This is a genomic window from Streptomyces sp. NPDC052023, from assembly GCF_044548465.1.
Taxonomy (GTDB): domain Bacteria; phylum Actinomycetota; class Actinomycetes; order Streptomycetales; family Streptomycetaceae; genus Streptomyces.
Genome location: NZ_JBIUBW010000010.1, coordinates 236286 through 279673, shown reverse-complemented (window position 1 = coordinate 279673; position 43388 = coordinate 236286). Strand labels below are relative to the sequence as shown.

The window sequence follows — 43388 nt, the reverse complement described above, 5'->3', positions numbered from 1 at the left end:
GGGCAGGCCACCCGCACGATCTGGCAGCCCGACGCCGTCAGCTCCGCGATCTGCTGGAGCGTGGCACCGATGTCCGACGTACGCGTCGTCGTCATGGACTGGACGGAGACCGGGGCGTCCCCGCCGACCGGCACCGTGCCGACCTGGATCTGCCGGCTCTTGCGGCGCTCGGCGAGCTTGGTCGGAACGGACGGCATGCCGAGAGAAATCGCAGTCATCTGCTGTGCAACCCCAAGTCGTGGATCAAGATCCGGTCCCGTCAGCAGCGGGCTCCAGGCTTCGAGATTACGGCACGGGTTTGCGCCTGAGCACATCCCGCCCGGGTAAACCCACTCAATGGTGGGCGGCCCGGCACCCAACGTGCCGGGCCGCCGCCAACTCCGTATGACTAGGAGATTCTCACCGGGTTAACCACGTCGGCGATGAGCACCAGGATCGTGAAGCAGATGAAGATCCCGGCCACCACGTAGGCCACGGGCATCAGCTTCGCCACGTCGAACGGACCCGGGTCCGGGCGGCGCAGCACCCTGGCGAGGTTCCGCCGCAGCGACTCCCACAGCGCGCCGGCGATGTGGCCGCCGTCGAGCGGGAGCAGCGGGAGCATGTTGAACAGGAACAGGGAGAGGTTGAAACCGGCCACCAGCATCAGGGCCATGGCCAGCTGCTGGGTGGGCGGGATGTCGAGGGTGAAGATCTCGCCGCCGACACGGGCCGCGCCGACCACGCCCATCGGGGAGTCCGGTTCGCGCTCGGCGCCGTCGAAGGCGGCGTTCCACAGGGCCGGGATCTTGCCGGGCAGGGCGGCGAGGGAGTCGACGGCCTCGTCGATCCGGTCGCCCATCCACACCAGGGACTCGTCGAAGTCCTGGCGTACGACGCCGGTGGCGGCGCTGAAGCCGAGGAATCCGGCGCTCACGTACTCGCCCTGGACGATCTGGCCCGCGGAGTCCTTCTTGGCGACCTGGTTGGTGGCGATCGTCGCGTTCAGGGTCACTTCCTCGCCCTTGCGTTCGACGACGACCGGCACCTCCTTGCCGGGGTTGGCGCGGATCAGGTCGGACAGCTCGTTCCACTCGTCGGTCCGGACGCCGTTGAAGGAGACGATCTTGTCCCCCGCCTTCAGGCCGGCCGCGGCGGCCGGGGAGGGCTTGTCCGCCGAGGTGCACTTGTCGCGGTTCTCGCTCTGCGCGATCACGCACTGGGAGACCGAGCTGACGGTGGTGGTCTGCTGCGAGATGCCGAAGCCCATCAGCACGATGAGGAACAGCACGACCGCCATGACCAGGTTCATGAACGGTCCCGCGAACATCACGACGATGCGCTTCCACGGCTTGCGCGTGTAGAACATGCGGGACTCGTCGCCGGGCCGCAGTTCCTCGAAGGCGGCCGAGCGGGCGTCCTCGATCATGCCGCGCCAGGGCGAGGTGGAGCGGGCCTCCATCCGGCCGTCGGAGCCCGGCGGGAACATGCCGATCATGCGGATGTATCCGCCGAACGGGATGGCCTTCACTCCGTACTCGGTCTCGCCCTTGGTGCGGGAGAAGAGCGTCGGGCCGAAGCCGACCATGTACTGCGGCACGCGGATGCCGAAGAGCTTGGCCGTGGACAGATGCCCCAGCTCGTGCCACGCGATCGAGATCAGCAGGCCGACCGCGAACACGACTATGCCGAGGATCATCATCAAGGTCGTCATGCACGCGCCTCCGCGGTGGCTGTCTGCGCCGTGTTTCCGGTCTGGGCCGTCAGTTCACGGGCCCGGGCGCGCGCCCAGGTCTCCGCTTCGAGGACGTCCGGCACGGTGAGCGAGGTTCCCGTGCCGGGGGTGCCGTGCTCGTCGACGACCCGGGTGACGGTCTCCATGATCCCGTTGAACGGCAGCGCGCCCCGCAGGAAGGCGTCCACGCACTCCTCGTTGGCGGCATTGAACACCGCCGGGGCAGTGCCCGCGAGCTCGCCGACGTGCCGGGCGAGGTCGACCGAGGGGAAGGCGTCGGTGTCGAGCGGGAAGAACTCCCACGTCGACGCCGTGCTCCAGTCGAAGGCGGGCGCCGCGTCGGGGACGCGCTCGGGCCAGCCGAGGCCCAGGGCGATGGGCCCGCGCATGTCGGGGGGCGTCGCCTGGGCCATCGTGGATCCGTCAGTGAACTCGACCATCGAGTGGACATACGACTGCGGGTGCACGACCACCTCAATGCGCTCGAAGGGAATGTCGTACAGCAGGTGTGCCTCGATGACTTCCAGGCCCTTGTTGACAAGGGTCGCGGAGTTGATCGTGATCACCGGTCCCATCGCCCAGGTGGGATGGGCGAGGGCGTCCTCGACCGTGACGTTCGCCAGCTCCGCCCTGGTCCGGCCGCGGAACGGGCCGCCGGAGGCGGTGACGACGAGCTTGCGCACGTCCGCGCGGGTGCCCGCGGCGATCGCCTGGAACAACGCCGCGTGCTCGGAGTCGACCGGGATGATCTGACCGGGCTTGGCGAGCTCCTTGACCAGCGGGCCGCCCACGATGAGCGACTCCTTGTTGGCGAGCGCGAGGGTGCGGCCCGCCTCCAGGGCGGCGAGGGTCGGGGCGAGGCCGATGGAGCCGGTGATGCCGTTGAGGACGGTGTGGCAGTCGGAGGCGGCGATCTGCGTGGCCGCGTCCGGTCCGGACAGGATCTCGGGGAGCGGCTCCCCCGCGCCGTACTGTGCGGTCAGCGCCTCCCGCAGCGCCGGTACGACCTCCTCGCGGGCCACCGCGACGGTCCGCACCCTGAGCCGGTGGGCCTGCTCCGCGAGGAGGCCCACCCGGCCGCCGTTGGCGGACAGGGCGGTGACCCGGAAGCGGTCCGGGTTGCGCAGGACGAGGTCGATGGCCTGCGTGCCGATGGACCCGGTGGAGCCGAGGATCACGACGTCCTTCGGGCCGTCACCCGTCACCGGGTCGAAGACGAGGTGCGGGTCTGCGAGAGGGGCTGGGCTTTCGCTCATGCCCCCATGTTGCCGTAACGGGTGTCCGGCCGGAGCAGGGTGTCCCTCACGCGGGTGCCGGACGGTCGGGGAGGGTCCGTTCCCGGCCGGACGGAGCCTGTTTCCCCATCTGTGAAGTCGACGTGAAGATCATGTGATAACTCTTCACTCCTGGCCGGGACAACCTCCGGCCACCGGACGACATCCTTGGGGGGATATCTCCATGCGCATACGCGCTGCTTTCGCCCTGCCCGCGCTCGCGGGCGCCTTGGCGCTCACCGGCACCGTTCTCAGCACCCCGGCCCAGGCGGCCGGCGGTGTGGTCCTGCGGCACGTCTGGTTCGACAGCCCGGGCTCGGACACCGGCTCCAACTCCAGCCTCAACGGTGAGTGGGTGGAGATCAAGAACACCAGCCGCTCGGCGATCTCGCTGAAGGGCTGGGTCCTCAAGGACAAGGCGAACCACAAGTACGTCTTCCCGAACGTGAAGATCGGGGCCGGCAAGACCCTGAAGGTGCGCACCGGCACCGGCAGGGACACCGCGTCGAACAAGTACCAGGACCGCGGCTGGTACGTCTGGAACAACACCAGCGACACGGCGACGCTGACCAGGGCCAACGGGGCCAAGGTCGACACCTGCTCCTGGACGACGCGGGACCCCAGCGACAAGTGGTGCTGACGCGCCGCGACGAGTGCGGGTGCCGACCCGCACTCGTCGCGCGCCGGTCCCTCACCTGATGGGCCGGTGCACGTTCTCCTTCTGGCTCGGGCCGGGGGTCGCGTCCGCGATCCACGGTCCGTCGCCCGAGGGGTCGACGATCCCCTGCTCCAGCCACTCGTAGCCGCCGGCCAGGACGTTGCTGACCACCTTGCGGTCCAGGTCGTCGGTGTTGGTCCACAGCCGGCCGAAGAGCTCGTCGACGCGGATGCGGGACTGGCGGCAGAAGGCGTCGGCGAGCTGGTAGGCCTCGCGGCCGTGTTCGCCCCGGCTGCGCAGGAGTTCGGCACGGACACAGGCCGCGCTCATCGCGAACAGCTCGGCGCCGATGTCCACGATCCGGCCGAGGAAGCCCTGCTTGGTCTCCATCCGGCCCTGCCAGCGCGACATGGCGTAGAAGGTCGACCGGGCCAGCTTGCGGGAGGTGCGCTCGACGTAGCGCAGATGCGGCGAGAGGTCGATGCCGTGCTTGAACTCCCCGTACGACGCCGGGAGCTGGCCGGCGCCGGCCACCAGCTTCGGCAGCCACTTGGCGTAGAAGACGCCGGCCTGAGCGCCTGCCTTCGCCTTGTCCTGGAGGGACTTGTCGGGGTCGATCAGGTCGCCGGCGACCGACAGGTGCGCGTCGACGGCCTCGCGGGCGATCAGCAGATGCATGATCTCGGTCGAGCCCTCGAAGATGCGGTTGATCCGCAGGTCCCGCAGGATCTGCTCGGCGGGTACCGCGCGTTCCCCGCGCGCCCGCAGCGACTCGGCGGTCTCGAAGCCGCGGCCGCCGCGGATCTGGACCAGTTCGTCGGCCATCACGCAGGCCATCTCGGAGCCGTAGAGCTTGGCGAGGGCTGCCTCGATGCGGATGTCGTTGCGGTCCTCGTCGGCCATCTGGGACGAGAGGTCCACGACGGCCTCCAGCGCGAAGGTGGTGGCCGCGATGAACGCGATCTTCGAGCCGACCGCCTCGTGGAGCGCCACCGGCTTGCCCCACTGCTCGCGGGCGGCAGACCACTCCCGGGCGATCTTCAGGCACCACTTGCCGGCGCCCACGCACATCGCGGGCAGCGACAGCCGGCCTGTGTTCAGGGTGGTCAGCGCGATCTTCAGGCCCGCCCCCTCGGGGCCGATACGGTTGGCGGCCGGGACGCGGACCTGGTGGAAGCGCGTGACGCCGTTCTCCAGGCCGCGCAGGCCCATGAAGGCGTTGCGGTTCTCGACGGTGATGCCCTCCGAGGCCGCCTCCACGACGAACGCGGTGATGCCGCCCTTGTGGCCCTCGGACTTCGGCACCCGGGCCATCACGACCAGCAGGTCGGCGACGACACCGTTGGTGGTCCAGAGCTTGACGCCGTCGAGGACGTAGTCGTCGCCGTCCGGGACCGCGGTGGTGGCCAGCCGGGCCGGGTCGGAGCCGACGTCCGGTTCGGTCAGCAGGAAGGCGGAGATGTCGGTGCGGGCGCAGCGCGGCAGGAAGGTGTCCTTCTGCTCCTGGGTGCCGAAGATCTTCAGTGGCTGCGGGACGCCGATCGACTGATGCGCGCTCAGCAGCGCGCCGACGGCCGGACTGGCCGAGCCGACCAGGGCGAGGGCCTTGTTGTAGTACACCTGCGTCAGGCCCAGGCCGCCGTACTTCGTGTCGATCTTCATGCCGAGGGCGCCGAGCTCCTTGAGCCCGTCGATCACGTCGTCGGGGATCCGCGCGTCCCGCTCGATGGTGGCGGAGTCGATCTTCGTCTCGCAGAAGTCGCGGAGCTTGGTGAGGAACTCCTCGCCGCGCTGGGCGTCTTCGTCCGGGGGGAGCGGGTGGGGGTGGATGAGGTCGAGGCGGAAGCGCCCGAGGAAGAGTTCCTTGGCGAAGCTGGGCTTGCGCCAATCCTGTTCCCGGGCCGCCTCGGCCACCTGGCGGGCCTCACGTTCGGTGACGGTGGGACGGTGGGTGGGAGCTGCGGACATGAGGCTCACCTCGCCGTGAAGAGGGATCAAGGTCCGTTTTGGTTACCGACGGGTGCTACCCGTTCGTATCTACCCGATCCCGGGGCCGGCCACCACCCCGCGCGCAGTTGTTCGGCCGATGCCGGCGGAGCGTGACCCGGTGTCGAGGCAGCTCCCGCCCCGGGATACCTCGGTCCCGGAGACATGTGTGCCGTGGCCGGCGGCTTGCTCCGGACGGGTGCATGGGTGAAGGGTCGAAGATTCACGTGGCGCCCTGAACATTCGGTGTCGAAGCGCTTCGACAACCTATGGACACCCACCTCGGCTGGAGCTACTGTCGAACCACCCTTACCCTCCATTGTTCACACTGCGCACTGTCGAAGCGCTTCACAAAGCTGGGAGAGCTGGATGGTCACCCTTGCCGAGGTCGCCCAGCACGCCGGAGTGTCGGCGAGCACGGTGAGCTATGTCCTCAGCGGCAAGCGGTCCATCTCCTTGACCACCCGGCAGCGGGTCGAGCAGAGCATCCAGGAGCTGGGCTACCACCCGAACGCCGGCGCCCGCGCCCTGGCCAGCAGCCGGTCGAACATCATCGCGCTGATGATCCCGCTGCGGACGGACATGTACGTGCCGGTGATGATGGAGATCGCCATCGCCGTCGCCACCACCGCCCGCACCCACGGGTACGACGTCCTGCTGCTCACCGGCGAGGAGGGCCCCGACGCGGTGCGCCGGGTCACCCGCAGCGGGCTCGCCGACGCGATGATCCTGATGGACGTCGAACTGCACGACGACCGGTTGCCGTTGCTGCGCGGCACCGACCAGCCGTCCGTCCTGATCGGCCTGCCCGCCGACACCAGCGGACTCACCTGCGTGGACCTGGACTTCGCCGCGACCGGCGCGCTGTGCGTCGAGCATCTCGCGGCGCTGGGCCACCGCGACATCGCTGTCATAGGTGAGGCGCCCGCCGTGTACGAACGGCACACCGGGTTCGCCGAGCGCACCCTCGACGGACTCCGCTCGCGCGCCCGCGAGCTGGGCCTTCGGGTGCTGCACCGGCCGTGCGAGGGCGGGTACGACGCGATGGCGGCGACGCTCGCCCGGGTCTTCGACGAGCGCCCGGCGACCACGGGCTTCGTCGTACAGAACGAGTCGGTGGTCGAACCGCTGCTCGCGCTGCTGCGCCAGCAGGGCCGGGCCGTGCCGGAGGACGTGTCGGTGGTCGCGATCTGCCCGGACCAGGTCGCCACCCAGGCGTCGGTGCGGCTGACGTCGGTCGCGATCCCGGCGCAGGAGATGGGCCGGCACGCGGTGGAACACCTGGTCGCCAAGCTGGATGGGCGTGGCGGCGACGAAGTACTGCTGCTCCCCCCCGAGTTGACGGTCCGCGCGAGCACCGGCCCGGTGCCGTCCACGTCCTGACCCGCACCTTCTCCGGGGCCCTTCGACGGCCCTCCCTGTCTGCACTCCTCCCAGGAGCACCCCACGTGAATCAGTCTGCCGAAAACCAGACCCCTTCAGGCGCGGTCAGCCTCGCGCAGTCCTCTCCCACCGTCGGCACGTTCCGGGAACGGGACGGTGGGCTGGAGTGGAGCGGCCGCCAGGAGACCGTACGGATCGAGCCGTGGGGGCCGGACGCGGTCCGGGTCCGGGCGCGGCTCGGCGGTCCGGTTCTCGACGGACTGCCCGGCGCGCTCCTGACCGAGGCGCCGGCCACCGAGAGCACCGTCAAGACAGGCGACAGCGAGGGGCAGCTGACGGTCGGCGCGCTGACCGTGCACGTCGACGCCGAGGGACTCGTACGTTTCCTGCGCACCGACGGCTCGGAGGAACTCCTCGCCGAGGAGCGCGCCCACTTCTGGTGGCCCGGCCCCCGCCTCTACACCGCCGTCGGCAACGGCCATCACCGCCTGGAGCAGCGGTTCGCCGCCTACGAGGGCGAGAAGCTGTACGGCCTCGGGCAGCACCAGCACGGGCGCCTCGACCAGAAGGGCCTGGTCGTGGACCTGGTCCAGCGCAACGCCGAGGTCGCCGTCCCGGTACTCACCTCCAGCCGCGGCTACACCCTGCTGTGGAACAACCCGGCGATCGGCCGCGTGGAGCTGGCCCACAACGGCACCCGCTGGGTCGCCGACTCCGCCCGCCAGATCGACTACTGGATCACCGCGGGCACCCCGGCCGACGCCCAGCGCCGCTACAGCGCCGTCACGGGCCGGACGCCGATGCTGCCGGAGTGGGCGGCGGGCTTCTGGCAGTGCAAGCTGCGCTACCGCACCCAGGACGAACTCCTCGCCGTGGCCCGGGAGTACAAGCGTCGCGGCCTGCCCCTCGACGTGATCGTGTGCGACTTCTTCCACTGGACGCACCTGGGCGAGTGGAAGTTCGACCCGAAGGAGTGGCCCGACCCCGCGGCGATGGTGCGGGAACTGGCCGAGCTGGGCGTGAAGCTGGTGGTGAGCGTGTGGCCCTCCGTCTCACCGCTCTCCGAGAACCACTCCCTCATGGAGCAGCGCGGCTACTTCATCGGCACCCAGTACGGACCGACGGCCCACGCCGACTGGCCGGACAAGGAGGTGGCGTCGACGGTCCAGGTCGCCTTCTACGACGCCACCAACCCGGACGCCCGCGCGTTCGTCTGGTCCCGCGTCCGCGACAACTACCTCCTGCCGTACGGCATCAGCGCCTTCTGGCTGGACGCCTGCGAGCCCGAGCTGAAGCCCGGCTTCCAGGAGAACCTGCGCTACTGGGCGGGCCCCGGCCTGGAAGTCGGCAACCTCTACCCGGCGGAGAACGCCCGCACCTTCCACGAGGGCCTGCTCGCCGAGGGCGAGTCCGACGTCATCACCCTCAACCGCTCGGCCTGGGCGGGCAGCCAGCGCTACGGCGCCGCCCTGTGGTCCGGCGACATCGGCACCGACTTCCCGACCCTGCGCCGCCAGATCGCCGCCGGTCTCAACACCGCGCTCTCGGGCATCCCCTGGTGGAACACGGACATCGGCGGCTTCCACGGCGGCGACCCGGACGACCCGGCGTACCGCGAGGTGCTGGTCCGCTGGTTCCAGTTCGGCGCGCTGTCCCCGCTGATGCGCCTGCACGGCTTCCGCGACCCGGGGACGCCGCTCGGCCCCGAGATGACCGGCGGTCCGAACGAGGTGTGGTCGTACGGCGAGGAGGCCGGCGCGATCCTGGAGAAGTACCTGCGGCTGCGCGAGCGCCTGAAGCCGTATGTCCTCGACGTCATGCGCGAGGCCCACGAGGAGGGGCTGCCGGTGATGCGGCCGCTGTTCCTGGAGTTCCCACAGGACCCGGCTGCCTGGTCGGTGGACGACGCCTATCTCTTCGGCCGGGATCTGCTGGTGGCGCCGGTGCTGACGGCGGGCGCGACGGCCCGGACGGTGTATCTCCCGGCGGGCGCGAGCTGGACGGACGCGTGGACCGGTGCGTCGTACGAGGGCGGCACGCACGTCACGGTCGACGCCCCGCTGGACCGGATCCCGCTGTTCCTGCGGGACGGGGTCGCGCTGCCGGTCGCCGAGTAGCCCCGGGCCTTGGCCGCCGGAAGGTCCCGGCGGCCAAGGCCCGGCAGAAACGCCTGTCCGACGACCCGGCCCAGCTCGATCCGGTCGATGTTGGGCGCCCACGCTGTCGCGTTGCCGAACGTCACCTTGTTGGAGCCCTCCTTCAGGTCGACGGGGACACCGAGGGTCCAGTAGTCGTCCCAGCTCCAGGTGTTCTTGAAGGTGACCTTCACCGGCGCCCCGTTCCCCACGGTGATGTCCGCCGTACGGGACATGATGTCCGTGTTGTAGGCGTGGCCGTTGTCGCGCCGGTCGTTGTGGGCGTAGTGCACGACCAGCAGATAGCGGCCGGCCCTGGGCGCGTCCACGGTGAACTCGGCGGTGCTGCCGGCGCTGTTGCCCAGCCAGCCGATGTACGACCCGGCGGAGGCGTACGCCGAGTCGACCAGCCGGGCGCCGCCCGTGAGGGTGGCCGAGGCGCCCTCGTAGGACAGCGTGCCGGCCCTCGAGCAGGAGCCCGAGACGTCGAGGGAACGGACGGAGGCGTTGCCCGCCGACATGGCGACGCGGTTGTTGCCCGCGACGAGGTGGAGGCGCAGGGGCCGTCCGGGTGCCGCCGTCACGAGCTGGCCGGGCACGGACAGGTCGCGGCGGTTGGCGTACTCGTCGATGTTGATCTCCAGGGGTGCGATGCCCGCCTCGCGTTCCAGCGCGCGGTAGTCGTCGTCGTGGGCCTGGAAGTCGCGCGGGGAGCCGGAGTCCAGTTCGTGCCAGGTCATCACCTGCGGGAGAACGTCGGGGACGGGCTGCGGATGTCGCTGCCGCGCACGCCTGCGGTGCTGTTGATCCGGTGCTCGCAGTCGGTCCGGTAACCGCCGACGGGAGGTTCTGCGGGCCCGGGCCGGCCCTGCGGGACCGGCCCGGGTGGGTGCTCAGCTGCTGCTGACGGTCAGGTTGTTCGTGATGAAGTCCATGCCGCCGGACGACGAGGTGATCTCGTAGCCGAACTGCACGTCGCCGATGGTCTCGTCGCCCATCCAGCCCTTGGTGTCCTTGATCCACTTCAGGATCGGCAGGACGTTGACGGAGCCGGAGCTGGAGTCGGAGGTGCGCAGGAAGGAGAAGACCTCGTTGGCGCCGTTGCTGCCCTTGTAGACGTTCCAGGAGTGGCCGCCGAGCGTGACAGTGGCCTGCCAGCTGCCCAGCGGGCCGACCGCCCCGTTGTAGTTGACCCAGAGCATGATCTCGTAGTCGTAGTCGGTGTCCCAGATGTCGTACGAGGTGTTGTACGCGCCGGACGTCGGGACGGTGACGTTGTAGTCGCTGGTGAGCGAGCCCAGCGAGCTGATCGGCTTGTTGATCACCTTCTTGGAGTTGGGGTAGGACTTGATGCCGCCGGTGTTGGGGTGGTCCGCCCAGGCGCCCCAGTTGGTGCCGGAGTTGGCCCAGATGGTCTGGGGGCCGGCGCCGGAGCCCCAGATGTTGTTGTAGAGCGTGTAGCCGTTCAGGGTGGTGCTGCCCCACTGGTCCGACGACCACCAGACGGCGGCGTGGGCGGGGGCGGAGGCGAGACCGACGGTCGCGCCGAGCGCCAGGGCGGGGGCGAGCAGGGCCTTGGTGACCCTGCCGAGGGTGCGTGTTGCCATGGTGTCCCTTCCATGGGTGGGGGGAACTACGGGATCTCCTGCGCCCCCAGGGTGAGGACGCGGGCCTCTCCGGCGACCAGATCGAGCGGCTGCGCGCCGGAGGAAGTCCTGACGTCGATGCGGTGGGTGCGGGTCGGGTGGAGGTGCGCCGTGACGCCGTCCGGGCTCCAGGTGAGGTCGACCTCCGCCCCGAAGCGGGTGCGGATGCCCTGGAGCACGCCTCTGGGGAGGCCCGGCGGCAGCGCGGGGAGCAGGACCAGTCGGTCGGGGGCCGACTGAATCAGCATCTCGATCAGCACCGCCGGGAGGGCGTGCGCGGCATCCGCGTTGTAGACGTGCCGGTTGGGGTAGTGCGCGCTCATCAAGGACGCGTGGAAGTAGTCGCCCGCCAGCACCTGGCCGAGCGCGTGGGCGACCCGATCGCCGTCCCGGAGGCGGGCGGCGACCAGGGCGTGGTGCACATGACCGTGCGCGGAGTCGTTCTCGGCGCCGCGCAGTTCGAGTGCGCGGTGGGCGGCGACCGCGAGGTCCGGGGTGTCGTACGGGTTGATCTCGTCCAGCGGCCAGACGCCGTAGAGGTGGCTGAGGTGCCGGTGGTCGTACGAGTCCTCCAGGCCCGGCCAGGCCCATTCGGCGAGGGCCCCGTCGGCGTTGATCCGGTGGGGTGGGAGACGGTCGGCGAGGGCGCGCCAGCGGTCGGCGTGGTCCGGGTGGTACTCGGCCGCCGTGCGCAGGGCGTGCCGGGCGGCGGAGAGGTCCATGGCCGCGTTGATCACACCCCAGCCGGCGCCCGCGGGGCGGTTCTCGGGTGAGTAGGAGGGGACCACGACGAGGTGGCCGTCGGCGTCGGTGCGGGTGAGGAAGTCCTCGTAGAACTCGGCCAGTTCGAGGAGGGCGGCGGCGGTGCGGGGGTCGCGTTCACCGCGGGTCTCGTCGTGGTCGACGAGGGGTTTGAGCAGCCAGTCGGCGCCCGCCGTCCACAGGTGCAGGGGGTAGGCGGGGGAGAAGTGGTACGCGTGCCCGGACTCGCCGTCGGTGTGGGTGGCCGCAACGACGCCCCGGGCGCCGTAGATCTCGCGGGCGTTGTCGCGCCAGTGCGGCAGTTGCCCGTGGATCAGGGAGGCGAGGGCCTCGGTGACTTCGGGCAGGGCGGCGGAGGCCGCCGACGCCGTCTGGAGGTTGAGGTTGGCGTTGGTGGTGAAGGCGCCGGACCAGGCGGTGTTCCAGTCGCCGGTCCACAGGCCGGGCAGGCGGGGCGGGAGCAGGCCGGAGGCGGAGAGGAGGTGGTAGCGGCCGGCGGCGAAGAGGCGTTCGAGGAGGGCCGGGCTCCGGGGATGTTTGAGCAGGTCGGAGCCGGGCAGGGCGCGTTCGGCCGGGTCGGCGGCGAGGTCGAGGGTGACGCGGGCGTAGGCCGTGCGGTGGTGGGCGAGATGCCGGGCGAGCAGGTCGTCGTACGACCGGGCGAGCGCGCGCAGTGCCCTGGTCTCCGCCAGGACGTCCAGTTCGGCGGTGTGGCGTCTGGTGCGGGTGAGAAGCAGGACGGAGGTGGCGCCCTCGATGTGGACACCGGGCGGGGCGAGGGTCGTGCTGCCGCCGGTGACCGCGACAAGGGTCAGCCCGGTGTACGCGCGGTCGCTGCCGGGGTAGCGGGCGCGGAGAGTGAGGACGACGCCCTCGGGGGTGAGCAGGGAGCCCTGGCCGAGGGCCAGATCGGCGGGGGCGTTGGGGAGGTGGTGGTCGTGGTGGATGTCGAGGGTGAGGCCGGGGGACGTGATCTCGTGGACGATCACGTCGTCGGCGCGGGAGACGAAGACGCGGCTGGTCCAGCCGAGGCTGCGGGCGGTGATCTCGCCGGTGGAGAAGTCGACATGTCGCCGGTAGCCGGAGGTCTGCTTGTCCGTTCTGCGCAGCCGCACCTGGAAGGCGGGGTGGAAGGGCTGCACCCACAGCGTCGGCCGCCCGTCCGTGAAGCCCTCCGCCGCAGTGACGTCACCGGCGAGCAACCGGTCCTGGAGCGTGGGGAGTTCGCCGGCCAGACGCGGAGGGCGGGCGTGCTCCGAGCCGTTGGGGCGGACGAGGGTGTGATGGGTGACGACGACACGGTCGTCGTTCGGGTCACCGAACACGAGGACGCCGTGCTGGCCGTTCCCGCTCAGGAAGGCGTCCTCCCAGCGGGCGGCCGGGTGCGGCTCCCAGGTGCCGTGGACGGGGCCCGACCGCGTCATGGCCTCAGCACCGCCACTCCGTAGCGGTCCAGGCGGACCTCGTCGTGGACGGTCCTGTCGGTCAGCAGGTCGTGACGGGTGCCCGGGACGGGGACGGTGACCGGCTCGCGCCCGTGGTTGAGCAGGAAGAGCAGATCGCCCCGTCGTACGGCCTCCACGGTGGTGGGCAGTCCGTCGAGCACCGGGCGGACCCGTGCGCCGGCGGCGATCCGGGTGAGCAGCTCGCGCAGCGCGTCCGGCTCCGGGAGGGTCGAGACGTACCAGGCGCGGTCCTTGCGGAGGACGGCGGGGAGGCCGTCCAGCTCGCCGCCCTTGTACGGGATGGTCTCGGTGACGTGCGGCTCCGCCTCGATCTCCTCCGACCAGAGCGTGCCCTCGAAGCCGTCGCAGGCGACCGTCTCCCCCGCGTCCAGCGGCCACCACTCGTGCAGGGTGCGGATGCCGAACAGCTCGCGCAGCCGGGGGTCCATGCCGCCGGGGCGTACCCGGTCGTCCTCGTCGGCGATACCGGTCTGGAAGCCGGCGACGAGAGTTCCGCCGTTCTCGACGTAGGAGGTGAGGTTGTCGATCGCCGCGTCCCTCAGCAGGTACAGCTGAGGGACGACGACCAGCTTGTACGCCGACAGGTCGCGCTCGGGGTGGGCGAAGCCGGCGGTGGTGTGCGCCTCCCACAGGGCGCGGTGCCAGGCGCGGACGATCTCGGGGTAGCCGACCTCGCGGGACAGCCGCCCGTCCTGCCGGCTCGCCCACCAGGCGTTCCAGTCGAGGAGCACGGCGACGTCGGGGCCTTGCACCTTCGTGCCCGTCACCTTCTCGCTCAGCAAGGCGAGTTCGGCGCCGATCCGCTTGACTTCCTGGAAGGTACGGCCGTGCTCACCCGCGTGACTGACCATGGCGGAGTGGAACTTCTCCGAGCCCTGCCGGGACTGGCGCCACTGGAAATAGCACACGGCGTCGGCGCCGCGCGCCACGGCCTGGAGGGACCAGAGCCGGTTGACGCCGGCCGGCTTGGGGTGGTTCACCCCGCGGAAGTTGACCGGGCCCGCCGCCTGTTCCATGATCATCCACGGCCCGCCGCCGGCCTGCGAGCGGGTCATGTCCTGGACCATCGCCGCGTGCTGACCGCCGAAGGGGTCGGCCGGGTCCGGGTAGATGTCGACGGAGACGACATCCTCCTGCTCGGCCCAGGTCCAGGCGTCCTGGCCCTGCCAGAAGGGCATGAAGTTGGTCGTCACCGGGATGTGCGGGGTGTGCCGTGCGACGATGTCGCGTTCGGCGAGGAAGCACTCCATCAGCGCGTCGGACGTGAACCGCTGGAAGTCCAGGCTCTGCGTGGGGTTCTTCATGTAGTGCGCGCGGCGCGGCGGCACGACCTCGTCCCAGTCGCCGTACCCCTGGCTCCAGAACGCCGTGCCCCAGGCCTCGTTGAGGGCGTCGAGGGTGCCGTACTTGTCCTGGAGCCAGTGACGGAAGGCGGCGGCGGCCTCGTCGCCCCAGTCGTAGGTGCAGTACTCGTTGTTGATGTGCCACATGCGCAGGGCGGGGTGGCCGCCGTAACGGGCCGCGAGGTCCTCGGTGATGGCGGCGGCGTAGCGCCGGTAGGTGGCGCTGGAGTGCGAGAAATGCTGCCGGGAGCCCCACCACTCCGTCCGGCCGTCCTCGTCGCGCGGGAGGGTGTCCGGGTGGAGGCGCCCCATCCACGGGGGCGGCGAGGCGGTGGGGGTGGCGAGGACGACGCCGATGCCGCTGTCGTGCATCAGGTCCATGAGCCGGTCGAGCCAGCCGAAGTCCCTCACTCCCGGGCTGGGTTCGAGCTTCGCCCAGGAGAAGACACCGAGGGTGACGGAGTTGACGCCGGCGTCCTTCATGAGGCGGATGTCCTCGTGCCAGGTCTCCTCGGGCCACTGCTCGGGGTTGTAGTCGCCGCCGAAAAGGAGGCGGCCGCGGCCGGCATCACTGAGCTGTGGCATCAGACAGGCTCCCCGTACTGGATTCCGCGCCCGTTGGTGGCCAGGTACACCCGCCCGTACACGCGCGGGTCACCGATGACGACTTCTCCGATCCAGCCCCACTGGTGGGCGTCGTCGTTGATCCGCACCCAGCTCTTCGCCTCGTCGTCGGAGCGGTGGACGGCGGTGATGTTCTCGGTGGAGCCCACCTGGTAGATCGCCGGGTAGTCGGCGCCGTCGGCGGCCTTGCCGAAGCCGACGGTGTGCGAGGCCCAGCAGCTGTCGACCTTGGTGAAGGTGGCGCCGCCGTCGGTGGAGCGGTACAGCCCGTTCCACTTGGTGCTCAGCCACAGGTCACCGGACCGGCCGGGCGCCGCGACCAGCTTGAACTGGCTGTCACCGGCAGGCAGATCTGTCGCACGGGCCGTGAAGGACCGGCCACTGTCAGTGCTGGCATACAGCGTGCCGGTGTCGGTGTCGTACGCGTAGAAGAGCGCCGGGTCGGCCGGATCGGCGACCGGCGTGGCGCCCTTCGGGAAGGAGGACACCTCGGACCAGGTAGCGCCGTTGTCGGCGGATCGGTGCGCCGCGTACCTCGTGCCGTCCCAGTGCACGAAGGACCACAGCAGCACGCCGCCGTCGGCGTTGGTGGCGATCGGCCCGGGTGCGCTCTCGGCGATGTCGGGCTGGGCCGCGAAGGGCGCCCAGGTCCGCCCGCCGTCGTCCGAGTGGGCGCCGTTGCCGTGGTCGCCCCATCCGGTGCGCACGACGTACGCCGGCCTGCCCGCGGCCTGCGCGAGTCCCACCGCCGACCCGAACACGGGGTTCGTCGCCATGCCGCGGGACGGGGACGCCGTGAGCCGCTCGTGGTACATCATGCCGATGTCCCTGGACCCGCTGATCAGGTGCGCCTCCCCGACCGGGGGCGAGATCAGCTGGAGCACGGACGACTCCTCCAGGCCACGGATCTGCGGAGCCCAGTGCTTCAGGTCCCGGGTGCCGTAGAGGGTGGCGCCGGTGCCGTAGACGATGTGCTTCGAGTCGTACGGGTCGATGGCGAGCGCCTGGATCCACCAGCCGAACTTGGGCTGGTCACCACCCCACTTGAGGAACGGGGTCTCGGACACGTCGAAGACGGCGGAGTCCTTGAGGGATGTCCAGGTCCGTCCACCGTTCGTGGACCGGTAGAGCGTGTCGACGGCGGCCCAGCGGTTGTTGGTGGAGACAACGACGGTGCCGGGGCAGCGGGCGTCGACGGCGACGCCGCCGTAGCCGAAGCCGTCGGTGGAGCCGTCGGGGGCGGTCCCGCCCGGCTTGACCGGCGTGACATCGGTCCACTTGCCGGTGGTGGTCGCCAGCCTGTGCACACTGCCGTCGGACTGGTTGTTGGGGCCGGGTCCGTTGGCGTACGTCATGTACAGCGCGCGGGTGTGGCGGTCGTAGGCGGCGCGGATCGGGACCTTGGCGGAGGTGCCGGTGGGCTGACCGGGGACGGGGCGCCACGTCGTGCCGTCGGTGGTGCGGTAGAGGTTGACGGAGCCGGTGGTGCCGTCGGCGTCACCCCAGCCGGCGTAGACGGCCCGCCCGGCGGCGACGAGGAGGGTGACGCCCTGTCCGGAGGGGGTGGGGATCGCGGGGAATCCGGTGGCGGGCGCCCAGGAGGCGCCCCGGTCGGTGGACTTGAGCAGTCCGTCGTGCCGGGTGCCCAGCCACAGGATGTCACTGTCGCGCGGGTCGACGAGCAGCCGCTCACCGGCCCCACGTCCGTCCTCGTTGGCACCGAGCTTCACGGTGAGGTCGGTGCGGGCCCACGTGGTGCCCCGGTCCTCCGAGCGCAGGATCGCCCCGTTGCCGGCCCAGGACTGCGAGTAGGTGCCGAGGGCGAGGTAGACACGGTCGGGGTGCGCGGTGTCGACGGCGATCGCCTCCACCCCGAGGAGGTTCCAGTCGTCCCACCCGAGGTGGTCGGTCAGGGGCGTCCATCGGGCGGCCCGGTCGTCCCAGCGGTAGGCGCCGCCGATGTCGGTGCGGGCGTAGGCGAGGCCGTGCACGGCGGGGTGGAAGAGGACGCCGCTGATGAAGCCGGTGCCGCCGATGACGGCGTTGCGCCAGCGGTAGGCGGGGGCGGAGGCGGAGGCGGCAGTGGCCTCATCGGCTGCCGCTCGCCCGGGGAGGGACGGGACGGCGGTGAGCGCGGCGGTGGCGGCGGTCCCGGCAAGGACGGCTCGTCTGCTCAGGCGGGGCGTGCGCATGACATAGACCTCGATGCGAGAGGGGAACGTGAGAAACGAAGAGTGCCGGGCTGTGCCGACAGGCGGTCCGCCGCGTGGGCGCGACCAGCCACGGACAAGGGGCGAGCGCAGCTCCCGCGCACCCCACCGGCTCGGACTTCAGCCCTTCACCGCGCCGGTGAGCATGCCCTTCTTGAAGTGCTTCTGCACGAAGGGCGACAGCACGGTGACGGGAATCAGGGCGAGCACCATGACCGCCATCTGGATGGCGAGCGGCGACAGTTCGTTGGTGTTGATGGCCTGTGCCAGTCCCACCGGCCGCTCCCGCTTGAGGACGAGCTGGTTCAGGATGTTCTGCAGCGGCAGCATCTGCGGGTCGGTGAGGTAGATCGACGCGTTGAACCAGGCGCTCCAGTAACCGACCGCGTAGAACAGCGTGATCACCGCGATCGGGGCACGGGACAGCGGCATGACGATCGTCCACAGGATCCGGAAGTCCCCGGCTCCGTCGATGCGGGCGCTCTCGATCAGTTCCTGCGCGGTGCTCATGAAGAACGCCCGCAGCACCAGGATGTTGAAGACGCTCAGTGCGCTGGGCAGGATCAGTGACAGATACGTGTTGGTCAGTCCGAGGCCCTGCACGACCAGGTAGGTCGGGATGAGTCCGGCACTGAAGAACATCGTGGCGAGCATGAACAGCAGGAACGTCCGGTGCAGCACCGACCCCCTGCGGGAGAGCCCGTACGCCGCGAGGACGGACACCGCCATGCTGAACAGGGTGCCGACCGTGGTGACGCCGATGCTCACCATGGCCGCCCGGGTCACCTGCCCGCCGCCGAGCAGTTCCTCGTAGGCGATGAAGGTGATGTCCTGCGGGATCACCACCAGGCCGCCGGTGTCGGTGATCGTCTCCACCGAGGAGAGGCTGGTGACGATCACCACCCAGAGCGGGAAGAGGATGGCGAGGCAGACCAGCACGAGCACCACGGCCTTGGAGGCGAGGCCGGCCTTCGACGGCTCCTCCTCCCACACCGGGCGGAGCCGTCCGCGTACGTACCGGCCGCTCGTGGTGCCGGTGAGCTGACTCATTTCCTGTACACCCCCTGCTCGCCCATGAGATGCGCGACCTTGTTCGCGCCGAGCACCAGCAGCAGACCGACGATTCCCTTGACGACGCCGACGGCCGTGGCGTAGCTGAAGTCGCCGTACTGGATGCCGACATTCCATACGTAGGTGTCCAGCACCTCGGCGGCGGTCGGGCCGACGGCGGTGCGCTGGAGCAGGATCTGCTCGAAGCCGACGGTCAGCGCGTTGCCGACCTGGAGCACCAGGAGCAGCGCGACGACGGGCCGCAGCGCGGGCAGCGTGATGTGCCACATCCGGCGCCAGCGGTTCGCGCCGTCGATCGCCGCCGCCTCGTACAGGTCGGGGCTGACCGCGGCCAGCGCGGCGAGGAAGACGATGACTCCCCAGCCGGCGTCCTTCCAGATCATCTCGAAGGTGATCAGGAACTTGAACAGAGCCGGGTTGGTCATCAGGTCGAAGCCGTCGTGACCGTGGTCCCGCAGGACCTGGGAGACCAGTCCCGCACCGCCGAACATCTGCTGGAAGATCGTGATGACGAGCACCCAGGAGAAGAAGTGCGGGAGGTAGAGGATGGCCTGGGCGACCGCGCGCACCCGGGGCCGGACGAAGCTGTTGATGAACAGCGCGAGCAGGATCGGGACGGGGAAGAACAGCGTCAGCTGGACGAGGAAGATCGCGAGAGTGTTCCCGAGTGCCTGCCAGAAGAGCCGGTCCTCCACCATCCGCTGGAACTGCTCCAGCCCCACCCACGGGCTGTTCAGCATCGCCTGGAAGGCGTTGTCCGAGATGTACGGGTCGTAGTCCTGGAAGGCGACGACGTTCCCGAGCAGCGGGACGTAGGTGAAGACCAGCAGGAGCAGCATCGCGGGCAGCGTCATCAGGATCAGGACGCGGTCGCGCCGGAGCCGGTGCCGCAGGGTGATGCCGCCGGCGTCCTTCCCTGTGGCGAGCCCGCTCTTACGGGTGCGGGCAGGCGGCGGTGCCGCCGCCCGGCCCTCGGGGTCCGCGGACCCCGAGGAGGCGTTGAAGCCCTCGGGGTCCGCGGCGTCCTTCGGGTCCCGGGCAGCGGCCCCGCGCATGTCAGTCGTGGCCCGTGCCATCTCAGGACGCCGAACTGCCGGTCTCGTCAAGGAGCTTCTTGTACCAGTCGCGGAGTTCGTCGCCGCCCTGGGACCGCCAGTCCGAGACCGCCTGCTGCATGTCGCTGATCTTCTTGCGGCCGCGCACGATGTCCTTCTCCAGGTCCTCGAACTGGGCACTGAGCTCGGCGTAGCGGTTGGGCTCCTGGATCTGCATGCCGTGGAACAGCGGCTTGGTGCAGTGGGCGCCCTGCCGCTGCTGCCACTCGACGACGCCCCTGACGACGTCGGGGTGGTCGGGCCAGGCACGGAACGGGGCGGGAGCGGCCATGTACTCGTAGGTCGCGAAGACCTCGTTGTTGCCCTGTTCGTTCTTGGTGAGGACGCCGTCCTTCAGGGTGTGGTGGGTGCCCTCGACGCCGTAGGCCTTCAGGCGCTGTTCCCTGGTGCCGTAGGGGGCGGAGCAGTAGTTGGCGACCGCGAGGATGTCCTTGATCTTCTTCTCGTCGGCGTTCTTGTTGACGAAGCACCAGATGCCGGAGGGCTGGGCGTTGTAGAGGGTGGGCTCACCGCCGTCGGCGGCGAAGTAGTCCATCGCCGCCATGGTGAAGTCGGGATCGGCGAGGCGCTGGACCGCTGTCTTGCCGTACCAGTCGGAGATGTCCGCGCAGTACATCCACAGCTTGCCGGAGGCGAAGAGGTTTCCGGCGTCGCCCTGCTCGGCCTTGATGTCCGGGTGGACGAAGCCCGCCGAGTACAGCGAGCGGGACCACTCCAGGGCTTCGAGGAACTCGTCGGTCTCGTAGCGGTTGACCAGCTTGCCGTCGACGAGCTTCCAGTAGTACGGCTTCTCCGGCAGCACGCCGAAGATCCCGGCCGTGGCCCAGCTCATGTCCCCGCAGGCCCAGACCTTGCTCCTCGGAGCGTTGATCTCCTTGCAGAGGTCGTAGAACTCCTGGGCGGTGGTGGGGGCCTCGTACCCCTTCTGCTCGAAGAGGTCGGCCCGGTAGAACGGTGCGATGCCGGGCACGGCCTCGGACGGCATCGGCAGTCCGCGGAGCTTGCCGCCGAACACGGCGCGCTGCCAGGCGCCGGTGGGGATGGCGGCGAGGTTCGGATACTCCCGGACCTTGTCGCCGGAGAGGTAGGGGCCGAGGTCGGCGAACTTGTTGTTGATGGCGCTCGGTATCTTGCCGTTGAGTTCCCAGCCGGGAATGACGACGGCGTCCGCGAGGGAACTGGAGGCCAGGACCGCGCCCAGCTTCTGCCCGTAGACGTTCCCGTCCTGGTTCTGCCACCGGATGCGGACACCAATGGCCTCGTCCATCGCCGTCCAGTAGGGGTTGCCGGCCTTCGGGGACGTGCCCCACAGCGGGGCCATGACGGTCAGTTGGCTCCCCTGGCCGAGCTTCTTCGGCACCGAGACGGCCAGCTTGTCGGCGGGCTCGGCGGTGAGGAAACCGGCCGCGGAACCGTTCTTGCTCGGAATGTCAGGGGTGACGGTGCTGGAGCCCACGTAGTCGGGCAGGAGGTCCTTGAGCTTCTTGCCCGTGGTGGTGCCCTCGTCGGAGCTGCCGCCCGAGCCACCGCACGCGGTCAGCAACGGCAACCCCCCGCCCACCGCGGCGGCGGCGGCCGCCGTGGAGGCGAGGAAGCTTCTCCGGCTCGGGGCGGCGGAGGCGGAAGCGGCGTTCGGCGTCATTGCGTCAACCCTTCATGGCGCACCAGGACACCCGGCGGTGGGCCGTCGGCTGCGGTGTCTCGAGTGGAACTGGCTGAGCTGAAGCGTTCCTCCGACCCTCGATCGGTGGGTGTATGCAGTCGAAGCGCTTCGATGTTGCTGCGAGGTTAAGTGAACACCGGGGGGCGCACAAGGCTCGCTTCCAAGATTCCTCGGAAGCGTGGGGAGGCGACCTTTCCTCATGCACCGCTTGAAGTGACAATGCCGGTCCCTTGACACCCACCCGCCTGCCGAACCAGCATCGAAGCGCTTCGAAAGCGCATCGCCGCTCCAGCGCAAGGGGAACCCCACGTGACCGCACAAACGCCGCCTACGCCGCCTTTCCGCGATCCTCGACTGCCGTTCGCGAAGCGCATCGACGACCTGCTGTCGCGGCTCACCCTGGACGAGAAGGTCGCCTTCCTGCACCAGTTCGCGCCCGCGGTCGAGCGGCTCGGCGTGGAGGCCTTCCGCACCGGGCAGGAGGCGCTGCACGGTGTGGCGTGGATGGGTCCGGCGACGGTGTTCCCGCAGGCGGTGGGACTCGGCGCGACCTGGAATCCGGATCTCGTACGACGGGTCGGCGAGGCCGTGTCCAGGGAGGCGCGCGCCATGCGCGCCCGCGACGAGCGGGTCGGCCTCAACGTCTGGGCGCCGACCGTGAACCTGCTGCGCCACCCGCTGTGGGGCCGGAACGAGGAGGGCTACTCCGAGGACCCCAAGCTGACCTCGGCGATCGCCACCGCCTACACCCGCGGCCTGCGCGGTGAGCACCCGACGTACTGGCGGACGGCCCCCGTCCTGAAGCACTGGCTCGCGCACAACAACGAGACGGACCGCTCCACCTCCTCAAGCTCGGTCCGCCCGCGTGTGCTGCACGAGTACGACCTGCGCGCCTTCCGCGAGACCGTCGAGACGGGCGCGGTGGCGGGGGTGATGCCGGCGTACAACCTGGTCAACGGCCGCCCGAACCACCTCTCGCCCTACCTGCGCGAGCAGTTGCGCACCTGGACCGACGAGGACCTGCTGGTCTGCTCGGACGCGGGCGCCCCCTCCAACCTGGTCGACTCCGAACACTACTTCGACACGCACGAGGAGGCGACGGCGGCCGCCCTGCTCGCCGGCGTCGACAGCTTCACCGACCACGGCACGGACAGCTCGCAGATCGTCGCCCGGGCGCGGGCCGCCCTGGCGCGGGGCCTGCTGACGGAGGCGGACGTCGACGCCGCCGTCCGCCGCCAGCTCTCGGTCCGCTTCCGCCTCGGCGAGTTCGACGGGGACGGGTACGAGTACGGGTACGAGGAGGAGGGCGTACAGGGCGCCTTCGACACGCCGGAGCACCGCGCGCTCGCGCGGGAGGCCGCCGAGCAGGCGATCGTCCTGCTCCGCAACGACGGTCTGCTGCCGCTCGCCCCCGACACCCGTATCGCGGTCGTCGGCCTCCTCGCCGACGAGTGCAAGCTCGACTGGTACAGCGGCACGCTCCTGCACCGGTCCAGCCCGCTGGAGGGCCTGCACGAGCGGTTCGGCGCCGACCGGGTGGAGTTCGCGGAGGGCGCTGACCGGGTGCGGCTGAGGACCTCCGCCGGTACGTTCCTCCAGGTGCCCGCGGCGGACGCCGCCGACGAGACACGCGGCGCCGGGGGCGCCCTCGACCCGGCCCTCCTCGCGGGCCGCACGGACCTCCCGCCCCTGACCACCAGCGCCGTCGGCACCGAACTGGCCCTCATCGACTGGGGCGAAGGCGTGCTGACCCTGCGCGCCCCCGACGGCCGCTACCTGTCGGTCGCCGAGGACGGCCACGTACGCGCCTCCGCCGACCAGCCCGGCGGCTGGGTGGTCCAGGAGACGTTCCGTCTGGAACCCCACGGCAGCGGTCACCTCCTCCGGCACCTGGGCACGGGTCGCCACGTCTGTGTCGCCGCCGACGGCGTGCGGGTTGCCGAGGAGAACCCGGAGATCTTCGAGGTCGTCCACGTCGAACGCGGCGAGGACGCGGTGGCGCGGGCCGCGGCCGGGGCTGACGTCGTGGTGGTCGTCGCGGGCAACGATCCGCACATCAACGGCCGCGAGACAGAGGACCGTACGACGCTGCGGCTGCCCGGGCACCAGGAACGCCTGCTGCGCGCCGCCCACGCCGCGAACCCGCGCACGGTGCTGGCCCTGGTCTCGGCCTACCCGTACGCGATCGACGCGGCCCCGCTCCCGGCCGTCCTGTGGACCGCACACGGCGGCCAGGCGGCGGGCACCGCCCTGGCCCGCGTCCTGGCCGGCGACGTCTCCCCCGCCGGCCGCCTCCCCCAGACGTGGTACGCCGACGACGCCGACCTGCCCGGCCTCCTCGACTACGACGTGATCGGCAGCCGGCAGACGTACCTCTACTTCGAGGGAACACCGCTGTTCCCCTTCGGCCACGGCCTGTCGTACACGTCCTTCGCGTACGCCGACGTCGCGGCCCGCGTCGAGGGCGCGACGGTGCACGTCTCCTTCACGGTCACCAACACCGGCGACAGGACGGCCGACGAGGTGGCCCAGGTGTACGGGCACGCCGCCGACCCGTCGGTGATCCGCCCACGCCGCGAACTGCTCGGCCACCGGCGCGTGACGCTGCCCCCCGGCGCGAGCGAGGAACTCACCTTCGAACTCCCCCTGTCCGCCTTCTCTTTCTGGGACGTGGCCCACGGCGGCTGGCGCCTCGACCCCGGCCCGTACGACCTCCTGATCGGCGCCTCCAGCGAGGACGTCCGCCTGCGTACGACCGTGACGCTCGACGGCGAGCCCGCGATGCCGCGTCCCGTCGTCCGACGCGGCCTGGACGCGGCCGACTTCGACGAGCAGAGCGGCACGGAGATCGTCGACCGCACGAAGAGGTCGGGTGACGCGGTGACACCGGTGGGCGGCGGTATCGGCGAACTCGTCTATCACGCCTGCGACTTCGGGTCCGGCGTCACCGAGGTGACTGTGCAGGTGGCGGGCGAGGGCAGGGTGGAACTGTCCCTCGACGGCGGCCCGGCGCTGGCGACCGTCACGCTGGGTACGCCGACTGCGGGGCCGTACGACTACACCACGGTGTCCGCCGGCATCACCGCCGCCGGCGTGCACGACGTCCACCTCGGACTGCGCGGCCCGTTGCGGCTGGCGCACGTCGGCTTCTCCGGTTGAGGGTCCGGACCGGGCCGACTCAGGGAAAGGGCCCGGCACCGGAAGGCAACGGCGCCGGGTCGCGCCACTAGGTCGCCGGCCTTGTTCGTGCGGGAACGATGCTCGCCATGGCGGCAGACACCAGCCGTGGTGTTCCCCCAGTGTTCCCACGACCGCATGCGATTCAGCCGAATGAGGCCAGTTGTCACAGGTGAGAGTGCAGGCGCACGACAACGGCCGGAGCCCCCGCACAAGTGGGCTCCGGCCGTTGGGCTGGGAGGGGTCAGAGGGCCAGGCCGGTGAGGACCAGGACGCGCTCGTAGGTGTAGTCGTCCATCGCGTAGCGGACGCCCTCGCGGCCGACGCCCGACTGCTTGACGCCGCCGTAGGGCATCTGGTCGGCGCGGTAGGAGGGCACGTCGCCGACGACGACGCCGCCGACCTCGAGAGCGCGGTGGGCGCGGAAGGCGGCCTGGAGGTCGTGCGTGAAGACGCCCGCCTGGAGGCCGTACTTGGAGTCGTTGACGGCGGCGAAGGCCTCGGACTCGCCCTGAACCTTCTGCACCGTCAGGACCGGGCCGAAGACCTCCTCGCAGGCGATCGTGGCGTCGGCGGGCACCTCGGTGAGGACGGTCGGCGCGTAGGAGGCGCCGTCGCGCTTGCCGCCGGCGAGCAGCTTGGCGCCGGCCCCGACCGCCTCGTCGACCCAGGACTCGACGCGCTTGGCGGCGTCCTCGCTGACCAGCGGGCCGACATCCGTGCCGGCGTCGGACGGGTCGCCGGTGACCAGGGCCTCGACGGCGGCGACGATGCGCGGGAGGAGACGGTCGTACACCGACGCGTCGGCGATCACGCGCTGCACCGAGATGCAGGACTGGCCGCCCTGGTAGTTGGAGAAGGTGGCGATGCGGTTCGCGGCCCAGTCCAGGTCCTCGTCGGAGGCGTAGTCGGCGAGGACGACGGCCGCGCCGTTGCCGCCCAGCTCCAGGGTGCAGTGCTTGCGCGGGACCGAGTCCATGATCGCGTAGCCGACCTTCTCGGAACCGGTGAAGGAGATGACCGGCAGCCGCTCGTCCTGGACGAGGGCGGGCATCGCCTCGTTGGGCACCGGCAGGATGCTCCAGGAGCCGGCCGGCAGGTCGGTCTCGGCGAGCAGGTCACCGATGATCAGGCCGGAGAGCGGCGTGGCCGGCGCCGGCTTGAGGATGATCGGGGCGCCGGCGGCGATGGCCGGGGCGACCTTGTGGGCGCACAGGTTCAGCGGGAAGTTGAACGGGGCGATGCCGAGGACGACGCCCTTCGGGAAGCGCCGGGTCAGGGCGAGGCGGCCCTGACCGCCGGCGTCGGTGTCGAGACGCTGGGCGTCACCGCCGTTGAACCGGCGGGCCTCCTCGGCGGCGAACCGGAACACGGACACCGCACGGCCGACCTCGCCACGCGCCCACTTGATCGGCTTGCCGTTCTCGGCGGAGATCAGCTGGGCTATCTCCTCGGTGCGCTCGACCAGCCGCCTGCTCACGTGGTCGAGGGCGGCGGCGCGGACGTGCGCCGGGGTGGCGGCGAACTCGTCCCGGACGGCGTAGGCGGCGGCAACGGCCTCTTCGACCTGCGCGTCGGTGGGCACGCTGACCTTGCCGACGAGCCGGCCGTCCCACGGGGAGGTGACGTCGAAGCTGTCCTGGCCGGTGGCCTGGCGGCCGGCGAGCCAGAAGGCGTGGGTGGCGGTCATAGGAGTCCCGGCCCTTCCGCGTTGAGGTGTGCTTGGAGTTCGGCGTTCCAGGTCAACGGTAGGTGTGGGGGGCAAGGGGCGCGGTTGTCCGATCCGTAGCAGTGCAGGGCGGGGGTACGCCGGTTTGGACTGCCGTCACGCGTGCCCCGGCACCGGCGGCACGGAAGGGCTACTCCGCCGACGTCGCCTTCAGCGCCAGCCACAGCTCCATCCGGACATCCGGATCGTCCAGCGACCGGCCGAGGATCTCCTCCACGCGCCGCATCCGGTAGCGCAGCGTGTGCCGGTGGACACCGAGGTCGGCGGCCGCCGCGTCCCACTGGCCGTGCCGGGACAGCCAGGCCCGCAGGGAGGCGACCAGATCGCCGCGCCCCGTGGCGTCGTGCTCGTGCAGCGCGCGCAGCAGGCCGTCCGCGAAGGCCCGGACCGCGTCGTCGGCGAGGAGCGGCAGGACCGACCCGGCCGCCAGCTGCTCGTGCTCGACCAGCACCCGGCCCCGGCGCCGGGCCACCGACAGCGCCTGCTGGGCCTGCTTGTAGGCGGCCGCCGCCGCGATCGGGCCGGCCGGTGCGGAGAGGCCGACGACCAGGTCGTCCTCCTCGCCCGCCATCGGCTCCTGGCCCGCCCGCGCCGCCTCGCGGGCGGCCGCGTACTCCACGCACGCCGCCACCGCCGCGCCCCCGTCGGCCGCCAGCACCACCAGCCGCTCCCCGTCGCCCTCGGGTACGGCCAGCACCGACTCCCCGGACCGGGCGGTGGCCGCCTCCACGGCCTCGGCGATGCCGGCGTGCCCCGAGGCGCACTCGGCCAGGACGATCCGGTAGGGGGCGTCGAGGAGGCCGCCGTACAGGTCACCGGCGACGGCGCGGGCGTGGTCGGGCTGACCGGCGAGGAGCATGCGCAGCACGGCCGCCCCGATCCGCTGCTCGGCGGCCTGGAGGGAGCGGGAGCGTTCGGTGGTCAGGGTGAGCAGGGCGATGGCCGAGTGGAGGGCGTAGCGCTCGGCGGTGCCGAGGGCCGCGGCCGTGCCGACGGCGAGTGCCGCGCGCGGGCGGCGGCCGGTGCCGATGGTGTGCAGCTCGACGCGGTCCTCGTGCTCGGGCCCGCCGACGACCGAGCTGGCCGGCGCGGACCGCTCCCGCAGCCGCTCCACGTCCGCCGTGAGCCGGGCGGCCCGCCGGCCGGCCCACTCCGGCGCGGCGGCCACGACGGCGCCCGAGGCGTCGTACAGCGCCGCCCATCCGTCGACCTGCGCGGCGAGTGCGGCCAGGAGCCCCTCGGGGCCCTCGCTCAGCGCCTGCTTGGTCAGCTCCCGCTGCGCCGCGAACCCTGCCGTCACCGCCCGGTACTGGTCGGCGGCGATGGCGGCCGACACGGCCTTGGTGATGGCGAGGAACGGGGTGCGGCGGGGTACCTCCAGCAGGGGCAGGCCCTCCTCGTCGGCGGCGTGGACGAGCGCTTCGGGGATCTCGTCGTAGTTCACCCCGACCGCGAAGCCCAGTCCGACGACGCCCGCCCCGGCCAGTCGCTTCACATAGCGCCGCATGGCCTGCGGGTCCTCCGCGTCCAGCTTGAGCGCGGTGATCAGCAGCAGTTCGCCGCCCTCCATGTACGGCACCGGGTCGGCGAGCTCGCTGACATGTGCCCAGCGCACGGGCACGTCGAGGCGGTCCCCGCCCGCCCGCACGGTGAGTTTGAGCGCGGAGTGGTGGACGAGGGAGGCGAGCGTGGGGGGCATGAGGCCTTCAGATCGGGGGCGCTACGGGTCTACGGAGATCGGCTGATCGTTGTGATCTTTTGGCCGCCGCGTATGAACGACCTGTGTCGATTCTGCCTTACCGTACGGGCCCGGGATCCCGGATTTCTCAGTCGCGCAGGTCCACCAGCAGCGGAGGGGCGTGCTCGCCCTTGACGTTCGTGAGCGACAGCACGGCGTGCCCCGGCGGCACCGCGTGCGCCAGTTCGGAGGCGGACCAGCGCTCCCGCTCGACCTGCCGGACGGTGACCGCCCGCGCGGTGGGCGCCTTCCCGGTGATCACCCGGCGCAGCACGTGCACGGCCTTGCCCGCCGGGGTCTCCGCGATGATCTGCCGGTCGGTGACGTCCCGTGTCTCGGTCCACTCCTTGCCCCACACCTCGGCGAAGTCCTGGCCGTCCCACGGGGTGAGCCCGGACAGCGCGACCCGGCATCCGGTGGTGCCGAGCAGCGGGCCACGCAGCGGGCGCGGTACGTCGTCCAGGGTGCGCAGCGTCAGTACGGCTCCGGCGTGTGCCGAGCGCAGCCGCTGGATACCGCGCACGGCCTCCGGCGTCACCACGCCCGTCGCGTCGTCCAGGACCAGGCAGGCGAACAGCGACCGGTCCTCCCGTACCGACACGCTCGCCGTGAACTGGGCGAGGACCAGCCGCGCCAGGATCCGGGAGGCGTCCGCGTGCCCGCGTTCGGGCAGGTCGACGCGGACCCGCACGGGGTGGTCGAGCGCCTTGAGCGAGAACGGCCGGGACTGTCCGGAGGTGTCGAAGAACCCGGCGAAGGCGGGGCGGTCCAGCAGCGCCACCCGGTCGGCGAGCACCGCGGCCACGTCTCCCGGGTGGCCAGACTGGCGCTCGCGGGCGTCGAGCTCACGCAGCAGGGAGTCCTGCCCGGAGTTCTCCAGCGCCGTACGCAGCTCGCTCATCGGGCCGGGCGCGCCGTCGAGGAGCTGGCGCAGTTCGGGTACGGAGGGGAAGCGGCCGTGGACGGCGCGGAACGGTCCGAGGAGCTGGCCCAGCACGGTGGTGGAGCGCCGGCTGTCGCTGCCTGGGTGCCCATCAGCGAGATCCCCGACGAGCGCCTCGGCCAGTACGGCCGCGGCCTCGTCGGGGTCGGTGGTGCCGCCGTACAGGTCGAGGTCGTGGACGGAGTCCGGGTTTCCGATGCGTACGACGACGTCGTAGGCGTCGGCCGGGCCGAGCCCGGCGCCCGCCGCGCCGACCACGACGACGGCGGCCCGTCCCGCGAGCGCGTGCAGGCACAGCGACTCGGCGAGCGGACGGACGACGGTGCCGGTCTTGCCGGAGCCCGCCGGGCCGACGGCAAGGAGCGAGGTGCCGAGCAGGTCGGGGCCGAGGGCGAGGCCGGTACCGCGGTAGGCGTAGGGGTTGCGGGGGTCGTCGGCGGTGGTGCCGAGCCTGACCTGGCCGGTGATCAGGTCGTGGCGGGCGAGCCGGGCGGGCAGATCACGTTCCCCCGACGGGTGCAGGCAGGCGGCGGCGCCGTCCCTGAGCACGGCCGAGGTGAAGGTGGCCAGGTCGTGCCGGCCGCTGCGGACGCCCTGCCAGGCGCGTGCGATCCGGGCGTGGTCCACGTCCCGCATCAGACCGGAGCGCGCGTCGGCGGCGAGCCGGTCGGCGGCGTCGGCCGCGCCGGCGGCACGCAGGGCGGGCCATGCGGCGGGGTCCTGCTCCGCCACCGGCTGGCGCGGCTGCTCCGGGGCGGCGCTCCGGCGCCAGGCGGGCGGCCCGTAGCGGCGCCAGATCTCGCCCCAGCGCCCGAGCCGGCCGACGCCGACCATGATGATCAGCGCGATGACGACGTAGTAGGCGTACACGGCCACGACGGCGCCGAAGCTGTGCGGCTCGGCCCAGGAGTCGGGGATCATCGCGTACAGCGGGAGCAGCCACCAGCCGCCGAGGTAGCCGTTCCACAGCAGCGACCAGATCAGCCATCCCACCAGGAAGGCGATCAGCGCCCCGCTGATCAGCTGGCGGCCGGGGATGACCTCCGGCTCCTCGTCGGGCCGCGGCCGGTGGCCGAAGCGCCACACGCCGGGTGCCGCCTCCGGCCGGGGCGTGCGCAGCCAGGCGAGGAAGGCGGACCCGTCCGGCCGGGGTGGCGCCGACGGCCTCGGCGGCACGGCGGGGGGTTCCGGCGGCCCGGCCGGCCGCGGCACCGGGTTCGCCTGTGCGCGCCGCGCGTCCTGCGTCCCGTCGCTGTCCATCGCCCTTGCCCCCTGACCAGCCGCTCCGTCCACCATCAGCGAGCCAATCTAACGCCCCCGCAAGGGCAGTTCGGCGATTGCGCGCCGGGGTGGTGCCGACGCGTTCTCCCCTCGCCATGTCCACCACGGACAAGCCGTTCTCGCGACACCGCCCACATGGAGCATGCCCCCACCCCATTCCCGGCTCTAGCCTGCGAAGAAACAAGGCAAGCGTCCGAAATCCCCACCCGGAACATCCGGCTTGTCCGGAAGTGGCCGGTATGCAAGATCATCAGGGAGCCCTCATGACCGCAATCCCGCAGGAGCGCCGCGTCGTCACCGCCATCCCCGGCCCGAAGTCGCAGGAGCTGCAGGCCCGCCGTACCGCCGTGGTCGCCCAGGGCGTGGGCTCCGTGCTGCCGGTGTTCACCGCCCGCGCGGGCGGCGGGATCATCGAGGACGTCGACGGCAACCGCCTGATCGACTTCGGTTCCGGTATCGCGGTGACGTCGGTCGGCGCCTCAGCCGAGGCCGTCGTACGCCGCGCGAGCGCCCAGCTCGCCGACTTCACGCACACCTGTTTCATGGTCACGCCGTACGAGGGCTACGTCGAGGTCGCCGAGGCCCTGGCCGAGCTGACCCCGGGTGACCACGCCAAGAAGACCGCGCTGTTCAACTCCGGCGCCGAGGCCGTCGAGAACGCCGTCAAGATCGCCCGCGCGCACACCAAGCGCCAGGCCGTCGTCGTCTTCGACCACGGCTACCACGGCCGCACCAACCTCACGATGGCGCTGACCGCCAAGAACATGCCGTACAAGCACGGCTTCGGCCCGTTCGCGCCCGAGGTCTACCGAGTGCCGGTGGCCTACGGCTACCGCTGGCCGACCGGCCCGGAGAACGCCGGTCCGGAGGCGGCCAAGCAGGCCATCGACCAGATCAGCAAGCAGGTCGGCGCGGACAACGTCGCCGCGATCATCATCGAGCCGGTGCTGGGCGAGGGCGGCTTCATCGAGCCGGCCAAGGGCTTCCTGCCGGAGATCGTGAAGTTCGCGAACGACAACGGCATCGTCTTCGTCGCCGACGAGATCCAGTCCGGCTTCTGCCGCACCGGCCAGTGGTTCGCCTGCGAGGACGAGGGCATCGTCCCCGACCTGATCACGACCGCCAAGGGCATCGCGGGCGGCCTGCCGCTCGCCGCCGTCACCGGCCGCGCCGAGATCATGGACGCCGCGCACGCCGGCGGCCTGGGCGGCACCTACGGCGGCAACCCGGTCGCCTGCGCCGGCGCGCTGGGCGCCATCGAGACGATGAAGGAGCTGGACCTCAACGCCAGGGCGAAGGACATCGAGGCGGTCATGAAGAGCCGCCTCTCCGCCATGGCCGAGAAGTTCGACATCATCGGCGACATCCGCGGCCGGGGCGCCATGATCGCCATCGAGCTGGTCAAGGACCGCGCCACCAAGGAGCCGAACCCCGAGGCCACCGCCGCGCTCGCCAAGGCCTGCCACGCCGAGGGCCTGCTGGTCCTGACCTGTGGCACCTACGGCAACGTGCTGCGCTTCCTGCCGCCGCTGGTCATCGGCGAGGACCTGCTGAACGAGGGCCTCGACATCATCGAGCAGGCCTTCGCGCGCATCTGAGCGCGGGACTGTTCATCCTTGAGCCCACGGCAGGGCGTGTGAAGAACGTGTGCGAGGTGGATGGCGGGTCGGGAATCCGTCTGTCGCACCCGTCGGCCCTGTCGTAGGTTCTTCTCAGTTGAGAGATACACCCCACCCGCGGGGAACCGCGGGTGACAGGGCGAGGCCTCCCCAGCTTCGACCTGGTCGTGCCCTCGCGCACACCCCGGAGCCCTCGGTTCCGGATCTCCTCACCGATCGGACGGTCGCCCGCCCCAAACCCCCCGGGGCGTGCGACGTTCCGGTCCGGACGGCCGCCTGGGAGCGGTACGCCCCTGAAGGGCCGGCGCACATCCCCCCCCCTTGCGCCGGCCCTTCCGCGTGTCCGGCGCCATCAGTGGTCCAGACCTGTGTCGCTCCCGCGGCGCCACCTGCGAAGCTGGTCCCCGTGTTTCCTCTGCTGCTCGCCCTGCCCGCCCTCCTCTTCTTGCTGATCACCTGGCAGGTCGTCGCCGACGGTCCGCTGGTGCGGCTGGACGAGCGGCTCAGCGTCGCGCTCGTCCGGCCGGACCGGCTCTCCGAACTCCTCGCCGATCTGGGCAACGTCCAAGTGGCCGTCCCCGTGCTGGTCCTGGCCGCCGGGTACACCGCCTGGCGTGCCCGGGACACGGGGGCGCCACGCTGGTGGCTGCCGGGCACGGCCGCCGTCGTCCTGATGACGCTGGTGCCCGCCCTCGTCGTCCCCCTCAAGGAGCTGACCGACCGGCCCGGTACGCCGGCGGTCCCGCCGGCCACCGGCTATTACCCTTCCGGCCACACCGCCACCGCCGCGATCGCCTACGGCTGCGCGGCCCTGCTCCTCCTCCCGCGGCTGCGCTCGGTGGCCACGCGCCGCGCGCTGGTCGCCGGGTGCGCCGCCGTGGTGCTCGGCGTCTCGTGCGGACTGGTGCGCCGCGGCTACCACTGGCCACTGGACGTCGTGGCCAGTTGGTGCCTCTGCGCGGTGCTGCTGGCGTGCTACGTGCGCGTCCTCAGCCGAAGTAGCCGTCGAACGTCCGCTGGAACTCCCAGTTCGAGAACCGGTCCCAGTTGATCGACCACGTCATCAGGCCGCGCAGGGCGGGCCAGGTGCCGTGGGTGGCGTACCCCCCGCAACTGGTCCGCTTCGTCAGGCAGTCGAGGGTCTTGACGACCTCGGCCGGCGGGACATGACCGTTCCCCGCGTGCGTGGACGCCGGCATGCCGATCGCGACCTGGTCCGGGCGCAGCGGCGGGAAGACGTCGTTCTGGTCGCCGGCGACGGGGAAGCCGGTGAGCAGCATGTCGGTCATGGCGATGTGGAAGTCGGCGCCGCCCATGGCGTGGTACTGGTTGTCGAGGCCCATGATCGGGCCGGAGTTGTAGTCCTGGACGTGCAGCAGGGTGAGGTCGTCGCGCAGCGCGTGGATCACCGGGAGGTAGGCGCCCGCCCTCGGGTCCTGGCCGCCCCACTTGCCGGTGCCGTAGTACTGGTGACCGAGCTGTACGAAGAAGGTCTCCGGCGCCATCGTCAGCACGAAGTCGTCGCCGTATCGGGCCTTCAGGGTCTTCAGTGCCGAGATCAGGTGCACGATGACCGGTGTCTTCGGGTTCTTGAAGTCGGTGTCGTCGGCGTTCAGTGACAGCGAGTGCCCCTCGAAGTCGATGTCGAGGCCGTCGAGGCCGTACTCGTCGATGATCTTCGAGACGGACGAGACAAAGGTGTCGCGGGCGGCGGTCGTGGTGAGCTGCACCTGGCCGTTCTGGCCGCCGATCGAGATCAGTACCTTCTTCCCGGCCGCCTGCTTGGCCCGGATCGCCGCCTTGAACTCGGCGTCGGACTCGACGTTCGGGCAAGCGGTCACCGGGCACCGCTCGAAGCGGATGTCGCCGGAGGTGACCGAGGTCGGCTCACCGAAGGCCAGGTCGATGACGTCCCAGCTGTCGGGGACGTCGGCGAGGCGGGTGTAGCCGGAGCCGTTGGCGAAGCTCGCGTGCAGATAGCCCACGAGGGCGTGCGGCGGGAGGTCCGGGGAGCCGCCACCGTCCTGCGCGGTGGTCGCGGTCACGGTCGCCGATCTCGCCGACTCCCCGGCGTCGTTGACCGCCGCGACCTGGAAGGCGTACGCCGTCGAGGGGGACAGTCCGGTCACGGTGGCCGAGGTACCGGTCACCGTCCGGACCTTCGCCCCGTCGCGGTACACGGCGTATCCGGTGGCACCCGGCACCGCCGACCAGGACAGGGAGACGCTGGAGGAGGTGACCGAGCCGGTCCTCAGGCCGGTCGGCGCGGCGGGCGGCTGCCCGGTGTCGACGGCCGGTCCGACGAGCGTGATGTCGTCGGCGTGGTAGGCGCCGGTGCCGTACCAGCCGTGCGTGTAGATCGTGACGCGGGTGGTGGCCGGGCCGGTGCGGAAGGTGGTGGTCAGCCGCTGCCAGTCGGGGGCGGACTGGGTCCAGGTGGAGACGTCGGTGGTGCCGGTGCCGGAGGCGCCCAGGTAGACGTAGGAGCCGCGGACGTGGCCGCTGAGCGTGTAGGAGGAGTCGGGCTTCACGGTCACCGTCTGTGCGCACCGGGCGTTGTCGCCGCCTGCCGGGGTCGCCTTCAGCGCGGAGGTGCCGCTGCGCACGGGTGAGCCGACCGTCGTACCGGAGGAGCAGGTCCAGCCGTCGAGGCCGGACTCGAAGCCGCCGTTGCGCACGAGGTCCGCGTCGGCGGCACGGGCGGCCGACGAGAGCGCCGTGACGCCGGACAGGGTCACCGCCGCGGCGGCGAGCAGGGCGAGGGGTCGGAAGCGGTCCACAAGTGCCTCCAGGCAGGGGGGAATTGGAGGGGTGGAGCGCCCACAACTTGGTCCAGACCAATCCTCTTGTCAAGTGTTCCCGCCGGCCGGTCCCCCCTGTTCCGTCGCCAGGCCTGCCGCGGCCTCGTGCATCGCCAGTTCCAGCAGGGCCGGGTCCGTCAGGGTGCCCGAGCCGTCCGGCGGGAACAGCCAGCGCACTCCGCCGGTCGCACGGCCCGGGTACGGGACGACGATCCAGGTGCCGGCGCCGGCGGTGCGGATGCCCGTGCCGAGCCAGCGGGACGCCGTGCCGGGCGGCACGAGGAAGCCCATCCTGGCGTCGCCGAAGTCGACCAGCACCGGGCCGGGCCGGCCGAGGATGCGGGTGAGGACGTCGAGCGTGGGATAGCCGAGCTCGCCCGGCAGGATCAGTACGTCCCAGGCCCGGCCGGCGGGCAGCAGCGCGACCCCCAGGGGGTTGCGCTCCCATTCCCAGCGGCAGGCCACGGGGTCCGGTGCGACGGAGGCCAGCCACTCCACCGCCGCGTTCGCCCCTGTCATGAGGAGACCTCCCTCTCTTCGCGTCGACGCTTCTCGCGTCACCGGAGAGAGGGAGGTCCGGCCCGGGCATTACGCGGGTTGCGGCACCCGGATCGGGTGAACCGGGTCACAGGAGGAAGCGGACGGCACCCTCAGCTGTCGAAGCCGAGCCCGAGCCGGTCCATGGCGCGCAGCCACAGGTTGCGCCGCCCGCCCTGGGCGTCCGCCCGGGCCAGCGACCACTTGGTGAGGGCGATACCGGTCCAGGCGAACGGCTCCGGCGGGAACGGCAGCGGCTTCCTGCGCACCATCTCCAGCTCCGTGCGCTCGGTCCGCTCCCCCGCCAGCAGGTCCAGCATCACATCGGCGCCGAAGCGGGTCGCGCCCACGCCGAGGCCCGTGTAGCCCGCCGCGTAGGCGACCTTGCCGCCGTGCGCGGTGCCGAAGAAGGCCGAGAAGCGTGAACAGGTGTCGATGGCGCCGCCCCACGCGTGGGTGAAGCGGATCCCCTCCAGCTGCGGGAAGCAGGTGAAGAAGTGCCCGGCGAGCTTGGCGTAGCTCTCCGGCCGGTCGTCGTACTCGGCGCGGACCCGGCCGCCGTAGGGGTAGATCGCGTCGTAGCCGCCCCACAGGATGCGGTTGCCGGCGGACAGCCGGAAGTAGTGGAACTGGTTGGCGCTGTCGCCGAGGCCCTGCCGGTTCTTCCAGCCGATCGCCCCGAGCTGCTCTGCGGTGAGCGGTTCGGTCATCAGGGCGTAGTCGTAGACCGGGACGGTGTACGGGCGGACGCGCTTGACGAGGTTGGGGAAGATGTTCGTGCCGAGCGCGACCTTGCGGGCGCGTACCTGGCCGTAGGGGGTGCGCACGGCCATTCCGGCGCCGTACGGCTTCAGCGTGAGGGCGGGGGTGTTCTCGAAGACGCGCACGCCGAGGTCGAGGCAGGCGCGCTTGAGGCCCCAGGCGAGTGCGGCGGGGTTGAGCATGGCGACGCCGCGGCGGTCCCACAGGCCCGCCAGGAACGTCGGTGAGTCCACCTGTGCCCGTACCGCCTCCGCGTCCAGGAACTCCACGCCCTCGGCGAGGCCCTGGCGGTCCATCTCCTCGTACCAGTCGCGCAGTTCCCGCGCCTGGTACGGCTCGGTGGCGACATCGATCTCGCCGGTGCGCTCGAAGTCGCAGTCGATGGCGTACCGGGCGACCGCGTCCTCGATGCCGTCGAGGTTGCGGGCGCCCAGCTCCTGGAGCTTGTGGATCTCGCCGGGCCAGCGGGTCAGGCCGTTGGGCAGCCCGTGGGTGAGGGAGGCGGCGCAGAAGCCGCCGTTGCGGCCGGAGGCGGCCCAGCCCACCTCGCGGCCCTCCAGCAGGACGACATCCCGCCCGGGATCGCGCTCCTTGGCGTTCAGCGCGGTCCACAGTCCGCTGTAGCCGCCGCCGACGACCAGCAGGTCGCAGGTCTCAGCGCCGGTCAGCGCGGGCTCGGGGTGGGGCCTGCCGGGGTCGTCCAGCCAGTACGCGACCGGCTGGGCTTCGGAAAGGGATTTCGTCCAGTTGTCGTTGCCACGGCTCATGGCGCTTGGGGCCATGATTTCAACTCCCTACGAGTGCATTACGCCTTCTGGCGCTTTCGGCGGCTGCCGATGGCCATCGAGGCCAGTACGAACAGTACGGCGATCACGAACATGGCCGTACCGATGACATTGATCTGAACGGGCGTTCCGCGCTGCGCGGAGCCCCAGACGAACATGGGGAACGTGACGGTCGAACCCGCATTGAAATTGGTGATGATGAAGTCGTCGAAGGAGAGCGCGAACGCGAGCAGCGCGCCCGCCGCGATTCCGGGGGCGGCGATCGGCAGGGTCACGCGCACGAAGGTCTGGAACGGACCCGCGTACAGATCGCGCGCGGCTTCCTCCAGCTTCGGGTCCATCGACATCACGCGCGCCTTCACGGCCGTCACCACGAAGCTGAGGCAGAACATGATGTGCGCGATCAGGATCGTCCAGAAGCCCAACTGGACGCCCATGTTGAGGAAGAGCGTCAGCAGCGAGGCCGCCATCACCACCTCGGGCATCGCCATGGGCAGGAAGATCAGCGAGTTGATGGCCCCCCGCGCGCGGAACCGGTACCGGACGAGGGCGAAGGCGATCATCGCGCCCAGCAGCGTGGCGCCCAGCGTCGCCCACAACGCGATCTGGAGGCTGAGGGAGAGCGAGCCGCACAGGTCGGCGACTCCGCACGGGTCCCGCCAGGCGGCGGTGGAGAATTCCTGCCACTCGTAGTTGAAACGGCCCTTCGGCTGGTTGAAGGAGAAGACCGTCACGACGACGTTCGGCAGCAGCAGGAATCCAAGCGTGAACAGCCCCGCGAGGACGACGAGATGGCGCTTGAGCCAGTTGACGAAGGCCATTTAAACCAGATCCTCCGTGCCGGACTTGCGGATGTAGAGCGTCACCATGACGAGAATCGCGAACATCAGGATGAAGGAGAGGGCGGCGGCCGTCGGATAGTCCAGAATGCGCAGGAACTGCGACTGGATGACGTTGCCGATCATGCGGGTGTCGGTGGAGCCGAGCAGATCGGCGTTCACGTAGTCACCGGCGGCCGGGATGAAGGTCAGCAGCGTGCCGGAGACGACACCCGGCATCGACAGCGGGAAGGTCACCTTCCGGAAGGTCGTGAACGGCTTCGCGTACAGATCGTTCGCCGCCTCGTGCAGCCGGCTGTCGATGCGCTCCAGCGAGGTGTAGAGCGGCAGGATCATGAACGGCAGGAAGTTGTAGGTCAGACCGCAGACCACCGCCAGCGGGGTGGCCAGCACGCGGTCCCCGGCGGTCATGCCGAGCCAGCTGGTGACGTCCAGGACATGCAGAGCGTTCAGGGCGCCGACGACCGGGCTGCCGTCCGCGAGGATCGTCTTCCAGGCGAGCGTGCGGATCAGGAAGCTGGTGAAGAACGGCGCGATCACCAGGATCATGATCAGGTTGCGCCAGCGGCCGGCGCGGAACGCGATCAGATACGCCAGCGGATAGCCCAGCAGCAGACACAGGATCGTGGCGGAACCGGCGTACAGCACCGAGCGCAGGAACTGCGGCCAGTACTCGGTCAGGGCGTTCCAGTAGGTGGCGAAGTGCCAGGTGACCTCGTAGCCCTCCTCCAGGGAGCCCGTCTGCACGGAGGTGGAGGCCTGGTAGACCATCGGCAGCGCGAAGAAGACGATCAGCCACAGGATGCCGGGCAGCAGCAGCCAGTACGGCGTGAGTCTGCCGCGCCTGCGCGCCGGCTTCTTCTCCGGTGCGGGCGCGAGGGGCGGTGGCGCCTCGGTGAGCGTCGACATCAGGCGGCCTCCTCCTCGATGCCCGCGTCGATGTCCTGCGTGGCGTCCAGGCCGAAGGTGTGCGCCGGGCTCCAGTGCAGGACGACCTCGGCGCCGGGGGCGAGGCGGCCGTCGCGCTCGACGTTCTGCACGTAGACGGCGAGCTCGGGACAGACGGGGCTGTCGATCACGTACTGCGTCGAGACGCCGATGAAGCTGGCGTCGGCGATCGTGCCGGTGATCCGGTTGCGGCCCTCCGGGATCTCACCGGCGTCGTCCGCGTGGACGAGGGAGATCTTCTCGGGACGTACGCCGACGAGCACCTTGCCGCCGGTCGCCGTGGCCGCGGTGCACCGCCCCGCGGGGAGCGTGAGCTTTCCGCCGCCCGCCTTGAGGACGATGTCGTCGCCCGCGCTGGTGTCGATCTCGGCCTCGATCAGGTTGGAGGTGCCGAGGAAGTTGGCGACGAAGGTGGTGCGCGGGTTCTCGTACAGGTCCGCGGGGGCGCCGAGTTGCTCGACCCGGCCCGCGTTCATCACGGCGACGCGGTCGGCCATGGTCATGGCCTCCTCCTGGTCGTGCGTGACGTGGACGAAGGTGATGCCGACCTCGGTCTGGATGCGCTTGAGCTCCAGCTGCATCTGGCGGCGCAGCTTGAGGTCGAGGGCGCCGAGCGGCTCGTCGAGGAGCAGCACCTTGGGGTGGTTGATCAGGGCACGGGCGACAGCGACGCGCTGCTGCTGGCCGCCGGAGAGCTGGTGCGGCTTCTTGCGGGCCTGCTCGCCCAGCTGGACCAGGTCGAGCATCTCCTCGACCTGCTTCTTCACCGACTTGATGCCGCGCCGGCGCAGACCGAAGGCGACGTTCTCGAAGATGTCGAGATGCGGGAAGAGGGCGTAGGACTGGAACACCGTGTTCACCGGCCGCTTGTACGGCGGCAGCGCGGTCACGTCCTGGTCGCCGAGGAAGACCGTGCCGCGCGTCGGCTCCTCAAGTCCCGCGATCATCCGCAGGGTTGTGGTCTTGCCGCAGCCCGAGGCGCCCAGCAGGGCGAAGAAGGAGCCCTCCGGGATCGTCAGGTCCAGCGGGTGCACGGCGGTGAAGGAGCCGTAGGTCTTGCTGATTCCGGAGAGGCGGACGTCGCCGCTGCTGTCCTTCGTCGTCGTCATCGTCGTCGTCACGCCCCTGTGAGCTTCGCGAACTTCTCTTCGTAGGCCGTCTCTTCCTTCGAGCTCAGGGAGCGGAAGGCGCGAGACTTGGCGGCCATGTCCTTGTCGGGAATGATCAGCGGGTTGTTGGCCGCCGACTCGTCGATCTTGGCGAGCTCCGCCTTCACCCCGTCGACCGGGCACACGTAGTTGATGTACGCGGCGAGCTGCGCGGCCGGTCCGGGCTCGTAATAGAAGTCGATGAGCCGCTCGGCGCTGGTCTTGTGACGGGCCTTGTTGGGCACCAGGAGGTTGTCGGTCGACGTCATGTAGCCGCTGTCGGGGATGACGAAGTCGACGTCCGGGCTGTCCGCCTTGAGCTGCACGACATCGCCGGCCCAGGCGATGCAGGCCGCGAAGTCGCCCTTGGAGAGGTCCGAGGTGTAGTCGTTGCCGGTGAACCGGCGGATCTGGCCCTTGTCGACGGCCTTCTGCATCCGGGCGATCGCCGCGTCGAAGTCGTCGTCGCTGAACCTGCCCGGGTCCTTGCCCATGTCCAGCAGCGTCATGCCGACGCTGTCGCGCATCTCGGACAGGAAGCCGACGCGGCCCTTGAGCTTGGGGTTGTCGAGCAGGTCGGAGACGGAGGTGACCTCGACCCCGTCCAGCGCCTTCTTGTTGTAGGCGATGACCGTGGAGATACCGGTCCAGGGATACGAGTAGGCCCGCCCCGGATCCCAGTCGGGGCTGCGGAACTGCTGGGAGAGATTGGCGTACGCGGTGGGCAGGTTGGACGCGTCCAGCTTCTGGACCCAGCCGAAGCGGATGAGGCGCGCGGCGAGCCAGTCGGTCACGCAGATCAGGTCACGGCCGGTGTCCTGGCCGGCCGCGAGCTGCGGCTTGATCTTGCCGAAGAACTCGACGTTGTCGTTGATGTCCTCGGTGTATTTGACGGTGACGCCGGTGCGCTTCTTGAACTCGTCGAGAGTGGGATGCCTCTTGCCGCTCTCGTCGACGTCCATGTACTCGGTCCAGTTGGAGAAGCTGAGGGTCTTCTCCTTCGCCGAGTGGTCCTCGGACGACACCCCGGAGTTCTGCGCGGCGGGCGGGATGCCGCAGGCGCTCAGCGCTCCCAGGCCGCCGACGGTGAGCGCGCCGCCGGTGGAGGCGCGCAGCAGTGAACGGCGGGTGAGGGAGGCCCTGCCGCTCCGGAGGCTGCGCCGCATCGCGGCCGCCTGCGCCGCGGACGGGCGGTCGGGCTCGTACTGCTCCATGCGCGTGGTGCCCTTTCGGGAGGGGCGGCCGCGGTTCGGGCGGCCTGTCGTGGTTATCGGTCCCCGAAGATCGTGCGGTGCCAGTCCTTGCGAACGACCGCCGTATTGTCGAACATAACGTGCTTGAGCTGCGTGTACTCATCGAACGAGTAGGTGGACATGTCCTTGCCGAAGCCGGACTGCTTGTATCCGCCGTGCGGCATCTCGCTGATGATCGGGATGTGGTCGTTCACCCACACGCACCCCGCCTTGATCTCGCGGGTGGCGCGGTTCGCACGGTAGACGTCACGGCTCCAGGCGGATGCCGCGAGACCGTACGGCGTGTCGTTGGCGAGCCGGATGCCGTCGTCGTCGGTGTCGAAGGGCAGGACGACGAGGACCGGACCGAAGATCTCGGACTGGACGATCTCGCTGTCCTGGGGCGCGTCCGCGACGAGCGTGGGCCGGTAGTACGCGCCCTCCTTGAGCTCGCCCTGGGGCGCCTCGCCACCGGTGACCACGCGCGCGTAGGCGCGCGCCCGGTCGACGAAACCGGCGACGCGGTCCCGCTGGGCGTGTGAGATCAGCGGTCCGAGATCGGTACCGGCGGCGAAGGGGTCGCCGAGCCGGACGCTCTCCATGAGGGCGGCGGTCCGCTCCACGAACGCCTCGTAGAGAGGGCGCTGCACGTACGCGCGCGTGGCGGCCGTGCAGTCCTGGCCGGTGTTGATCAGCGCGCCCGCGACCGCGCCGTTGGCGGCGGCCTCCAGGTCGGCGTCGTCGAACACGAGGAAGGGCGCCTTGCCGCCCAGCTCCAGGTGGAGCCGCTTGACGGTGGCGGTGGCGATCTCGGCGACGCGCCTGCCCACGGCGGTGGAGCCGGTGAAGGACGTCATGACCACGTCCGGGTGGCCCACGAGGTGCTCGCCCGCCTCCTTGCCCGTGCCGGTCACAATGTTGATCACGCCGTCCGGGATCCCGGCCTCGGTCGCGGCCTGCGCGAACAGCAGCGAGGTCAGAGGGGTCAGTTCAGCGGGCTTCAGGACGATGGTGTTGCCCGCGGCGACGGCCGGGAGGACCTTCCACGCGGCCATCTGCAGGGGGTAGTTCCAGGGCGCGATCGATCCGACGACGCCGACGGGCTCGCGACGGACGTACGAGGTGTGGTCGCCGGAGTACTCACCGGCCGACTGGCCCTGCAGGTGCCGGGCGGCGCCCGCGAAGAAGGCGGTGTTGTCGATCGTGCCCGGCACGTCGAACTCGCGGGTCAGCTTCAGCGGCTTGCCGCACTGCAGGGACTCGGCGCGGGCGAAGTCCTCGGCGCGCTCGGCGAGTACGGCGGCGAAACGGTGCAGCGCGTCGGAACGCTCGCCGGGCGTGGCACCGGCCCAGGCCGGGAAGGCCTCGCGGGCGGCGGCCACGGCCGCGTCCACGTCGTCCGGGCCTGCCAGTTCGTAGGTGAAGACCTCCTCGCCGGTGGCCGGGTCGACGACCGCGTGCGTACGGCCCGAGGTGCCCTTCGTCAGACGGCCCGCGATGTACTGGGCCCCGTCGGCGAAAAGGTCCTGGGCGGGGAATCGTTCCGGGGTGCTCTTTCCCGGGTTGTGCATGTCGCTCTCCTCCGCCGTCGCCCCGCTGTCCCTCGGGGCGGGTGGCGTAGCTCCAGCTCGATTTGAGTGCCGATCCTGACAGAGGGGTGGTCGTCCAACAAGTGATTCCGTTGTTGCCTTTTGGTTAAGCAACGGAATCTGTCGACCAGGTGTCGAGTCGGCAGTGCAAAGGAGGGACGGAGTGTCAGTGGTGCCTGCCAGACTCCCATGCATGGAAGAGATCGGGGGAGTGATCGACTCCCGGGAGGCGCTGGTCAGAGCGGTTCGTGCGGGTGCTCACCTCAAGTATCTGCACTTCTGGGGGCACCGGCCCCGTGCGGACGGGCGGCTCGGCGCGAGCTGTCTGAGCCAGTGGTGGCCGGCGCCGTTCACGGTGGACGGAGTGGAGTACGCGACGGCGGAGCACTGGATGATGGCCCGCAAGGCGCGCCTCTTCGCGGACGCGGAGGGGGAGCGGCGCGTACTGACGTCCGGGCATCCCGCCGAGGCGAAGAAGGCGGGGCGGCTGGTGCGCGGCTTCGACGGCGCCGTGTGGGAGCGCGAGCGCTTCAAGATCGTGGCCGAGGGCAGCTTCCACAAGTTCGCCGCCGACGCCGGCCTGCGGGAGTTCCTGCTGGGCACCGGCATGCGGGTCCTGGTCGAGGCGAGCCCCGTGGACCCGGTGTGGGGAATCGGCCTGCCCGCGAACGACGCGGCCGCGAGCGATCCGGAGCGGTGGCGGGGCCTGAATCTCCTGGGGTTCGCGTTGATGGAGGCACGGGAGAGGTTGCGGGCCGGGGGGTGATTAGGGGGCGCTCACGGGGAGCCGGGGGGCGGCGATTCAGGGGGCGGCGCTGTCTTAGGGGGATTGCCGGGAGGCGGCTCGGGCGGACCTGCGGGGGCAGCCACCCAGCGGCATCCCGGGCGGCAACTCATGAGGACCGGCGGGGCGCCGGCCCAGGGGCGCTCAGCCGAGAGGCATCTTTGGCGCCGGGAGGGGCTTCCGGCTGGTGCAGGCCAACCGGATGTCCCGGCTGGGGCACCGGCACAGGGCTTCCGGCCGTGGGGGCCAATCCCCGCGCGAGTTTCCGGCCCGTAGCCAGGATTCAGCTATGCGCGCCAGCTCCAACCCAGGTGTCGGTTGGGGAGACGCCGTACCGCGGGCCTGCAGTTGGTGCGGGCGCCGGCCTCGTGGCCGGCTGGGGCACCCGGGCTACGACCACGCCGAGGCCCGAGCCGGGGGTCGCCC

General features: G+C 70.8%; 29 protein-coding genes and 1 pseudogene. 7 read left to right on the top strand and 23 right to left on the bottom strand.

Features of this window, described 5'->3' with window-relative positions; genetic code table 11:
• From ACIHCM_RS21915 to dxr, 3 genes are all read right to left on the bottom strand, one after another.
• On the bottom strand, positions 1-218 hold a 218-nt coding region (locus ACIHCM_RS21915; RefSeq protein WP_234528736.1), incomplete at its 3' end, for a flavodoxin-dependent (E)-4-hydroxy-3-methylbut-2-enyl-diphosphate synthase.
• Positions 219-388: 170 nt separating this feature from the next.
• Positions 389-1681 (bottom strand): M50 family metallopeptidase, encoded by a 1293-nt coding sequence (locus tag ACIHCM_RS21910; protein ID WP_399898289.1) that lies wholly within the window; start codon positions 1679-1681, stop codon positions 389-391.
• Positions 1682-1689: 8 nt separating this feature from the next.
• Positions 1690-2970 (bottom strand): 1-deoxy-D-xylulose-5-phosphate reductoisomerase, encoded by a 1281-nt coding sequence (gene dxr / locus ACIHCM_RS21905; RefSeq protein WP_399898276.1) that lies wholly within the window; start codon positions 2968-2970, stop codon positions 1690-1692.
• A gap of 202 nt (positions 2971-3172) precedes the next feature.
• Between dxr and ACIHCM_RS21900 the strand changes: the two genes are divergently transcribed.
• A complete protein-coding gene (locus ACIHCM_RS21900; protein WP_399898274.1) occupies positions 3173-3628 on the top strand; it encodes a lamin tail domain-containing protein in 456 nt (151 codons plus the stop codon).
• 51 nt (positions 3629-3679) lie between these two features.
• On the opposite strand, the gene ACIHCM_RS21895 is transcribed toward ACIHCM_RS21900, so the two are convergent.
• Complete coding sequence (locus ACIHCM_RS21895) at positions 3680-5614, bottom strand: acyl-CoA dehydrogenase family protein (protein ID WP_399898272.1); 1935 nt, start codon at positions 5612-5614, stop codon at positions 3680-3682.
• 387 nt (positions 5615-6001) lie between these two features.
• Between ACIHCM_RS21895 and ACIHCM_RS21890 the strand changes: the two genes are divergently transcribed.
• Both ACIHCM_RS21890 and ACIHCM_RS21885 read left to right on the top strand, forming a co-directional pair.
• Positions 6002-7015, top strand: a complete 1014-nt coding sequence (locus tag ACIHCM_RS21890; protein ID WP_399898270.1) for a LacI family DNA-binding transcriptional regulator — start codon at positions 6002-6004, stop codon at positions 7013-7015.
• 65 nt (positions 7016-7080) lie between these two features.
• Positions 7081-9132, top strand: a complete 2052-nt coding sequence (locus tag ACIHCM_RS21885; RefSeq protein WP_399898268.1) for a TIM-barrel domain-containing protein — start codon at positions 7081-7083, stop codon at positions 9130-9132.
• A 56-nt stretch (positions 9133-9188) separates the two neighbouring features.
• Here the strand turns inward: ACIHCM_RS21885 and ACIHCM_RS21880 are convergent.
• The 8 genes and pseudogenes from ACIHCM_RS21880 to ACIHCM_RS21845 form a co-directional block, all read right to left on the bottom strand.
• Positions 9189-9743, bottom strand: a pseudogene (locus tag ACIHCM_RS21880) (cellulosome protein); the annotation flags it as partial.
• 300 nt (positions 9744-10043) lie between these two features.
• Positions 10044-10757 carry a hypothetical protein gene (locus ACIHCM_RS21875; protein WP_399898267.1) on the bottom strand — a complete coding sequence of 238 codons (714 nt, stop codon included), beginning with the start codon at positions 10755-10757 and terminating at the stop codon, positions 10044-10046.
• Between the two features lie 26 nt (positions 10758-10783).
• A complete protein-coding gene (locus ACIHCM_RS21870; protein ID WP_399898265.1) occupies positions 10784-12982 on the bottom strand; it encodes a glycosyl hydrolase family 95 catalytic domain-containing protein in 2199 nt (732 codons plus the stop codon).
• Positions 12979-14952, bottom strand: a complete 1974-nt coding sequence (locus ACIHCM_RS21865; protein WP_399898262.1) for a beta-galactosidase — start codon at positions 14950-14952, stop codon at positions 12979-12981. The genes ACIHCM_RS21870 and ACIHCM_RS21865 overlap by 4 nt, the downstream gene beginning before the upstream one ends.
• Entirely contained in the window at positions 14952-17183 is a 2232-nt protein-coding gene (locus ACIHCM_RS21860) for a 1,4-beta-glucanase (RefSeq protein ID WP_399898260.1), read from the bottom strand. Before ACIHCM_RS21860 ends, ACIHCM_RS21865 begins: the two co-directional genes overlap by 1 nt.
• Before the next feature lie 138 nt (positions 17184-17321).
• Positions 17322-18251 (bottom strand): carbohydrate ABC transporter permease, encoded by a 930-nt coding sequence (locus ACIHCM_RS21855; RefSeq protein ID WP_399898258.1) that lies wholly within the window; start codon positions 18249-18251, stop codon positions 17322-17324.
• Positions 18248-19348 carry an ABC transporter permease gene (locus tag ACIHCM_RS21850; RefSeq protein ID WP_399898256.1) on the bottom strand — a complete coding sequence of 367 codons (1101 nt, stop codon included), beginning with the start codon at positions 19346-19348 and terminating at the stop codon, positions 18248-18250. The genes ACIHCM_RS21855 and ACIHCM_RS21850 overlap by 4 nt, the downstream gene beginning before the upstream one ends.
• 1 nt (position 19349) lies before the next feature.
• Positions 19350-21029: a Tat pathway signal sequence domain protein gene (locus tag ACIHCM_RS21845; protein ID WP_399898254.1), complete on the bottom strand. Its 1680-nt coding sequence runs from the start codon at positions 21027-21029 to the stop codon at positions 19350-19352.
• A 330-nt stretch (positions 21030-21359) separates the two neighbouring features.
• Here ACIHCM_RS21845 and ACIHCM_RS21840 point away from each other — a divergent pair, with 330 nt between their 5' ends.
• Complete coding sequence (locus tag ACIHCM_RS21840; protein ID WP_399898252.1) at positions 21360-24209, top strand: glycoside hydrolase family 3 C-terminal domain-containing protein; 2850 nt, start codon at positions 21360-21362, stop codon at positions 24207-24209.
• A gap of 262 nt (positions 24210-24471) precedes the next feature.
• On the opposite strand, the gene ACIHCM_RS21835 is transcribed toward ACIHCM_RS21840, so the two are convergent.
• From ACIHCM_RS21835 to ACIHCM_RS21825, 3 genes are all read right to left on the bottom strand, one after another.
• Complete coding sequence (locus ACIHCM_RS21835; protein WP_399898250.1) at positions 24472-25917, bottom strand: aldehyde dehydrogenase family protein; 1446 nt, start codon at positions 25915-25917, stop codon at positions 24472-24474.
• Positions 25918-26086: 169 nt separating this feature from the next.
• Positions 26087-27655, bottom strand: coding sequence for a PucR family transcriptional regulator (locus tag ACIHCM_RS21830; RefSeq protein WP_399898248.1), 1569 nt, complete (start codon positions 27653-27655; stop codon positions 26087-26089).
• A 127-nt stretch (positions 27656-27782) separates the two neighbouring features.
• The gene (locus tag ACIHCM_RS21825) at positions 27783-29897 is read right to left on the bottom strand and encodes an ATP-binding protein (protein WP_399898246.1); all 2115 of its coding nucleotides are present in this window, start codon (positions 29895-29897) and stop codon (positions 27783-27785) included.
• Positions 29898-30181: 284 nt separating this feature from the next.
• Between ACIHCM_RS21825 and gabT the strand changes: the two genes are divergently transcribed.
• Entirely contained in the window at positions 30182-31516 is a 1335-nt protein-coding gene (gabT, locus tag ACIHCM_RS21820) for a 4-aminobutyrate--2-oxoglutarate transaminase (RefSeq protein WP_399898244.1), read from the top strand.
• Between the two features lie 427 nt (positions 31517-31943).
• On the top strand, positions 31944-32588 hold the full coding sequence (locus tag ACIHCM_RS21815) for a phosphatase PAP2 family protein (protein ID WP_399898242.1): 645 nt from the start codon (positions 31944-31946) through the stop codon (positions 32586-32588).
• Here the strand turns inward: ACIHCM_RS21815 and ACIHCM_RS21810 are convergent.
• From ACIHCM_RS21810 to ACIHCM_RS21775, 8 genes are all read right to left on the bottom strand, one after another.
• The gene (locus tag ACIHCM_RS21810) at positions 32527-34317 is read right to left on the bottom strand and encodes a chitinase (RefSeq protein WP_399898240.1); all 1791 of its coding nucleotides are present in this window, start codon (positions 34315-34317) and stop codon (positions 32527-32529) included. The genes ACIHCM_RS21815 and ACIHCM_RS21810 overlap by 62 nt on opposite strands.
• Positions 34318-34386: 69 nt before the next feature.
• On the bottom strand, positions 34387-34857 hold the full coding sequence (locus ACIHCM_RS21805; protein WP_399898238.1) for a hypothetical protein: 471 nt from the start codon (positions 34855-34857) through the stop codon (positions 34387-34389).
• Positions 34858-34988: 131 nt separating this feature from the next.
• Complete coding sequence (locus ACIHCM_RS21800; RefSeq protein WP_399898236.1) at positions 34989-36419, bottom strand: NAD(P)/FAD-dependent oxidoreductase; 1431 nt, start codon at positions 36417-36419, stop codon at positions 34989-34991.
• 23 nt (positions 36420-36442) lie between these two features.
• A complete protein-coding gene (locus tag ACIHCM_RS21795) occupies positions 36443-37243 on the bottom strand; it encodes an ABC transporter permease (protein WP_399898234.1) in 801 nt (266 codons plus the stop codon).
• A complete protein-coding gene (locus tag ACIHCM_RS21790) occupies positions 37244-38170 on the bottom strand; it encodes an ABC transporter permease (protein ID WP_399898232.1) in 927 nt (308 codons plus the stop codon).
• Positions 38170-39318, bottom strand: a complete 1149-nt coding sequence (locus ACIHCM_RS21785; protein WP_399898287.1) for an ABC transporter ATP-binding protein — start codon at positions 39316-39318, stop codon at positions 38170-38172. The genes ACIHCM_RS21790 and ACIHCM_RS21785 overlap by 1 nt, the downstream gene beginning before the upstream one ends.
• An 8-nt stretch (positions 39319-39326) precedes the next feature.
• Positions 39327-40571 carry a PotD/PotF family extracellular solute-binding protein gene (locus ACIHCM_RS21780; RefSeq protein ID WP_399898230.1) on the bottom strand — a complete coding sequence of 415 codons (1245 nt, stop codon included), beginning with the start codon at positions 40569-40571 and terminating at the stop codon, positions 39327-39329.
• Positions 40572-40624: 53 nt separating this feature from the next.
• A complete protein-coding gene (locus tag ACIHCM_RS21775; RefSeq protein WP_399898228.1) occupies positions 40625-42160 on the bottom strand; it encodes a gamma-aminobutyraldehyde dehydrogenase in 1536 nt (511 codons plus the stop codon).
• A gap of 211 nt (positions 42161-42371) precedes the next feature.
• Between ACIHCM_RS21775 and ACIHCM_RS21770 the strand changes: the two genes are divergently transcribed.
• Positions 42372-42944: an NADAR family protein gene (locus ACIHCM_RS21770; protein ID WP_399898226.1), complete on the top strand. Its 573-nt coding sequence runs from the start codon at positions 42372-42374 to the stop codon at positions 42942-42944.
• Positions 42945-43388 lie beyond the last annotated feature (444 nt).

Bases quoted from the DNA above. Each gene is read 5' to 3' on its own strand.
- ACIHCM_RS21875 (WP_399898267.1), bottom strand. From the start codon at position 10,757: ATGGCAACACGCACCCTCGGCAGGGTCACCAAGGCCCTGCTCGCCCCC.
- ACIHCM_RS21825 (WP_399898246.1), bottom strand. From the start codon at position 29,897: ATGGACAGCGACGGGACGCAGGACGCGCGGCGCGCACAGGCGAACCCG.
- ACIHCM_RS21790 (WP_399898232.1), bottom strand. From the start codon at position 38,170: ATGTCGACGCTCACCGAGGCGCCACCGCCCCTCGCGCCCGCACCGGAG.
- ACIHCM_RS21855 (WP_399898258.1), bottom strand. From the start codon at position 18,251: ATGAGTCAGCTCACCGGCACCACGAGCGGCCGGTACGTACGCGGACGG.
- ACIHCM_RS21890 (WP_399898270.1), top strand. From the start codon at position 6,002: ATGGTCACCCTTGCCGAGGTCGCCCAGCACGCCGGAGTGTCGGCGAGC.
- ACIHCM_RS21800 (WP_399898236.1), bottom strand. From the start codon at position 36,419: ATGGCCCCAAGCGCCATGAGCCGTGGCAACGACAACTGGACGAAATCC.
- ACIHCM_RS21780 (WP_399898230.1), bottom strand. From the start codon at position 40,571: ATGGAGCAGTACGAGCCCGACCGCCCGTCCGCGGCGCAGGCGGCCGCG.
- ACIHCM_RS21805 (WP_399898238.1), bottom strand. From the start codon at position 34,857: ATGACAGGGGCGAACGCGGCGGTGGAGTGGCTGGCCTCCGTCGCACCG.
- dxr (WP_399898276.1), bottom strand. From the start codon at position 2,970: ATGAGCGAAAGCCCAGCCCCTCTCGCAGACCCGCACCTCGTCTTCGAC.
- ACIHCM_RS21830 (WP_399898248.1), bottom strand. From the start codon at position 27,655: ATGCCCCCCACGCTCGCCTCCCTCGTCCACCACTCCGCGCTCAAACTC.
- ACIHCM_RS21835 (WP_399898250.1), bottom strand. From the start codon at position 25,917: ATGACCGCCACCCACGCCTTCTGGCTCGCCGGCCGCCAGGCCACCGGC.
- gabT (WP_399898244.1), top strand. From the start codon at position 30,182: ATGACCGCAATCCCGCAGGAGCGCCGCGTCGTCACCGCCATCCCCGGC.
- ACIHCM_RS21900 (WP_399898274.1), top strand. From the start codon at position 3,173: ATGCGCATACGCGCTGCTTTCGCCCTGCCCGCGCTCGCGGGCGCCTTG.
- ACIHCM_RS21895 (WP_399898272.1), bottom strand. From the start codon at position 5,614: ATGTCCGCAGCTCCCACCCACCGTCCCACCGTCACCGAACGTGAGGCC.
- ACIHCM_RS21850 (WP_399898256.1), bottom strand. From the start codon at position 19,348: ATGGCACGGGCCACGACTGACATGCGCGGGGCCGCTGCCCGGGACCCG.
- ACIHCM_RS21860 (WP_399898260.1), bottom strand. From the start codon at position 17,183: ATGCGCACGCCCCGCCTGAGCAGACGAGCCGTCCTTGCCGGGACCGCC.
- ACIHCM_RS21865 (WP_399898262.1), bottom strand. From the start codon at position 14,952: ATGCCACAGCTCAGTGATGCCGGCCGCGGCCGCCTCCTTTTCGGCGGC.
- ACIHCM_RS21775 (WP_399898228.1), bottom strand. From the start codon at position 42,160: ATGCACAACCCGGGAAAGAGCACCCCGGAACGATTCCCCGCCCAGGAC.
- ACIHCM_RS21910 (WP_399898289.1), bottom strand. From the start codon at position 1,681: ATGATGATCCTCGGCATAGTCGTGTTCGCGGTCGGCCTGCTGATCTCG.
- ACIHCM_RS21795 (WP_399898234.1), bottom strand. From the start codon at position 37,243: ATGGCCTTCGTCAACTGGCTCAAGCGCCATCTCGTCGTCCTCGCGGGG.
- ACIHCM_RS21845 (WP_399898254.1), bottom strand. From the start codon at position 21,029: ATGACGCCGAACGCCGCTTCCGCCTCCGCCGCCCCGAGCCGGAGAAGC.
- ACIHCM_RS21870 (WP_399898265.1), bottom strand. From the start codon at position 12,982: ATGACGCGGTCGGGCCCCGTCCACGGCACCTGGGAGCCGCACCCGGCC.
- ACIHCM_RS21770 (WP_399898226.1), top strand. From the start codon at position 42,372: ATGGAAGAGATCGGGGGAGTGATCGACTCCCGGGAGGCGCTGGTCAGA.
- ACIHCM_RS21785 (WP_399898287.1), bottom strand. From the start codon at position 39,318: ATGACGACGACGAAGGACAGCAGCGGCGACGTCCGCCTCTCCGGAATC.